Here is a 57,305-nt window from a genome sequence, read left to right as displayed (position 1 = left end):
GGCGCGGGCAGCGAGACCGTGGTGGCGCCGGGGCGCCGGCCGCCGACGCGTCCGGACTGGAACGGGACGAGGGAGTTCTGGCCGAGGCGCACGTAGGCGCGGCCGGGGTTGCTCTGCGAGATCGAGGCGGCCTCACCGGAGTTGAGGACGTCCTGGCTCTCGCCGGAGTCGGTGACGCGCAGCGCGATGCGCAGGTTGGTGTTGGCGCGGATCTCGGAGGAGACGACGCCGCTGGGGCGCTGTGTCGCGAGGATCAGGTGGATGCCGAGGCTGCGGCCCCGCTGGGCGATGTTGACGAGGCCCTTCACGAAGTCCGGCAGGTCGCGCACCATCGAGGCGAACTCGTCGATGACGATGAGGAGTCGGGGCATCGGGTCGTGGCCCGCCCTCGGCTCGCGCTCCAGGAGGTCGACGTAGTCCTCGATGTCCTTGGCGCCGACCGCGGCGAGGATGTGCTCACGGCGGGTGAGTTCGGCGGTCAGGGAGACGAGGGCGCGTTCGACGAGGTGGGCGTCGAGGTCGGTGACCATGCCGACGGTGTGCGGCAGGTCGACGCAGTCCTTGAACGCGGAGCCGCCCTTGTAGTCGACGAGGACGAACGTCATCGCGTCGGGGCGGTTCGCCACGGCGAGCGAGGCGACGATGGTCTGGAGGAGTTCGGACTTGCCGGAGCCGGTGGTGCCGGCGACGAGGCCGTGCGGGCCGTCGCGCTTCAGGTCCAGGTGGAACGGGCCGTCGAGGGAGACACCGACGGCCGCCCGGGTCGAGCGGCCCCCGGCCAGCCAGCGCGCCCGGATGCCCTCGGCCTGCGGCGGGTCGAGGGCGAGCACGTCGAGCAGTCGCGCGGAGGCGGGCAGCACCGCGGCCTCCTCGTCGCCGCCGCCCGGGTCGCGCAGCGGGCCCATGGCGCGGGCCAGCGAACGGCAGTAGTCCACGGAGACGGTGTCGGGGCGGATGCCGGTGACGGTGCCGCGGCCGGAGCGGCCGACGCGGACGGTGCCGCCGGGCTCCTCGGCGACGACGGCCTGGCACTCCTCGGGCAGCAGCCGCTCCTCGGCGTCCAGGCAGACGGCGCGGACGCCGACGGCCGGTCCGTCGCGCAGGATCTGCGTCACGCCGGGCAGCGAGCGCAGCCTGCGGGCGCCGTCGAGGATGACGAGCACGTCGGGTCCGGCGCTCTTGCCGCGCCGTTCGGCCGCCGTCGCCGTGGCGCGCTCGGTGATCAGCGCGGTGAGTTCGGCGACGCGGCGGGCACAGGTCTCGGTGCCGTAGCCGATGCTGGCCGGGGTGTCGCCGGACCTCTTGCGCACGTGCGGCAGCCAGCGCAGCCAGGACCAGCCGTCGCGGCCCTGTTCGCCGGTGGTCAGGAGGTGGATCTGAAGGTCGCGGGGGCTGTGCAGGACGGCGGCCTGGGCGACCGTCCAGCGGGCCACGGCGCGCGCGGCCGGGCCCTGTCCCGCGATGCCGAGGACGTTGTGCTCGCGCAGCGGGACCGTCACGGGGACGTCGTACGCGGTCCACGGGTCCTGGCGGCGGTGCTCGTCCTTCGTCGGGTCCTGGAGCACGACATCGGAGTCCATGTCGGCGGTTCCGACGCGCAGTTCGAGGAAGTCGGCGTCGTTCGTACGACGCTCCCACAGGCGGCGCCGGGGGCCGACGGCGGTCAGGACGACCTCGGCCGGGTCGGGGAAGCCACGGCGCCGGGCGGTGCGTTCGGCCGTCAGGGCCTCGCTCGCGTCGCCCTCGATCCGGGCCTTCTTCGCCTCGTACTCGGCGACGGTGTTGGAGTGCGACTGGCGGCCGCTGCGCCGGCTCACCACGTAGTTGCCGACGATCACGACCGGGGAGAGCAGCCCGAACAGCAGCATCGTCATGCGGTGGAGGGCGAACGCGCCGACGACGGCCATGACCAGCGGGGCCGCCGCGGCGATCCACGGGAGCGGCCGGGCGGCGAGCGGGGCGGGCGGCGAGGGCAGCGTGAAGCGGGTGATTCGCTCGGCGGGCCGCAGCCGCGGGGGCCGGTTGTAGTCCCAGCCGGTGCCGTCCTCGGAGGGCTGCACGGCGGCGTCGGGCTTCTGCGGCAGGGCGAGTTCGAGCAGGCAGTCGCCTACGAGGAGTTGGGCGCCGACCGGCCAGGCGGTCGACCCGGTGATGTCCTCGCGGTCCAGTTGCAGCGGGCTGTCGCCCGGCACCGAGGGGTCGGGCGCGACGTGGCAGCGGCCGCCGGGGCCCACCGTCAGGACGGCTGCCGGGCGGTCGGGAATGGCGCGCAGCACCTGTCCCGATCCGTCGTGGCCGAGCCCGATCCGGTACTCCCCCATGTCGATCCGGTGCACGGCGCCCGCGCCGGGACCGCCGACGGCACGGACCTCGACCAGGCCGTCGGGTTCGACGGCCGCGGTGCCGGCCGGGCGGCCGAGGCCCACGATGGCGGCGTGCTGGAGCGGCGCGTCCCGCAGCCGCATGTCGGCGGGCAGCAGCCGGTCGTCGGCGTACAGGCCGAGGCCCTCCGGCGGCCGGGGCACGCCTCCCGCCCCGGCCAGCGCCTCCGCGACAGCGCTCATGGGCGTGTCGGGGTCGGCGTCGAGGTGGACGTCGAACGCGTCACCACCCGCCTCGACCACGGTCAACATCAACGACACGAAAACGTCCTCCAGCCACGGTGAATGGGGGCCTGGGCAGCCGCGGTCGACGGCTCCCGTACCACTGACGTGACTACGGGGCCGGTCCACGGATGGTTCACGGGAGATTTCTGTGAACCATCCGCCCACCGGCGCCGTAGTGGCCATCGGGTGCACGGCGCAGCAGCCGTGCCTCCCCCGCTTTTGTGACAAGGAGTCAGTGGATGATCTGGTACGTCCTGGCCGCGGTGCTGGGTCTTGCGCTGATCGCGGCGGTGACGGTGCTGATCGTCACGGAGCTGCGGAACCGCCCGCCGAAGCCGGTCGCCGCCTCCGCGGCGGTCACCGGCAGGCAGGCGCTCGACGTGGTCGACGCGGGTCTGCGCCGGCTGACGGGCGCGTGCCTGCGCTCCGGCCGCTCGCTGCCCGATCTGTACGCCGTCGTCTACTCCGAGGAGCGGCTCGGGCTGCTGCTCGCGGGGGCCGAGGAGTCCGCGCCGGAGCCCTGGACCGCCGAGTCGGACGGCGAGCGCTGGACGATCTCGCCCGACGACCTGCACCGTCCCGGCCCGGACGGCGAGCCGGCGCTGCCGTACGCGCTGACGGTGACGGTGGGCCTGAACGGCCCCGACCGCGTGCTCGTCGACCTGTCCCGCGCCGCGGGCCCCGTCTCGGTGACGGGCCCCGACGAGGAGGTGCGGCGCATGGCGCGCGCCGTCGTCCTGGAGGCGCTCGCCGGTCCTGTGGGGGCGCTCGCCCAGGTCACCCTGGTGGGTTCGCTGGCCGACGGACGGCTCCTCACCGGCGACGAGACGCGCAGCTCGCGGCTGCACAGCGCGGCCAGCCTGGAGGAGGCGTTCGCCGGCGCCAAGGCGGCGAACGCGGGTGTCCCGGAAGCCGGTTCGGCCGATGTCACCCAGGTCTTCCGTCTCATCGAGGGCAGCAGCAGGCTCGCCGTGCAGGGCGAGGTGCCGCACCTGTTCGTCGTGGAGGCGACTCAACTCCCGCGCCGGGACGGGGTCGTCTCCACCATGCGGCGCGGGGACGCGCTGCTCGTGCTCGGCGAGGCGCCCACGGGCTGGCGCTGGCGCACCGCCGCGGACGGCTCGCTCGACACCGGTCCGCTCGGCCTGGAGATCACCCGGCACGCGGGACGGCTGGTCGGCTGAGTGTCACGCCGCCTCACCGCTCCCGACGTCGTGCGCGTACAGGCCACGCCTGTTCAGCGCCTCCCGCATGGCGCGGGCGGCGTAGTACGTGCGGGACTTGACGGTGCCGGGCGGCACGCCGAGGACCTTGGCCGTCTGGTTGACGGTGCGTCCGAGGTAGTGGACGTTCAGCAGGACCTCGCGCTGGCTCGGCCGCAGGTCACCGAGGGCGTCGATGAGCACCTGAGTGGTGAGGATGTGGTCCACGCCGTCGGACACCGGCAGGTGGGCCAGTTCCGGGTCGCCGGTCTCCGGCGGTCTGGCCTGGCGGGCCCGGTGGCCGTCGATGACGAGGTTGCGCAGCGCGGTGAAGAGCCAGGGCCGCGCCGAGTCGGCGGTCGGGTCGAGTTCCGCCGCGTGCCGCCAGGCGCGTATCGCGACTTCTTGGAGGATGTCCTCGGCGCGGTGCCAGTCGCCTTCGAGGCGCCGCGCGGCGAACTGCAGCAGAGCGGTTCCGTGGCAGTCGTAGAGCGCTCTGAGGAATTCGTCGGGGTGGAGGTCAGCTGCGTGGGGGCCGGGTATCCGGTGTTCGCTCGAAGCGCTGGCCGACAAGGCCCTTCCTCTCCGGATCGTCTGTGGGGGAAGACGGTTTCGCCGGATGCGGGCACACCGGCAGGAGCCGCCCCGGTCCGGCGGACGCCCGTGCGACGTCCACCGGACGGAGGCGGCGGTGAAGCTCGACTCGGCGGTGCCGGTCAGCCCGGTTCGTTCGAGGAGAGCGAGCTCACCTCGCGGGCCGTCAACTCGCGGTCGTAGACATGCACATCGGCGAGGTCGCCGCCCCAGTAGTCGGAGGCCTTCCCGCCGAACTTGCCGCGCCCGATGATCACGCCGCCAGTAGGTTTCACGCTGCTGGAAGCAACCCTGGTTCCAGCGAGCTTTCCATCCACGTAGATCCGCATCCGGTGGTCCTTCTGACTGTACGTGCCGGTCAGGTGGTACCAGTGGCCGGGCTGCGGCTGCTCCGACGACTCCGCGACGGTACGGGCGCCGGGGAAACTGAAGGCGAAGTTCTGGTCCTGCCCCGAGTACTGCAGGAAGAACGCGCTGTTGCGCTCGCCGTCCTGGGACAGGGCGGTGTGCATGCCCTTCAGGCTCTGGCTGTCGAGACGCACCCGCGCGGCGACCGAGTAGTCCTTCTTCTCGGTGTCGAGCCGGGTGTTGGTGCTGCCGTATCCGCTGCTGCCGTTCAGCTGCAGGGCGCCGCCCTCCGGACCGTCGGTCCACTGCACGCCGCCGTCGAACCCGGCGTCGTGCTCGCCGGCCTTCGCGGTGCCGGACCGGTGCAGCGGCCACCAGCCGAGGCCGTCGAGCGACTCGGCGGTGGCACTCGGGCTCGACGACGCGGCGGGTTTCTCGTCGGCCTGCGCCTTCTCGGAACCCTGGTCACCGCGCACCAGTTGGACGACGACGAAGCCCAGGGCGACGGTCAATACGGCGATCGTGGTGATAAGCGCCCATCTGCGCGTCATGAATTTCCTCAGAGGTACGACATAAATGTGTCTTCGATGATCACGTATGGGAGCCGAAAACGGTTCACCATGCACGCAACCTTCACGTGACGCCACCACAGCGTCATGTGGCACCACGTGATGCCATCTGGCACCACTTGGTGCCATAACGCTTGCGCGTGGCGCCATAGTGGTGCCATGATGACGTCATGGACCTCACGCCCTACGTCGACACCCTGCACCGCGAGCTCGCGGTGGCCGCCGAAGCAGGCGGGGACGAAGCACGCGAGCTGGCCGAGCGGCTCACCGCTCCCCTGGAGTCGGCCACCCGGCTCACGATGCTCAACGTGCTCTCCGCCGCGATGGACGAGATCACCCGCGATCTGGCGCCGGGTTCGGTCGACGTACGGCTGCGGGGGCTCGACCCCGACTTCGTGGTGACACCGCCCCCGCGCGACACCCCGGCCGACCCCGTCGGCCCCGCCGAGACCCCCGCCGCCCCGCCCGCACCCGAGACCGACGAGGGCGGCACCGCCCGCGTCAACCTGCGCCTGCCGGCCCACCTCAAGGCCCGCGCCGAAGAGGCCGCGAACCGCGAGGGCCTCTCGGTCAACGCGTGGCTGGTGCGCGCCGTGTCGGCCGCCGTGGACGGTGGCGCGGCGCCCCGCACACCGGAGAAGAGCCGCACCGTCGGACAGAGCTTCACGGGCTGGGTCCGCTAGCCGCACCCCACCCGCACCAGCAGCACAGCGCCACCGCCAGCAGAACGGCACACCACGTCCCACCAGCGGGGACGCCCCTACGAGCCAGGAGGACGGGACAGCCATGCCTACTTACGAGACCCCCGAAGCCATCGCGGTCAACGCCCACGTGGGCGCCGGTTCCATCCAGTTCACCGCGAGCGGCCGCACCGACACCGTCGTCGAGGTGAAGCCCGGAAACCCCAAGCGCGGCAAGGACGTCAAGGCCGCCGAGCAGACGGAGGTCTCGTTCGCCCGCGGCGTCCTCACCGTCAGGACGGCGGAGCGCCGCATGATCGGCCCCAGCGGGATCGTGAACATCACGGTCGAACTGCCCACCGGCTCGGCCGTCGACCTCACCGGCTCCTGGACCCATGTGATCGGCGAGGGCCGGCTCGGCAAGGTCGACGTGAAGACCTCGGGCGGCGACTTCCGCCTCGACACCTCGGGGCCGCTGCGCCTGAAGTCGGCGCACGGGTCGATCCGGGTGGACCGGGTCGAGGGCGCGGCCGAGATCACCGCCAGCTCCAGCCAGGTGCGGGTCGGCCTCGTCGACGGCCACGCGGTCCTGAAGAACTCGCACGGCACCACCATGGTCGACGTCGTGACCGGCGAGCTGCGGGTGAACGGCGCGCACGGCGACATCGAGATCGGCCGCGCCGAGAGCTCGGTCGCCGCCACCACCGCCCACGGCGCGCTGCGCGTCCACGATGTCGCCCGCGGCACCGTCCAGTTGGAGACCAACTTCGGCGCCATCGAGGTCGGCATCCGCGAGGGCACCGCCGCCTGGCTCGACGCCAGCTCCGACAACGGCCAGGTCCGCAACACCCTCACCGCCTCCGAGGCGCCCGCGGAGTCCGAGGACACCGTCAAGGTCCGCGCCCGCACCAAGTGGGGCAACATCGAGATCCGCCGCGCCAAGCCCTGAGCACGACCGCGCACCAACTCCTTCACACAGCTCGGCACTTCACGCCACCGGGCGCCATCACCCGCACCCTCACACCGGAGGGCCCCATGCCTTCATCTGTCATGTCCACATCCACCTCAACCGTCGCCGACGGCACCCCGCTCGCCGTCTCCACGGTCGGCCTGCGCAAGTCCTACGGCGACAAGACCGTCCTCGACGGCATCGATCTGCGGATCCCCGCCGGTTCGGTCTTCGCCCTGCTCGGGCCGAACGGGGCCGGGAAGACGACGACCGTGCACATCCTGTCCACGCTGATCGACGCCGACGGCGGACAGGCGCAGGTCGCCGGGCACGACGTCGCCGGCTCGCCGGACGGGGTGCGCGCCGCGATCGGGCTCACCGGGCAGTTCGCCGCACTCGACGACCTGCTCACCGCGGAGGAGAACCTGATCCTCATGGCCGACCTGCTGCGGCTCGGCAAGCGCGAGGGCAGAGAGCGGGCGAAGGAACTGCTCGAACGGTTCGGCATCGCGGACGTCGCCGGCAAGCGCGCCGCCACCTTCTCCGGCGGCATGCGGCGGCGGCTCGACCTCGCCATGACGCTCGTCGGCGACCCGCAGGTGATCTTCCTGGACGAGCCGACGACCGGGCTCGACCCGCGCAGCCGCCGCACCATGTGGGAGACCGTGCGCTCGCTCGTCGCCGGGGGCGTCACCGTCTTCCTCACCACGCAGTACCTGGAGGAGGCCGACCAGTTGGCGGACCGGATCGCCGTGCTCGACGGCGGCCGGATCGTCGCCGAGGGCACCGCCGACGAGCTCAAGGCGCAGATCCCCGGCAGCCACGTCCGGCTGCGGTTCACCGACACGGCCGAGTACGAGCGGGCGGCCGAGGCCTTCCCCGGTTCGGCCCGTGACGACGAGCAGCTCACCCTGCGGATCGCGGGCGACGGCGATCTCACCGCGCTGCGCTCCCTGTTCGACCGGCTCGACGAAGCCGGCGTGCACGCCGCCGACTTCTCCGTGCACACCCCCGACCTCGACGACGTGTTCCTCGCCCTGACCGGCGACGGCACCGCCGACACCCCTCTGCACGTCAAGGAGACCCTGCGATGAGCACCCTCACCTACGCCGTGCACGACTCGATGACGATGCTGCGGCGCAACATCAAGCACGCGCTGCGCTACCCGGCCGTCTCGCTCGGCGCGTCCATGATGCCGATCCTGATGCTGCTGCTCTTCGTGTTCGCCTTCGGCGACTCGATGTCGGGCGGCGCGGGACGGGGCGCGTATCTGGAGTACCTGACGCCCGGCGTCCTGATCATGGGCGTCGCCGCCGGGGCCATGTCGACCTCGATCGCGGTCTGCCAGGACATGACCGAGGGCATCATCAACCGCTTCCGCACCATGAACATCACGCGGTCCTCGTTCATGACGGGGCATGTCGTCGGCAGCGTCCTCACGACGACGGTCAGCCTGGTGCTGGTCCTCGCCGTGGCCGTCGCGCTCGGCTTCCGGCCGGACGCGAGCCCGGTCGAGTGGCTGGCCGCGGCGGGGCTGCTCGCCGCCATCGCCTTCGCGGTGACCTGGGTGGCGGCGGCGCTCGGCCTGAAGTCGAAGACGGTCGAGTCCGCGAGCAACAAGCCGCTGCTCATCCAGTTCCTGCCGTTCCTCGGCTCCGCCTTCGTGCCGGCCGAGTCGATGGCCCCCGGACTGCGCTGGTTCGCCGAGAACCAGCCCTTCACGCCGATGATCGAGACCCTGCGCGGGCTGCTCACCGGCTCGGCGATCGGCAACGACGGGTGGATCTCGCTCGCCTGGTGCGCGGGGCTCACGGTCGTCGGCTACGTCTGGTCGCGCAGGCTGTACAGCGTCAACACCGAGCGCTGATCAGGCGCGAAGAGCGGGTGGGCGGGCTCCGTACGGGGCCCGCCCACCCGCTTCCTCACGTCCCCGAGTCGCCGCGCGCGAACGCCACCGTCAAGTCCCTCACCAGCGCGTTGCGTTCGTACTCGTCCAGCTCCACGAGGCCGCGCCCCGTCAGCCGTTCGAGGGTGTCCTCCACCGAGTCGACGACGCTGCTGAGCACGCCCGCCCGCTGCCGCGCGTCCAGCGCCGCGATCCGGCGGCGGTGCATCGCCTCGGCGACCTCGGGCGCGTATTCGATGCGCGTCGGGCGCACCGCGAGCACCTCGACGCCGATCGCCGCGCACTCCCGCGACAGCGTCAGGGCCAGTTCGGCGCCGACGGACTCGGGGTCGCGCAGCGTCGGGGCGGAGGGGTGGAAGGCGTCGGGCGGCAGCCGCGAGAACACCCGGGCGAGCGCCACCTCGATCTGTCCGCGCAGATACGCGTCGTGGTCCTGCACCGCGAACAGGGCCCGCGCGGTGTCCCGCACCCGCCACACCACCAGCGCCTCGACGCGCAGCGCCATGCCGTCCGCGTCCGCCGCGGGCAGCGGCTCGCTCCGCCAGTGCCGCAGCCGTACGTCGATCCGGCGGCGCAGTACGAGCGGGTTGACCCAGCGCAGTCCGGTGCGCCGCACGGTGCCGCGGTAGCGGCCGAAGAGGCTCAGCCCCAGCGCGTCGCCGGAGCGGCAGCGGGTCAGTCCGCCGAAGGCGAGCACGGCGAGGACCGCGCAGCCCGCGACGAGCGAGCCGTGCGCGGCGCGAAGGGCGTCATCCCCACGCGCCGGGGCGTTCGGCCCGAGGAAGTCGGTGGCCGTGTCGGGGATCCAGCCGAGCAGCCGGCATCCGTACACCGCGCCCGCGAGAGCGAGCGCTCCCGCCGCCGCTCCCAGCCAGCCCGGCAGCGACCACCCCACGCGTTCGACGACCTCGTCCCGCTGACTCATCGACTCTCCCGGCTTTCCGCGGACACGACCTGGCCACACTCACGTTATGCGGCAATAGGCCAAAAATGCCGGAATTCGAGGCGGGTGTGGGGTCACTCCAGCCGCAACTCCCCGTACGCACCCGCGGGCACGACGGGTCCGTGCGGTGCCACCGGCCGCAATGCCCGGTAGCCGTCGCCCTGTTCGGGCCGGGTGTCCGTCTCCCCCTTGTTCGGCCAGTACGACATCGCCCGCTCGGCCTGCGCGGTGATCGTCAGGGACGGGTTCACGCCGAGGTTCGCGGAGACCGCGGAGCCGTCGACCACCGACAGCCCCGGATGGCCGTAGACCCGGTGGTACGGGTCGATCACGCCCGTCTCCGCAGAGTCGCCGATGGCGCAGCCGCCGAGGAAGTGCGCGGTGAGCGGCTTGCCCATCAGTTCGCCGAGGTTGGTGCCCGCGAAGCCGTTGATGGACTCGGCGATCAGGCCCGCCGCCTGCCAACCCTCGGGTATGTGGACGGGGTTCGGGGTGCCGTGGCCCTGTTCGGCGGTGAGCAGTCCGCGCCGGTCCAGGCTCGTCGTCAGGGAGTTGTCGTGGGTCTGCATGACGAGCCCGATGATGGTCCGCTCCGACCAGTGCCGCAGGGCGACGGTGCGGGCGACGAGGACCGGGTGGGCGAGGAACGCGAGCGCGGCGGCGACCGGCTTCGGCAGGTTCTGCCGGTACTGCGGTACGCAGATCAGGGCCATGAGGTTGGAGCCCTTGCCGTACCGGACGTTCTCGATGTGGGTGTTCGCGTTCGGGTGCACGGACGAGGTGATGGCGACGCCGCGCGTGAAGTCGATGTCGGGCCGCCCGTAGCGGCGCGGCCAGGTCAGCGCGCCCACCAGGGACTCGGAGTTGGTGCGGGTCAGCTCGCCGAGGCGGCGCGACAGGCGCGGCAGGACGCCCTCGTCGCGCATCCGGTGCAGCAGGGTCTGGGTGCCGTACGTGCCCGCTGCCAGGACGACGCGGCGGGCGCGCAGCACGGTGCGGCGGCCCCGGCGGCGCTTGTTCGTCGGCACGGTCGTGACCTCGAAGCCCGCCCCGTCGGGCAGTTCACGGACCGTGGTCACGGTCGTCAGCGCCCGGACCTCGGCGCCCGCCTTCTCCGCGAGGTGCAGATAGTTCTCGGTGAGGGTGTTCTTCGCGCCGACGCGGCAGCCGGTCATGCAGGAGCCGCATTCGGTGCAGGCGGCGCGGGCCGGGCCCGCGCCGCCGAAGTAGGGGTCGGGGACCTGGCTGCCGGGCGCGCCCGTCGTCGTGCCGTCGGCGTCCCGGCCGTCGCCGAAGAACACGCCCACGGGTGTGAGCCGGAAGGTGTCCCCCGCGCCCATCCGGCCGGCCGCGTCGCGCAGCAGCTCGTCGGCCTCGGTGGTGGTCGGGTTGGTGCGCACGCCGAGCATCCGCCGGGCCTGCGCGTAGTAGGGCGCGAGTTCGGCCTGCCAGTCGGTGATGTGCCCCCACTGCCGGTCCTGGAAGAAGGCCGGCGGCGGTACGTAGAGGGTGTTGGCGTAGTTGAGCGAGCCGCCGCCCACTCCGGCGCCCGCGAGCACCATCACGTTCTTCATGAGGTGGATGCGCTGGATCCCGTACATCCCGAGGCGCGGCGCCCACAGATAGTCGCGCAGCTTCAGGGACGTACGGGGCAGGGTGTCGCGGGTGTAGCGCCGCCCCGCCTCAAGGACGCCGACCCGGTAGCCCTTCTCGGTCAGCCGGAGCGCGGAGACGGAGCCGCCGAACCCGGAGCCGACGACGAGGACGTCGTAGTCATGACCGTGCTCGCGGTGGGCCTCAGGCACCGTAGAGCTCCTCGATCTCCCGCTCGTACGCGGTCAGGACGGCCGTCCGCTTGATCTTCAGGGAGGGGGTGAGCATGCCGTTGTCCTCCGTGAACTCGCCCTCCACCAGGGTGAACTTGCGGATCGACTCGGCGCGCGACACGGCCTCGTTGGCGTAGTCGACGGCCTTCTGGACGTCCGCGACGATCCGCGGGTCGGCGATCACCTCGGACATCGGGGTGTCGGCGGGGAGTTTGCGCACGTTCAGCCAGTGCGCGACGGACTCCGGCTCCAGGGTGATCACAGCGCCGACGTAGGCGCGGTTGTCGCCGACGACGATGCACTGGCCGATGGGCGAGCGGCTGCGCAGCCGGTCCTCCAGGACGGCCGGGGAGACGTTCTTGCCGCCGCTGGTGACGAGGATGTCCTTCTTGCGTCCGGTGATCCGCAGATAGCCGTCGCCGTCCAGCTCCCCCAGGTCACCGGTGGCGAACCAGCCGTCCCCGTCCAGGACCTGGCCGGTCGCGGCCTCGTTGTTCCAGTACGCCCCGAAGACGATGCCGCCCTTGACGAGCACCTCGCCGTCGTCCGCGATCCGGACGGCGCTGCCGGGCACGGGCAGGCCCACGGTGCCGGGGCGCGGCTTGAGCGGCGGGGTGATCGTGGCGGCGGCCGTGGTCTCGGTGAGGCCGTATCCCTCGTAGATCATGACCCCGGCGGCGTAGAAGAACAGATTCAGATTGCGGTCCAGGGGCGAGCCGCCGCTGATCGCGTAGCGGAGCCGGCCGCCGAGTTCCTTGCGCACGCGCCGGTAGACGAGCAGGTCGTACAGGCCGTGGGCGAGCTTGAGACCGGGTCCCGGCCCCTTGCCCCCGTCCAGGAACCGCGCCAGGTGCGCCTCGGCGAACCGCACGGCGATCCGGTCGGCGCGGTCGAAGGAGGAGCCGCGCCCGAGCTTCTCGGCCGTCGCGCGCCCGGTGTCGTGGATCTTCTCGAAGAGATACGGCACGCCGACCACGAACGTCGGCCGGAACGAGCGCAGTTCGGGGCGGAGCTCGTCGGGCTTGATGCTCGGACAGTGGCCCAGCTCGATCCGGGCGAGCATGCACGCCACCTGAATCGTCCGCCCCAGGATGTGCGCGAGGGGCAGGAACAGCAGCGTCGACGCGGACTGCCCGGTGATCGCCTTGAAGATGGGGTGCAGCAGTTCGACCGTGTTCGCGGCCTCGGCGTAGAGATTGCCGTGCGTGAGGACGCAGCCCTTGGGCCGGCCGGTGGTGCCCGAGGTGTAGCAGATGGTCGCGATGGTGTCGGGGGTGAGCGCGGCCCGCCGCTTGACGACCTCCTCGTCGGCCACTCCGGCACCCAGGGCGGCGAGTTCGAGCACGGCGCCGTCGTCGATCCGGCGGATGCCGGGGCGGTCGTCCTCGGGCAGCCCGGCTATCGCCTCCTCGGCCGTGGCGGCGTTCTCCGAGGTCTCGACGATCAGCATCGTGGCGCCGGAGTCCCGCACGATCCACTCGATCTGCTCGGGCGAGGACGTCGCGTAGACGGGGACGGTCTGCCCGCCCGCGGCCCAGATCGCGAAGTCGAGGACCTGCCACTCGTAGCGGGTGCGCGACATCAGGGCGACGCGGCCGCCCGGTTCGAGCCCCGCCGCGATCAACCCCTTGGCGGTGGTGGTCACTTCACGCGCGAACGCGGCGGCGGTGACCGGCCGCCACTGATCACCCTCCTTGCGCCGTACGACGACGGCGCCCGGCTCGTCCTCGGCGTTCCGATACGGGATGTCGGCGGGCGTGGACCCGTCCTTCGGCGGCTCGGCGAGCGCCGCGACGCGCGCCTCGCGCACGGCTCCGTGCTCGTCCCTGACCAGTTCGACCTTGGCGCGATCGGCCAGGTCGCCGCGCTTCCCGGCCCGCTTCAGATCCTTGCGTACGCCCATGACGGCTCCCGTGTGCGCGGCTGCCCGACTCGTACTTACTCGTGAGTCAACTTACCTACGCGTAAGGAAAATTCAATGGCCCGGTACGAATCAACGGCAGCAAGTGCCCCACAGGACCGGCACCAGCCGTCTACGGCAGCCAGACCTCACCGTCGAGCACGTCCCGCATCCCCACCCACACCATGTTCATCAGGCGCAGCGTGATGCCCTCCGGGGACTGTCCGGGGTTGCGCTCCATCCAGTCGGTGAGCGAGTCGGCGGCACCCACGAGGGCGTGCGCGACGAAGTCGGCGTCCTCGTCGCCCAGCCGGGAGCCGCGGCCACTGTCCGAGATGCCGTCCCTGATGAGCCCGGCCACCTCGGCCATCACCGCGCGCCGCGCGTCGGCCACGGCCGCGGCGATCGCCTCGCTCAGCTCGGACGCCTGCCGGTGCAGCACGACCCAGCTGTCGCGGTGCTCGGCGACGAACGCGAAGAACGCGGAGAGCCCGGCGTGCAGCCGCAGTTCGGGCGCGGCCCCCGCACCTCGCGCGGCCTCCTGGAAGGCGCCGACGAGCCGCCCGGCCTCCCTGCGCAGACAGGCGAGGAACAGCCCCTCCTTGGATTCCAGGTACAGATACACCATCGGCTTGGAGATCCCGGCGAGTTCGGCGATCTCGTCCACGGACGCGGCGTGGTAGCCGCGCTTGGCGAAGACGCGCACGCCCACGTCGATGATCTGCTGCTCGCGCACCTGGCGCGGCACGCGCTTCCGCCGCGCCGCCGTACGCCCTTGAGCCGCTCCCGATGTGCCCGTCACTCTTGTCAGCCTATCCACGTCGCCGTAACCTTACCAATCAGTAAACTTACCGAGCGGTAAGGTTGCGATAAGGACCACCACACCAAGGAGAGTGAGCCCATGAGCGGTGCCGAGGAGATCGCGGCGCTCGACTTCGCGAGCGTCACGCCCGAGGAGTTCGCGCGGATCGTGAAGGGGCTTTCCGCGAAGGAGATCAACCAGATCGCGCGGGACGAGGCACTGCGCACCCGCGTCCTCAAAGAGGTCTTCGGGCGCATGGAGCGGCAGTTCAAGCCCGACGTCGCGGGCTCCCTCGAAGCGCTGATCCGCTGGAAGGTCACCGGTCAGGACGAGGTCCCCGAGGCGGTCTACGAAACGAAGATCGCGAACGGCACCTGCACGGTCACCGAGGGCCGCTCGGACGCGGAACCGCGCGTCACGCTGATCATGGGCGACGCCGACTTCCTCAAGCTGGTCTCGGGCAACTCCTCGCCGGTCACGATGTTCATGATGCGCAAGGTCAAGATCGCGGGCGACGTCGCGCTCGCCTCCGGCCTGACCCGCTACTTCGACATTCCCAAGGCGTGAGGAAGGAAGGGGATCCGGGTCCATCATGGCTTTCTCCCTTGAACTGGACGAGGAACAGCGCGATCTGCGCGACTGGGTGCACGGTTTCGCCGCCGACGTCGTACGGCCCGCGGCGGCCGAATGGGACGAGCGCGAGGAGACCCCCTGGCCGGTGATCCAGGAGGCCGCGAAGATCGGCCTCTACGGATTCGAGTCCCTCGCCGAGATGTTCGGCGACCCCAGCGGCATTTCCCTCCAGATCGCCAACGAGGAGCTGTTCTGGGGCGACGCCGGCATCGGCATGGCCCTCTTCGGCACCTCGCTCGCGGTCGCCGGGATCTTCTCCTCCGGCACGCCCGACCAGCTCGCCGAGTGGGTGCCGCAGTGCTACGGCGACGAGGACGACCCGAAGGTGGCGGCGTTCTGCGTCTCGGAGCCGCAGGCAGGGTCCGACGTGGCGGGGATGCGCACGCGCGCCCGCTACGACGAGGCGAAGGACGAGTGGGTGCTGTCCGGCCAGAAGGCCTGGATCACCAACGGCGGCATCGCGAACGTGCACGTCGTCGTCGCCTCCGTGGACCCGGAGCTCGGCTCGCGCGGACAGGCGGCGTTCATCGTGCCGCCGGGCACGCCGGGCCTCGAAGGCGCCAAGAAGATAAAGAAGCTGGGCCTGCGCGCCTCGCACACGGCCGACGTCTTCCTCGACGACGTCCGGGTCCCCGGCCACTGCCTGCTCGGCGGCAAGGAGAAGCTGGACGCGCGTCTCGCGCGGGCCCGCGAGGGGACGTCGCGCTCCCGCGGCCAGGCCGCGATGTCGACGTTCGAGGTCAGCCGGCCGACGGTGGGCGCGCAGGCGCTCGGGATCGCGCGCGCCGCGTACGAGTACGCGCTGGAGTACGCGGGCGAGCGCGAGGCGTTCGGCCGTCCCATCATCGAGAACCAGGCGATCGCCTTCGCCCTCGCCGACCTGCGCACGGAGATCGAGGCGTGCCGCCTCCTCATCTGGCAGGCGTCGTGGATGGCCCGCAACGACAAGGTCTTCGACGCGGGCCAGGGCTCGATGTCCAAGCTGCGCGCCGGAGAACTGGCCGTGGCCGCCTCCGAGAAGGCGGTCCAGGTGCTGGGCGGGGCCGGTTACAGCCGGGAGCACCCCGTGGAGCGGATGTACCGGGACGCGAAGATCTACACGATCTTCGAGGGCACGAGTGAGATCCAGCGGCTGGTGATCGCGCGGGCGATCTCGGGGCGCCAGATCCGTTAGCCGGTAACGGGGTTACGGCCTCGGGGCTCCGCCCCGGACCCCGCGCCTCAATCGCCGGCGGGGCTTGAACCGGGCTCACCCAGCGAGCGTGTCCTGCTGATCGCCTCGCCGAGTTCGCGCACATCCGTGTCCTCGGTGGTCGATGCCAGTTCGTCGACGTAAGTGGAGAGTTGCGCCAGGGACGGCGACCCGGAGTCGCCGCTCAGGTGGGCCGCGAAGTAGGCGGCGGCCGCCGCCACGCGCAGGCGGGGCGTGGTGGCGGGCGACCAGAGGTCGCGGTCGAGGTCGGACGCGGACACCTGGCCGGAGGCCTCGCGCGGGGCGCGGCTCTGCGGGTCGAGCCAGCGGACCGTGGCCTTCGCGATCCTGCCCTCGGCGCCCTCGCGGAGCCTGACCGCGTAGAGCGCCGTCACCGTATGGCCGGGGCCGACCTCGCCGCCGTCGACGCTGTCGTCGCGGAAGTCGTCGTCCCGGACGCGGCGGTTCTCGTAGCCGAGGAGGCGGAAGTCGGCGACCGTGTCCTTGTCGAACTCCACCTGTGCCTTCGCGTCCCGCGCCCGCAACTGCACGTTGGCCGGGAGCTGCTGGACGAAGACCTTGCGGGCGTCCCGCTCCGAGGACACGTACGTGGTGTGGCCGTCGCCCCTGTCCGCGAGGCGTTCCATCAGCGCGTCGCCGTAGTCGCTGCCCACACCCACCCCGAACAGGGTGATGCCGTGCTCGCGGCGGGCGTCGGCGACGCGTTCGAGGATGGTGTCGGCCGAGGTGGTGCCGGTGTTGGCGAGGGCGTCGGAGAGCAGGACGACGCGGTTCGTGGCGCCGGCCCGTGCCCCCTCGACCGCCGTCGCGTAGCCGGTCTCCATGCCCGCCGCCAGGTTGGTGGAGTCCGTGGGTTCGAGGGTGTCGACGGCGCGCCGGACGCGTTCGCGGGTCTCGCCGCCGCGCGCCCCGAGGCGGGTCATCGGCAGCACGGTCTCCGCCTCGGCGCTGAACGTGACCAGCGCGATCGAGTCGTCGGCGCGGAGCCCGTCGGTGAGGGTGGCGAGCGAGGTGCGGACCAGGTCGAGGCGGCCCGGTTCGGACATGGAGCCGGAGATGTCGACGACGAACGTGAGCGCCGCGGGCGGCCGTTCGCCCTCGGACGTGGACTGCGCCGTCGCCATGCCTACGCGCACCAGGCGCCGGCCGTCGTCGCCGGTGCGGGCGCCGTCCACGGTCACCGAGAAGCCGTTGCCCTTGGGGCGCGGGTAGCCCTGGCGGAAGCTGTTGACGAACTCCTCGGGCCGCACGGACCCCGGATCCGGCAGCCGCCCCTCCCCCAGGCTGCGCCGCGCGTACCCGTACGAGGCGGTGTCCACGTCCAGGGCGAACGTGGAGCGCTCGTCGGTCCCCGAGCCGCGGCTCACCCTGCCGTCGGCCTGCTCCGCCCGGTCCGCCGAGCCGTCGGGTCCGCCGCATCCCGTCAGCAGCAGCCCGCCGAGGAGCAGCGCGGCGCCCAGCCGTGTGGCGCCGCGCGTCTGGATTCCCTGCGTCAGTGTCATGTGCCCTGTGACGCGCGGAGCGGCCGCCGGGAGCGCTCGAAAGCATTGCGACCGGATCCCAAAAGGGTTACGTCACAAGGGAGTTGAACATTCCCCCACGGAACCCGGTCCCCCGGGGAACCGGGACCCCTACGACACCACGTCCTTGCGCGCGAACCCGCGGAACGCCAGCGCGAACAGCACCACCGCGTACGCCACCGACACCGAAGCCCCCTGGATCATCCCGCCCCATTCCGGCTGCGCCTGGATCACGTCCGCCCAGGCGAACTGCCAGTGCGCGGGCAGGAAGTCGCGCCAGTCGCCGAGCGCGGTGACCGCGTCGAGGACATTGCCGACGATGGTCAGGAAGACCGCGCCGCCGACCGCGCCCAGCGGGTTGTCCGTCTTCGTCGAGAGCCAGAACGCGAGCCCCGCCGTGACCAGTTGGGACACGAAGATGTACGCGACGACCAGCAGCAGGCGCTGCGCGGCCGTGCCCGCGGGCAGTGTCCCGCCGGTCGGGATCTCCAGCGGCCCCCAGCCGTACGCCACCGCGCCGACCGCGAGCGCGACCAGCGGAAGCAGCAGCATCGCGGCGAGGCTCAGCCCGAACGCGACGGCCAGCTTGGACCACAGCAGCCGGGCCCGCGGCACCGGCGCGGCCAGCAGGTAGCGCAGGCTCGACCAGTTCGCCTCGGCGGCGATCGTGTCGCCGAAGAACAGGGCCACCGGGACGACCAGCAGGAATCCGGCGGACACGAACAGGCTCGTCGCCGCGAAGTTCGCCGCCGACGCGGTGGCCGTGTCCATCAGGGTGATCCGCCCGCTGTCGCCGCCGCCCGGCTCCCCGCCGATGGCGAAGGCGATGGCGAGCACGAACGGCAGCAGCGCGAGGACGGCGCCCATGACGAGCGTGCGCCGCCGCTTCACCTGGCGTACGAGCTCCACGCGCAGCGGCAGCGTGCGGGCGGGGCGGTAGCCGTGGGCGCGTTCGGGCACGTCGCGTGCCCCGGTCTCGGCTTCGGTCGTCGTCATGCCGATGCCCCTCCGATCAGCGTCAGGAACGCGTCCTCCAGGCGCCGGTGCGGCCCGAGGGAGCGCACCGGTATGTCGAGCCGCACCAGCTCCGCGAGCAGCCGGGCCGCCGGGTCGGACGTGCCGGCGAGGCCGGTCGTCGCGTCCGGGTCCGCATCGGACGCCGGTGCGGGCGCGTCCTCGCGGTCGGGTACGAGGCGGACCAGGAGGCCGTCGTCGACCTTGACCACCGAGTCGACGTCGGCCAGTGCGCCCACCTTCTCCACGAGCGCGTCGGAGACCTCACCGGCGACGCCGACGAGCAGGGTGTCCCCGGAGCCGACGATGTCCGCGACGGGGCCCGCCTGGACGAGCCGACCGCGGTCCATCACCACGAGGTGCGTGCAGGTCTGCTCGACCTCGGCGAGGAGATGGCTGGAGACGATGACCGTGCGGCCGTCGCGCGCGTAGCGGATCATCACCTCGCGCATCTCGCGGATCTGCGGCGGGTCGAGCCCGTTCGTGGGCTCGTCGAGGATCAGCAGGTCCGGCAGGCCGAGCATGGCCTGGGCGATGGCGAGGCGCTGGCGCATGCCCTGCGAGTACGTGCGCACCGCGCGGGCGAGGGCGTCGCCGAGGCCGGCGATCTCCAGGGCCTCGTCGAGGTGCGCGTCCTCGGCCGGACGCCCGGTCGCCTTCCAGTACAGCTCCAGGTTCTCCCGGCCCGACAGGTGCGGCAGGAAGCCGGCGCCCTCGACGAACGCGCCGACGCGGGACAGCACCGGGGAGCCCGGCCTGATCGCATGGCCGAAGACCCGGATCCCGCCCCCGTCGGGCCGGATGAGGCCCATCAGCATGCGCAGAGTCGTCGTCTTGCCCGCGCCGTTCGGCCCGAGGAGGCCGAGGACCTGGCCCTGCTCGACGCGGAAGGACAGGTCACGCACCGCGTACCGGTCCGTGGAGCCCGCGTACTTCTTGCCCAGGTCGGTGATCTGCAGCGGGACCTCGGCGAGCGCCGGGTCGGGCGCGGGCGCCGCCGTCCGCCGCCGGGCCGTGAACAGCAGCCCCGCCGCGACGACGAGCGCCCCGGCCGGCAGCCACCACACCCACGACGGCAGCGACTCGGCCTGCGTCCGCACGTCCGGGGCGGTGGGCAGGCTCAGGCCGTCGCGCACCGAGACCTGGTACGTCGCCGGCTCGTTCGGCGAGGCGAAGCCGAGGTCGGTCGCGGAGAGCACGAGCCGCAGCGTGTGGCCCTTCTGCACCTGGTGGTCGATGGCCGGGAGCGTGATCCGCACGTCCTTGCCCGCGCCGCCCGCGCCGGTCACCCGCAGCGGCGTCACGAGCTGCGAGGGCAGCACCTGACGCGTCCCGTCGGGCCCGGCGTCGTACACCTTCGCGAACAGGACGGCCTCGCCGGTGGAGGACTTCACGTGCGCGGTGGCCGTCGGGGAGCCGGTGATGCGCACCGAGCGCTTCAGCGGCGCCGAGTCGAAGCGGGCGAACTGTCCCGGGTACTCCAGGGAGAATCCGGTGCCGAGCGAGGTCGACAGGTTCGACACCTTGCCGAGGCCCGGCACGGAGGAGATCGACGGCGGTCCCCCGCCCGGTGGGTTCTGGAAGGTCTCGGTGGCCGTCTTCAGCGGCACCGCGGTGCGGCGCTCGCCGCGCAGGCCCGGATACATGTCGCCGCTCGCGCCGCGCAGCTTGGCGGCGCCGTCCGTGGAGTCGACGCCGCCGGTGCGGGTGACGCGGAACGCGGGGCCCGTGTCGACGTTCTCGTCCTTCAGGTAGCGGTCGAACCAGGACGTCACGCGCTGGTGCAGCCGGTCGAGCTCCATGTCGCCGCCGTCGTGCCCGCCGTTCAGCCAGTCGACCTGGACCGGCGCGCCGTTCTTCGTGACGTGGCGCGCGATCTCGTCGGCCTGGCCGAGCGGGAACAGCGAGTCGGTCTGGCCCTGGGCGATGAACGTGGGCACCTTGATGCGGTCGCCCACGGCCACGGGGCTGCGCTCCTCCAGGAGCTTGCGGGCCGCGTCGTCCGGCTTCCCGGAGACGGCGACGCGCTTGTACATGTCGCAGAGCTTCTCCTCGAAGCGGCCGCAGGCGAGACCGGCCTCGCTGGTGCGCGTGCCGAGCTGCGCGGAGCCGGAGGTGAAGAAGGCGCCCGCCCACAGCTTCTTGAAGACGCCGTCGGGGAACAGCGCGTCCGCCAGGTTCCAGTACGTGATCTGCGGGGCGATCGCGTCGACCCGCTTGTCGTGGCCCGCCGCGAGCAGCGAGACCGCGCCGCCGTACGAGGCGCCCGAGACGCCCACGCGCGGGTCGCCCGGCTTGTCGAGCTCCACCTCGGGTCGCTTCGCCAGCCAGTCGATCATGCGGGAGACGTCGGCCACCTCGTGCCGCGGATCGTTCAGGCCGATCTTCCCGTTGGACCTGCCGAAACCGCGGGACGACCAGGTCATGACCGCGTACCCGTGGGCGGCGAGCTTCTGCGCCTCGGCGCGCACGTCGGCCTTGCTGCCGCCGAAGCCGTGCGTGAGCAGCACGGCGGGGCGCTTGTGGGACGGGTCACCCGCGGTGAAGTACGAGGTGTCGATGCGCACCCCGCCGCCCATCGGCATCATCCGGTCCTGCCGGTGCACGCTGGGCGTGCCGGAGCCCGAGGCTGCCGCCGTCCAGCTCCCCGCCCCCGCGAGCACCACCAGGGTGGCCGCGACGGCGATCCACCGTCGCGGCCACCCGCGTACTCGCTCGCGCCACCCGCGCCGTCGAAAAAACATGCGTCAACGGTATGCGCCTGCGCCGACAACCACCGCATCCGGTGGTCGGAGCTCTGCGCCTCCGCGTACCACCCCGGTAGTACACCCACCCGCCCCCACGCCTCGGGGCTCCGCCCCGGACCCGGCTGCTCAATCGCCGCAGGGGCTCAAAAGATCGGGGCTTGATTTTGCCCGCAGGCTGCGGCACCCCGGTGCCGCGCCACCAGGAACGGCAACATCCTGCAAGCGCTCGCAGGGTGCGTCAAGAGGGTGTGCAGCCAAGGGAGTTGGTGGGAAGGGTCGGTTCCGGAAATTGCTGCGCAACCCATTGACCGGCCTGCGAGCGCATGCAAGCGTCCCTCCTCGACAGCGCCCACCACCGAGCCGCTCGTGGAGGCCCCCTATGGGCAGCGCCGCCCCCTCCCGTCGCACCACCCTGTCCGCCCTGCTCGCCTCCGGCCTCGGTGCCGCGCTGACCGGCTGCGGCGGCCCCGCCCGGTCCGTCGGCGCCGGCGGCACCGTGACCCTGCGCTACTTCTTCTGGGGCGACAGTGGCCGGGCCGACCTCATCAACCAGTGCATCACCGTGTTCGAGCGCGAGCACCCCAAGATCAAGGTGAAGTCCAGTTTCGCCGCGTTCGACGCCTTCTGGCCGAAGCTGAGCACCGCCGCCGCGGGCGGCAACCCGCCGGACGTGATGCACGTCGACTACGCCTGGATCCGCACCCTCGGTGAGCACGGCGTGCTCGCCGACCTGGGCCCGCACACCGGCTCCGGCAAGGAGATCGACGCCTCGACCGTGGTCAGGTCGCTGCGCACCGCGGGCGAGGTGGACGGCCGCCGCGTCGCCCTGCCGCTGGGCCGCAACTGCGTCTCCCTGATGTACGACGCCGAGACGTGGGCCAAGGCCGGTGCCCGGAAGCCGGCCGCGGGCATGAGCTGGGACTCGTTCATGGAGCAGTCCCTCAAGGTGACCCGGTACGGCAGACGGCACGGCGGCCCCGTGCAGTACGGCATGGACAACCCCGGCCAGAACTACATGGGCCTCGAAGTGTGGATGCGCCAGCAGGGCCTCCAGATGTGGACCGACAAGGGCGCGCTCGGCTTCGACCGCGACGACATGCGCCGCTACCTCACGCTGGTCGACGGCTGGCGCAAGGAGGGCGCGCTCGCGGGCCCGGACGCCGTACTCGAATCGCTGCCCGGCTTCCCCATCACCACCCGCAGGGCCGCCTCCTACCTGGAGTGGGACAACCAGGTCGGCGGCCGCAGCGACATGCGCGGCAGCACGCTCAGCCTCGGCACGGTGCCCAGCGACACCGGCCGCTCCGGCATCTACGCCAAGCCCGGCATGCTGATCGCCGCCGCCGCGAAGAGCCCGTACCTCAGTGAGAGCGCCCGGTTCATCGACTTCATGGTCAACGACCGGCGCGTGGCGAAGATCCTCGGCACCAACATCGGCATGCCGCCCACCACGAGCCAGGAGGGCGCCGCCGACGTCTCGGACCCCAAGGTGCGCCAGGTGCAGACGTACGAGGACCGGGTCGCGAAGACGCTCGCGGCGACCCCGCCGCCGCCCGCCGACGGCGGCGCGTCCCTCAACGTCTACCTGCAGCGCGTCGCCGAGAAGCTCTTCTACGGCAGCGTCTCCGTGGACCAGGCCGTGGATCTCTATTTCGACCAGTCGGAGGTCGTCCTCGCCTGACGGCCGGACCCCGCGCAAGGCCGCCCCCGCCCCTCGAAACCGTACGGAGTCCACATGGCCTCTACGACGACGACCGACGCCGCGATACCCCGCGCACGCGGCGGCGACTCCCCCTCGACCAGCCCCAAAAAGCGCCGCCGGGGCGCGAACGACCGCTCCGCGTACGTCTTCCTCACCCCGTGGATGATCGGCGCGGCCCTGCTGACGCTCGGGCCGATGCTGTTCTCGCTCTACATGTCGTTCACGGACTACAACCTGTTCGACTCGCCGCGCTGGATCGGCCTCGACAACTACCGGCGCATCCTGTTCGACGACCCCGAGGTCCGGGACACCGTCGGCGTCACGCTGCTCTACGTGGTCGTCGCGACGCCCCTCAAGCTCGTCGCGGCGCTGGGCGTGGCCATGCTGCTCCACACCCGCCGCAAGGGCCGCAACTTCTACCGGGCCGCCTTCTACATGCCGTCCCTGATCGGGGCGAGCGTCGGCGCGGCCATCGTGTGGCGCCTGCTGTTCTCCACCGGCAGCGTCGTCGACCAGTTCCTCGGCACGTTCGGGATCCACACGGGCGGCTGGATCTCCAACCCCGACTGGTCGCTGATGTCCCTGGTCGCGCTCTCCGTCTGGCAGTTCGGCGCACCGATGGTGATCTTCCTGGCGGCGCTGCAGCAGATCCCGCGCGATCTGTTCGAGGCGGCGGAGATCGACGGGGCGGGCCCCTGGCGCCGCTTCCTGTCGGTGACGGTCCCCATGCTGACGCCCGTCATCTTCTTCAACCTGGTCCTGGAGATGGTGCACGCCTTCCAGATGTTCAACTCGGCGTTCGTGCTCTCCAACGGCACCGGCGGCCCGGCGGGATCCACCCACGTGTACTCGATGTACCTGTACGAACTCGGCTTCAACGACTTCCGGATGGGTTACGCGGCGGCCCTGACCTGGGTGCTGCTGCTGGTCGTCGGCGTGATCACCGCGCTGCTCTTCAAGACTTCGGGCCGCTGGGTCCACTACGCGGGCGAGGAGAAGTGACGATGGCCGCGACTACCACCACGACCGGCACGCGTTCGACCCTGTGGCACGTGGGCGCCGTCGCCCTGCTGCTCGTGCTCCTCTACCCGGTGTTCTGGGTGTTCACGGCGTCCGTGAAGCCCGCCGACGAGATCATCTCCAGCTTCAGCCTGCTGCCGTCGAAGATCAGTTGGAGCGGTTTCGGCACCGCGCTCGAAGGCATCGCCGAGGTGCCTGCGTGGCGCTTCTTCTCCAACTCGCTTCTCCTGGCGATCGGTTCGGTGATCGGCAACGTCCTGTCGTGCTCGATCGCCGCCTACGCCTTCGCGCGGCTGCGGTTCCGGGGGCGCGGCGCGATGTTCGCGGTGATGATCGGCACGATCCTGCTGCCGACGCACCTGCTGCTCATCCCGCAGTACACGATGTTCCAGCAGGTCGGCCTGGTCGACACGTACGTCCCGCTGCTGCTCGGCAAGTTCCTCGCCACGGACGCGTTCTTCGTCTTCCTGATGGTGCAGTTCGTGCGCAATCTGCCGCGCAGCCTCGACGAGGCGGCGCTGATCGACGGCTGCGGGCACTTCCGGATCTTCGGCCACATCGTCCTTCCGCTGCTGCGGCCCGCCCTGATCACCACGGCGATCTTCACGTTCATCTGGTCGTGGAACGACTTCTTCGCGCCGCTGGTCTACCTCCAGTCGCCGGAGAAGTACCCGCTGCCGGTGGCCCTGCGGCTGTTCGTCGACTCGACGAGCAGCCAGGACTACGGGGCGATGCTCGGCATGTCGGTCCTCTCGCTGCTGCCGGTGATCGCGTTCTTCGTGGCGTTCCAGCGGCTGCTGATCGAGGGCGCGGCGACCTCCGGGATGAAGGGATGAGCGCGATGGGCGGGATGAGCGGGGCGGGTTCCGCGGCGCGGCGCGACACCCCGTACGGCGAGCGGTTCACGCTCTTCGCGGAGGTGCTGTGGACCGGGGTGCTGGTGGCGGCGGGTTCGCTGCTCGTCGTCACGTGGCCCGCGGCGATGGCGGCGGGGTGCGCGGCGGTACGTCGCTGTGTGCCGGACGGGCCCTCGCCCGGTACGGCCCGGCGGTTCTGGGCGGACTGGCGGGCGGCGCTGCCCGGCGGGGTGCGGGTCGGTGCGGTGGGCCTCGCGGTGCTGGGTTTCCTGGGCGCGGACCTGCGGCTTGCCGCCGCGGCGGGGGACGTTCCGTTCTTCGGCGTGCTGGCGGTGGTCGTCGCGGGGGCGGCGGGGGCGGTGGTCGTGTACCAGGTGCGGATGGCGGCGACGTGGTCGTCGACCGGTCGGTGGGCCCGCCCCGCCGCTGATCCCTCGGGCACGGCGATGCTGGGTGGAGCGGTGCTGGTGTCGGCGGTCTGCGTATGGCAGTTGGTGCTGCTGGCGCCCCTGGTGACGGGTGTGCTGGCGTTGGCCGCGGTGGCGGTCGACCGCCGTCACGCCGCGGGGCTCCGCCCCGGCCCCCGCGCCTCAAACGCCGGCGGGGCTGGAATTGCCGACCCGCGAGAACGGAAGGGTGAGGGGGTACGTCATGCGTAGCAACGACCGGTCGAGCGGCGCGGTCCCGAGCGCTGAAGAAGTCGCGGAGATCGCCGGGGTCTCGCCGTCCACCGTCAGCCGGTGTTTCGCCTCGCCGCATCAGGTGCGGCCCGAGACCAGGGCCCGGGTGCTCGCCGCGGCGGAGCGGCTCGGGTACCGGCCCAGCCGCATCGCCCGGTCGCTCGCCGAGGGGCGGACCCGGACGCTCGGGCTGATCGTGCCCGACATCGCCAATCCGTTCTTCGCGGTGATCGTGAAGGCCGTGCAGGCCCGCGCCCGCCGCAAGGACTACGCCGTGTTCCTCGCGGACACCGACGAACACCCCGACGACGAGTACGAGTTGGCGCTCACTCTCGCCCGGCAGGTGGACGGGCTGCTGCTCGTCGCCCCGAGGATGGAGGGCGCCCGGCTCGGCGAGGTCGTCCGGCAGGTGCCGAGCGTCGCCGTGAATCGGAGCGTGGTCGGCGTGTCCTCCGTGGTCGCCCCGAGCGAGGACGGACTGCGCCAGGCCGTGGCGCATCTGCACGCGCTCGGCCACCGCCACCTCGCCCTGATCCTGGGGGCCCGCAACTCCTGGTCGAGCGAGCAGCGCGGCCACGCCGTCCGCTACGCCGCCGAGCAACTGGAGCTGAAGGTCACCGAGTTCGGCCCGCACGAGCCCAAGTTCCACACGGGCGCGCAGGTCGCCGACCTGGCCCTGGCCGCGGGCGCCACCGCGATCGTCGCGCACAACGACCTGATGGCGCTCGGCGTGCTGTCCCGTCTCGCCGACCGGGGGGTACGGGTGCCCGACGACGTCAGCGTCGTGGGCGCCGACGACACCCTCCTGGCCACCACGGCCACCCCCGCCCTCACCTCGGTCCGCATCCCGCTCGACGCGCTCGGCGAGCGGGCCGTCGACCTGATGCTGCGCCGCCTCGACGACCCGGACCGCGCTCCCGAACAGATCTCCCTGGACAGCGAGTTGATAGTCCGCCGCTCCACAGGACCGGCCCCGCGAAAGGAATCCTGACCTCCATGAAGCGCGCAGCGATCATCGGCACCGGCCACCGCGCCCAGATGTACACCAAGGCCCTGGGTGCCCGCCCCCACTACGACGTGGCCCTCCTCGCGGACCCGAGCCCGACCCGTATCGCCCACCACAACCGGCTGCTCGGCTCGCTCGGCGGCGGGGAGGCCGCCGCCTGTGACCCGGCCGATTTCGGGGCCGCGCTGCGTGCGCACCGGATCGACGAGGTCGTCGTCACCACCGTCGACGCGACCCACCACACGTACATCAACACCGCCCTGGAGGCGGGCTGCCGGGTGGTGACGGAGAAGCCGATGACGACGGACGCGGAGAAGTGCCGCGCCATCCTGGAGACGGCCGAGCGGACCGGCGGCGAGCTGTCCGTCGCGTTCAACTACCGCTACAACCCGGCCCACGAGAAGGTCTGGCAGCTGCTCCACGACGGCGCGATCGGCGAGATCCGCTCCGTGCACTTCGAGTGGCTGCTCGACGTCCGGCACGGCGCCGACTACTTCCGCCGCTGGCACCGCGAGAAGCAGCACAGCGGCGGCCTGCTCGTGCACAAGTCCGGCCACCACTTCGACCTCGTCAACTGGTGGCTCGGCGCTGCTCCCTCCCGCGTGTACGCGGAGGGCGGGCTCGTCTTCTACGGGCGCGACAACGGCGAGCGGACCGGCCTGCGCCGTGACTACGTGCGCGCCCACGGCTCCTCCGAGGCCGCCGACGACCCGTACGCCATCCACCTCGCCGACGACCCGAACCTCACGTCCCTGTACGTCGACGCGGAGGCGGCGGGCGACGGCTATGTGCGCGACCGGAACGTCTTCGGCGACGCCATCGACGTCGAGGACGATCTGTCGGTGCTCGTGCGGTACGACTCCGGGGCCACGATGACGTACCACCTCACCGCGTACTCGCCCTGGGAGGGCTACCGGGTGATGTTCAACGGGACCGGGGGCCGCCTGGAGCTGGAGGTCGAGGAGAACACCTGGCAGCCGCCGAAGGTCGCCGCCGGCGGGGACGGGGCCTCGCACGGCGGGGTGGTCATGGACCGGCCCGGCCGTACGTCGATCCTGCTGCGGCCGCTGTGGGAGGCGCCGCGGGAGATCTCCTTCGAGAAGTCGGCGGGGTCCCACGGGGGTGGGGATCTGCGGATGCTGAAGGAGTTGTTCGGGCCGCTCGGTGACGGCAGCGACGAGGGGGCGGTACCCGCGGCGGGCAAGGGGGCCACCGCGCGGGACGGTGCCCTTGCGCTGGCGGTGGGGGTGGCCGGGAACTCGTCGTTGGTGTCCGGCCTCCCGGTGGAGACGGGGCAGCTGTGGTGACGGTTGCGGGGCGCTGCCCCGGACCCCGCTGCTCAATCGCCGCAGGGGCTTATTCGGGGACCGACACCAGCCAGCGGGTCGCCTGGCGGGGGCGGAGGTAGAAGGCCCAGTAGAGGGTGGCCACCGCCATGATTCCGCCGGTCCACAGGAGGTACGTGACCTCCTGTTCGATCAGGATGTAGATCATCAGCGCGATCAGGACCACGGGGATCCCCGGCCACAGCGGCATCCGCCAGGCCGGCTGATCCTTGTGGGCGCCGCGGCGGGCGAACAGGGCGGCGACCGCGACGAGCAGGTACATGCCGGTGACGGAGACGCCCGTCACGCCGTACAGGGTGTCGAGGTTGACGAAGCAGAGCGCCGCGCCGGGGACGCCGACGACCAGCGTCGCGACCCACGGCGAGCCGAAGCGGCCGAGCCGGGACAGCGCGTTGTTGACCGGTCCTGGCCAGGCCTTGTCGCGGGCCGAGGCGAACAGGACGCGGGAGTTCTGGATGACCATGACGATGCCCGCGTTGATGATGGCGAGCGCGACGCAGAGCGAGACGAACGTGCCGACCGCCGAGTTCGACCAGGCCACGACCATGCTGCTGATGTTGCCCGAGGTGAGCGCCGAGACGTCCTTGGCGCCCATCGTGATCGCGACGACCGGGATCAGGATGATCACCGAGGAGATGACGAGCGTGGCGAGGACGGTGCGGGCCACGGACCTGCGCGGGTTCTCCAGCTCCTCGGAGAGGTAGACGGCGGTGGAGAAGCCCTGCGTGACGAAGAGGGCGATGGCGAGGCCGGAGACGACGAGCATGCCGGTCACCACGTCCGTGTGACCGCCCTCGCCCGCGACCTGCATCGAGCCGAGCGAGCCGACGCCGCGCTCGGCGTGCGCGAAGCCGAGGACCGCGACGAGGGCCGCCGCGATGACCTCCAGGACGAGGAAGATGCCGGTGATCCACGCGTTGGCGCGCAGGTCGAGCAGGCCCGCGAGGGTGGACAGCAGCATCACGCCCGCGCCCGCCATCGCCGGGTCGAGGTGGATGACCGGCTCCAGGTAGTCGGCCGTGCCCATCGCGATCACCGGCGGCACGATGAACACGACCAGCAGGGACAGCACGAAGACCAGCCAGCCCGCGAGCCGCCCGGCCAGCGTCGACACCATGGCGTACTCGCCGCCCGCGCTGGGGATGAGGGTGCCCAGCTCGGAGTAGAGGAACGCCACGCCGATACAGATCAGCGAGCCGATGGCGATGGTGAGGGCGGTGGCGGTGCCGAGGCTGCCGAACAGGTCGGGGACGACGACGAACAGCGAGGAGGCGGGCGTCACGCAGGAGAGCGTGAGCAGGGTGCCTCCGACGACGCCGATGGAACGCTTGAGCTTCTGGGGAGAACCTTCAGGTGCCTGGTCCGGCAGGGGCTCCGCCGGTGGGGCGGCGGCGGAGCGAAGCGTGTCGGTCATGAAGCGGTTCCGATCGACTCGAGCGGCAGGGGATTCGGGCGGGAGCGCTATCGCCTCCGAGGAATGAGGTGGTGGGGGTGGGGGCCGCTCCCGGCGCGACATGCAACCTCGCCGATATCCGAACGTCAACGCCTGTTTTCCTTCGGAATCCGCACCACCGCTTCCGCCAACTGCGCGCGATTCTTCAGGTGTTCGCAAAGTCGGCCGATACATACACGACGACCCCCGTATATGACCTTCGTATCCAAGGTCATATACGGGGGTCGACTTAAGCCGCCCGGTTCATCCCCTACGTACGGGAACCGCAGCAGGGGCGCTGAAGTTCACAGCGAACTGTCCGTACTCCGGACGGCTCAGGGGCCTCAGTGGTTGCTCGGGAAGCCCAGGTCCACGCCTGCCGGGGCGTCGGCCGGGTCCGGCCAGCGGGTCGTGACGACCTTGCCGCGCGTGTAGAAGTGCGTGCCGTCGTTGCCGTAGATGTGGTGGTCGCCGAAGAGCGAGTCCTTCCAGCCGCCGAAGCTGTGGTAGCCGACGGGGACCGGGATCGGGACGTTGACGCCGACCATGCCGGCCTCGATCTCCAGCTGGAAGCGGCGGGCGGCGCCGCCGTCCCGGGTGAAGATCGCGGTGCCGTTGCCGAACGGGGACGCGTTCATGAGGGCCACGCCCTCCTCGTACGTCTCCGTGCGCAGCACGCACAGGACCGGGCCGAAGATCTCGTCCTGGTACGCCTTGGCGGTCGTGGGCACGTTGTCCAGCAGGGACAGGCCCACCCAGTGGCCGTTCTCGAAACCGGGCACCGTGTAGTCGCTGCCGTCGAGGACGACGTCGCAGCCCTCGGCCGCCGCACCCTTCACGTAACCGGCGACCTTGTCGCGGTGGGCGGCCGTGATGAGCGGGCCCATCTCGGACGTCGGGTCGTTGCCCGGACCGATCTTGATCTTCTCGGCGCGCTCCTTGATCTTCGCGACGAGCTCGTCGCCGATCGAGCCGACGGCGACGACGGCGGAGATCGCCATGCAGCGCTCGCCGGCCGAGCCGTACGCGGCCGAGACCGCGGCGTCGGCGGCGGCGTCCAGGTCGGCGTCGGGCAGCACCAGCATGTGGTTCTTGGCGCCGCCGAGGGCCTGCACGCGCTTGCCGTTGGCGGAGGCGGTGGCATGGATGTACTTGGCGATCGGGGTCGAGCCGACGAAGGAGACGGCGGCGACGTCCGGGTGCTCCAGGAGGCGGTCGACGGCGACCTTGTCACCGTGGACGACGTTGAAGACTCCGTCGGGCAGGCCCGCCTCGGACAGCAGCTCGGCGATCTTCAGCGACGCCGACGGGTCCTTCTCGGACGGCTTGAGTACGAAGGTGTTGCCGGTCGCGATGGCGATCGGGAACATCCACATCGGCACCATGGCCGGGAAGTTGAACGGCGTGATGCCCGCGACGACGCCCAGCGGCTGGCGGATCGAGGACACGTCCACGTTGGTGGCGACCTGCGTGGACAGCTCACCCTTCAGCTGCACGTTGATGCCGCAGGCCAGGTCGACGATCTCCAGGCCGCGGGCCACCTCGCCGAGCGCGTCGGAGTGCACCTTGCCGTGCTCGGCGGTGATCAGCTCGGCGATCGCGTCACGGTTGGCGTCGAGCAGCGCGCGGAACCGGAAGAGGATCTCGGTGCGCTTGGCGAGCGAGGACTGGCCCCAGGACGTGTACGCCTCCTTGGCGGCGGCGACGGCCGCGTCCACCTCTTCGACGCTCGCGAAGTCGACGTGCGTGGTGACGGCGCCGGTCGCCGGGTCGGTCACCGGGCCGTGATTGCCCGACGCGCCCTGGACGGTCTTGCCGCCGATCCAGTGGTGGACCAACTTCGTGTCAGACATACGGGCAACTCCTGTGACGGCTACGTACTTCTCAGAGGTGGTGGCGCCGACCGGCGGCGTGCCGGTCGTACTCCTCGCGGGCCTTGACCGCGGCGCTGCGCTCCGCCGTCTCGGCCACAGGAACATCCCACCACGCCTGCGCGGGAGGCGGGCCCGACACTGTGTCTGCCGTTTCGGTCTCCACGTAGACACATGTGGGGCGGGTGGCGGCGCGCGCGGCGGCAAGCGCTTCGCGCAGGTCACGCACGGTCTTGGCGCGGTGCACGGTCATGCCGAGGCTGGCCGCGTTGGCGGCGAGGTCGACGGGCAGCGGCGCGCCCGCGTACGCCCCCTGCCCGTCCGTGAACCGGTACTGCGTGGCGAAGCCCTCGGCCCCGACGGACGCCGAGAGGCCGCCGATGGACGCGTACCCGTGGTTCTGCAGGACGACGACCTTGACCGGGATGTTCTCCTGGACCGCGGTGACGATCTCGGTGGGCAGCATCAGATACGTGCCGTCGCCGACGAGCGCCCACACGGGCCTGCCGGGCGCGGCGAGCGCGACGCCGAGCGCGGCGGGGATCTCGTAGCCCATGCAGGAGTACCCGTACTCGACGTGGTACTGGTCGCGGGAGCGGGCCCGCCACAGTTTGTGCAGATCGCCGGGGAGCGAGCCCGCGGCATTGATGAGGATGTCGTCCTCGGTCGCCAACGCGTCGAGTGCGCCGAGCACTTGGGCCTGGGTCGGGTGCACGAGGTCGTCGTCCGCGGTGAAGCAGGCGTCGACGCGGTGCTCCCAGCGCTCCTTGTCCTCGGTGTACTCGGCGACGTACGCGGGCTCGGCCCGGTACCTCCCCCCGAGCGCCTCCCGCAGCGCGGTGAGACCCGCGCGGGCGTCGGCGACGAGCGGCTGGGCGGCCAGCTTGTGGGCGTCGACGGCCGCGACGTTCAGGTTGAGGAAGCGGACCCCGGGGTTGGCGAAGAGGGTCGCGGAGGCCGTCGTGAAGTCCGTGTACCGGGTGCCGACGCCGATCACCAGGTCGGCGGTGCGGGCGAGCTCGTTGGCGGTGGCGGTCCCGGTGTGGCCGATGCCGCCGACGTCGGCGGGGTGGTCGTGGCGGAGCGAGCCCTTGCCGGCCTGGGTGGAGGCGACGGGGATGCCGGTGGCGTCGGCGAAGTCCTTGAGGGCGTCCTCGGCGCCGCTGTGGTGCACCCCGCCACCGGCGACGATCAGCGGACGCCGGGCGCGCTCCACCTCCCGTACGGCGGAATCCAGTTCCACCGGGTCCGGCGCGGGGCGGCGCACGGTCCAGACCCGCTCCCGGAAGAACTCCTCCGGCCAGTCGAACGCTTCCGCCTGCACGTCCTGCGGCAGCGCGAGCGTGACGGCGCCGGTGTCGACGGGGTCGGTGAGCACGCGCACGGCCTGGAGCGCGGCCGGGATCAACTGCTCGGGGCGGTCGATCCGGTCGAAGAACTTCGACACCGGCCGCAGGCAGTCGTTGACCGACACGTCGCCCGCGTACGGCACTTCGAGCTGCTGGAGCACCGGGTCGGCGGGCCGCGTCGCGAACACGTCGCCGGGCAGCAGCAGCACGGGCAGGTGGTTGATGGTGGCGAGGGCGGCGCCGGTGACGAGGTTCGTGGCGCCGGGGCCGATGGAGGTGGTGACGGCGTGCGTGGACAGGCGGTCGCACTGGCGCGCGTAGCCGACGGCGGCGTGCACCATCGCCTGCTCGTTGCGGCCCTGGTGGAACGGCATGTCGTCGCCGTACTGGAGGAGCGCCTGGCCGAGGCCCGCCACGTTGCCGTGGCCGAAGATGCCCCAGGTGGCGCCGATCAGCCGGTGCCGGGCGCCGTCGCGCTCCGTGTACTGGTGCGCGAGGAAGCGGACGAGGGCCTGGGCGACGGTGAGTCGTACCGTTCGGGTCATCGGTATCCCTCCGTGGCGTGATCGGGGTGGAAGCAGATCTTCCACTCCCGCTCGTCCCCCGGTCCCGCCATGACGTTCAGGTAGTACATGGCGTGCCCCGGCTGGGCGATCGAAGGACCGTGCCAGCCGTCGGGGACGAGCACGGTGTCACCCGCGCGGACCTCGGCGAGGAGGTCGGTGCCGCCGGGCCTGGACGGGGACACACGCTGGTATCCGTAGCCGCCCGGTCCCTCGATCTCGAAGTAGTAGATCTCCTCGAGCAGCGATTCCTCGCCCGGCCGGTGCTCGTCGTGCTTGTGCGGCGGGTACGAGGACCAGTTCCCGCCGGGAGTGATCACCTCGACGGCGATGAGCTGATCGCAGTCGAAGGCGTCGGCGGAGGCGAAGTTGCGCACCTGCCGTGCGCTCTGCCCACCGCCCCTGTCCTCGACGGAAACCTCCGGCGCGGGGCCGTAGCGGACGGGGAGTCGTCGACCGCATTTCGCTCCTGCCAGGGCGAACCGGCCTCCCGCACCGGAGGAGATCTCCACGCTGGTGTCGCGCGGAACGTAGGCGAAGTCGCTCACTGAACCGAATACGTCGCCCCTGCCCGCCAGTTCGATGTTCATCCCTTCCGCGCGGACGGAACATCCACCGGACAGCGGCAGCACGATCCACTCGCTCTCCCCGGTGTCGAAGCCGTGCGTCTGCCCGGCCGGCAGTTCGAGCACCCGCAGCCCGGCCCGGGCCCAGCCGACCTTGTCGGGGTCGACGGACAGGGCGTAGGGACCGTCGGCGGCGCTGCCCCGTGGAAGATGCGTCATGCCTCTACTCTCCTCCTAGGTGTCCGTGCGCGTGGTGCACAGCAGGCCCACCGCCGTGTCGACGGCGCCCGCGACGTCCCCGTCGGCGGGGTACAGCAGCGACCGTCCCACCACGAGCCCCTGTACGGTGGGCAGTTGGAGCGCGGACCGCCATCTCTCGTACGTGGCGTCCTGGTCGCCGTCCTTGATGTCGCCGCCGAGCAGTACGGCGGGCAGGGCGGAGGTCTCCATGACGCGGGCCATGGCGTCGGGGTCGTCGGTGACCGGGAGCTTCAGCCAGGTGTACGCGGAGGTGCCGCCGAGGCCCGAGGCGACGGCGATCGACGTGGTGACGGCCCGCGGGCTCAAGTCGGCGCGCAGCACGCCTGTTTCGGGGTCGCGGCGGCTCAGGAACGGCTCGACGAACACGGGCAGCCGGTACGCCGCCATCGCGTCGACGGCGCGGGCGGCGGCCTCCAGCGTCCGTACGGAGCCGGAGCCCGGATCGTCGTGGTCGACGCGCAGCAGCAGTTTCCCCGCGTCGAAGTCCATCCGGTCCAGGTCCTCGGCCCGGTACCCGGTGAACCGGTCGTCGAGCTCGAAGGAGGCCCCGGCGAGCCCGCCCCGGTTCATGGAGCCGATGACGACCTTGCCCTCAAGGGCCCCGAGCAACAGCAGGTCCTCCAGCACATCGGCGGAGGCGAGCACCCCGTCGACGCCCGGCCGGGCCAGCGCGACGCACAGCCGCCGCAGCAGCTCGCCCCGGTCCGCCATGGCGAGGGGCCGCTCCCCCACTCCGAGCGCACCTCTGGCCGGGTGGTCCGCGGCCACGACCAGCAGCCTGCGCCCCGTGCCGAGCAGCGGGCGCCGCTTGCGCCGTGCGGCGGCCTCGGCGACCGCCTCCGGTTCCTCGGCCCGCGTCCGGGCGAGCCACCGGAGGTCGACGCCCGCTGCCTCGTCCACGCCCGACTCCATCCCCTCGGCCCCCTCGGCACGGCGTCCGCCGTTACGCGCCCGCCGTTCCTCGTCCGTCATGCGTCGTCGTCATCCGTCATCCGTCGCCCCGACAGATCTAGACCCGTCCGAGCCGCCTGTCAATATTTTGTCCTGACATTCGGACCACGCCTTGACACCCTTCTTCGGGCGGCTTGAGGCTGATTTCATGACGACCACGCCCGCGCGCATCCGCATCGGCTCGGCCCCGGACTCCTGGGGCGTCTGGTTCCCCGACGACCCGCAGCAGGTCCCGTACCACCGCTTCCTCGACGAGGTCACCGAGGCCGGGTACGAGTGGATCGAGCTGGGACCGTACGGCTATCTGCCGACGGACCCGCGGGTGCTGGCCGAGGAGACGGGCCGGCGCGGACTGAAGGTGTCGGCGGGCACGGTGTTCACGGGCCTGCACCACGGCCCGGCCGTCTGGGAGAAGACGTGGGAGCACGTCTCCTCCATCGCCGGACTCACCCGCGACATGGGCGCCGACCACCTCGTCGTCATCCCGTCCTTCTGGCGCGACGACAAGACCGGCGAGGTGCTGGAGGACTCCCGCCTGACCGCCGAGCAGTGGCGCCACCTGGCCGCACAGACCGAGCGCCTCGGGCGCGAGGTGCAGGACCGTTACGGCCTGAAGCTGGTCTTCCACCCGCACGCCGACACCCACGTCGACACGGAGGAGAACGTCACGCGCCTCCTCGACGCCACCGACCCGAACCTCGTGTCGCTGTGCCTGGACACCGGCCACTACGCGTACTGCGGCGGCGACAGCGTCAAGCTCATCGAGACGTACGGGGAGCGGATCGGCTATCTGCACCTGAAGCAGGTGGACCCGGCGGTCCTGGCCGGGGTGCGCGAGCAGGGCACGCCGTTCGGCCCGGCCGTGGCGCAGGGCGTGATGTGCGAACCTCCGCGGGGAGTACCGGAGTTGGAGCCGGTCCTGGCCGCCGCCGGACGCCTCGACGTCGACCTCTTCGCGATCGTCGAGCAGGACATGTACCCGTGCGAACCGGACCGTCCGTTCCCGATCGCCGATCGCACGCGCCGCTTCCTGCGTTCCTGCGGGGTTTGACGCTCCACCTGTCCGCTCGCGCGCCGGAGCATGCGCCCGCGGCGCGCCCCCTTTGCATCATTCACGTCACAAACGCCCGCATCACGTCACACATGTCAGGCCTACGCGGGTTCTGCGTCACAGGCGTCCCACAGGCCCTCCCTTCATCACGGTTCACCTCGTTCACCGGGCACAGGCTGAGCTGATCACGGCGGCACCCCCGAGCCGCCGTGCGGCCCGCCAGGGAGGAGCCACCGATGAACGACCGCAGGCTCTGGTCGTACAAGGACATCGCCGCGCACATTCGCGTGCAGCCCGACACCGTCCGCTCGTACCGCAAGCACGGTCTGCTGCCGCCGCCCGACCACGTGGAGTCGGGCAAGCCCTACTGGTACGCCGACACCGTCCGCGCCTGGGTGGCCTCGCGGCCGAGCAACCGCGGCCGCAAGGACTGAGCGGCGCCCCCGAGGGCGTCGGGCCGTGCCGACGACGGCCCGGCGCCCGCACTGCGACATAACCGGCCCCACTCTAAACTTTCGGACAAATCGGCCAGAGCGTCCGTCAGTTACCGGCAAGCCGGAGGGATTCGCAGTGACGCAGCCCCAGCAGCCCTTCGGGGCACCCCAGGCCCGCATCCCCCAGCAGCCGCCCCCGCCGGGACCGCACATCCGCACCGGGCTCTGGAAGCGCTGCCTCTGGGGCGGCCTGGCGCTGTGGGTCCTGACGGCGGTCGTCACGTACGCCACGCAGAACACCACGCTGCTGCCCACGCTGATCCTGCTGGGCAGCTTCCTCACCCCGGCCGCCTTCGTACTGTGGGCGTACGAGCGGCACGGCCGCGACCTGGGCGTGAGCCTGATCCTCGGCTGCTTCCTGGTCGGCGGCATCCTCGGCGTCCTCGGGGCGTCGGTGATGGAGTACTACCTCCTGCACCCGTCGGTCTGGATGTTCGCCGGCGTCGGCCTGATCGAGGAAGCGGTCAAGCTGCTCGCGCTGATGTACGTGCTCCACCGCCACCCGCGCGTCAGCGGACTGCGCGCGGGCCTCGTCCTCGGCGCGACGGTCGGCTTCGGGTTCGCCGCGTTCGAGAGCGCGGGCTACGCGTTCAACGCGGCGATCACCATGAAGGGCATCGACCTGCGCGCCCTGCTGGAGACCGAGGTGCTGCGCGGGCTCCTCGCCCCGTTCGGCCACGGCCTGTGGACGGCGATCTCCGGAGCGGTCCTCCTCTCCTTCCGCCGCCCGAGCGGCCGCTACCGCTTCGCGGCCCCGGTGATCGGCACGTACCTCGGCGTCTCGCTCCTGCACGCGCTCTGGGACTCGATGCACGGCATCGCGCTCTGGCTGGTGGCCCGCCTCACCAGCACGGGCCTGGACCGCTCGCTCTTCGCCCAGGGCTTCATCCCGCAGCCCACCGACGCCCAGGAGCACCTCTTCACGCTCTTCTCGGTCGGCGGACTGGCCGTCATCACCCTCCTGGCGCTGGCCTGGGTGCGGTCGCTCGCCCGCCGTGATCCTTCTTGGAAAAGTACCCCCTAGGGGTATAGGGTCGAGCGCGTCGAACGATGCCTCACCACCAAGGAGTACGACATGAGCGCCCACACCGAGCTTCCCGCCGTCACCACCGTGTACGAGGTCAAGGGCATGACCTGTGGCCACTGCGAGGGCGCGGTCACCGAGGAGATCTCCGAGCTCGCAGGAGTCGCCTCCGTCCAGGCGGTCGCCGCCACCGGACAGGTCACGGTCGTCTCCGCCGAGCCGCTCGACGAGGACGCGGTGCGCGCGGCGGTGGACGAGGCCGGCTACGAACTCGTGGGCCGTGCCTGATTCCACTTCAAAGAACCCTGGACCTACACATAATCCACACGGCACAATTGCAGCACTCCCCCACAGAGGCCGATATCCACATATCGAACCTCTTGTGAACGCACGGGACATATGCAAGAGACGCAGATCACACCGGTCTGGACGTAACCCTTTGCGGGTCTCGTGAGTCTAAGGAGGCGATGAAGGAACGTCTTGGGGGACGTTTCGGCATCAGAGGGACCCGTCTTGGGGGACGGTCGTCCCGAAAGCGTTGGCCGGGGCACGTGCGCCGGGAAGCTTGAGCGGCCCGCCCGGGCGGTACGTGTTCCGGCGGCTGACGCATCCATACCCCCAGGCCGGATCCCGTGGGGGGAATCCGACCCGGGTAAAGGAAAGCGCCCCGACTGTCGGCCCGTGGGGGGACCGACAGCGGGGCGCTTTCTGCTGCGCAGCTTGACCCGGCCTGTTGTTGCGGTGGGGCGGGGTTGCGGTCGCGGGGCGCTGCCCCGGACCCCGCGCCTCAATCGCCGGCGGGGCTCAAATTCAGCTGTGGCTGACCTAGCGCTCTTCGACCGGGATGAAGTCGCGCTCGACGACGCCCGTGTAGATCTGGCGCGGGCGGCCGATGCGGGAGCCCGGCTCCTTGATCATCTCGTGCCACTGGGCGATCCAGCCCGGGAGACGGCCCAGGGCGAAGAGCACCGTGAACATCTCGGTCGGGAAGCCCATGGCCCGGTAGATCAGACCGGTGTAGAAGTCGACGTTCGGGTAGAGCTTGCGCTCGACGAAGTAGTCGTCGGCCAGCGCGTGCTCTTCCAGCTTCAGCGCGATGTCGAGCAGCTCGTCGGACTTGCCGAGCGCCGAGAGGACGTCGTGCGCCGCCGCCTTGATGATCTTCGCCCGCGGGTCGAAGTTCTTGTAGACGCGGTGCCCGAAGCCCATGAGCTTCACGCCGTCTTCCTTGTTCTTCACCTTGCGGATGAACTCGTCGACGTCGCCGCCGGCGGCCTGGATGCCCTCGAGCATCTCGAGCACCGACTGGTTGGCGCCACCGTGCAGCGGACCCCACAGCGCGGAGATACCGGCCGAGATCGACGCGAACATGTTGGCCTGCGACGAGCCCACCAGGCGCACCGTGGACGTCGAACAGTTCTGCTCGTGGTCCGCGTGCAGGATGAGCAGCTTGTCCAGCGCGGAGACGACGACCGGGTCGAGGTCGTACTCCTGCGCGGGCACGGAGAACGTCATGCGCAGGAAGTTCTCGACGTAGCCGAGGTCGTTGCGCGGGTAGACGAACGGGTGGCCGATCGACTTCTTGTAGGCGTACGCCGCGATCGTCGGCAGCTTCGCGAGCAGCCGGATCGTGGACAGGTGACGCTGCTGCTCGTCGAACGGGTTGTGGCTGTCCTGGTAGAAGGTGGACAGCGCGGAGACCACGGAGGACAGCATGGCCATCGGGTGGGCGTCCCGCGGGAAGCCGTCGAAGAACCGCTTCACGTCCTCGTGCAGGAGCGTGTGCCCGGTGATCTCGTTCTTGAAGGTGGAGAGCTCGTCGACCGTCGGGAGCTCGCCGTTGATCAGCAGGTAGGCGACCTCGGCGAAGGTGGAACGCTCGGCCAACTGCTCGATCGGGTAACCGCGGTAACGCAGGATGCCCTGCTCACCGTCGAGATAGGTGATCGCGGATTTATAGGCGGCGGTGTTGCCGTATCCACTGTCGAGGGTCACCAGGCCTGTCTGGGCCCGCAGCTTCCCGATGTCGAAGCCCTGGTCGCCCACGGTGCTGTCGATCACCGGGTAGGTGTACTCGTCGTCGCCGTACTGGAGTACTACAGCCTTCTCGTTCTGCTCGCTCACGTCATCCCTCACCGACGTAGTGCCTCTTCTTCGAGGTGCCCTGACTGTCTCTACCTTCCCCCACTTGGCCCAGCAGAGTGCACTCGGGGTCGACCATTGGGCTCATTGGCGGCACTGAGTGCCGCCAACTTGCTCATCCTGCCCCCTTCGCCCTGGTTCCGGAAGTGGTTGTGACCTTCGCGACTCGTCTGATCGATCAAATCTTTTGAACAGACCGGCCCGACAGCCGGAAATCCAGGGCAGTACAGCGTCTACCGGCCGAAATCGTACGCACCGCCTGGCCGATCGCTCTGCGCGAACCGACCAGGACGACGAGCTTCTTGGCGCGCGTGACCGCCGTGTAGAGAAGATTCCGCTGGAGCATCATCCAGGCCCCCGTCGTGACGGGGATCACCACGCACGGGTACTCGCTGCCCTGGGAGCGGTGGATGGTCACAGCGTAGGCATGCGCCAGCTCGTCCAGCTCGTCGAAGTCGTAGGGCACCTCCTCGTCCTCGTCGGTCCGGACGGTGAGCCGCTGCTCCTCGGTGTCCAGGGAGGTGACGACGCCGACCGTGCCGTTGAAGACGCCGTTCGCGCCCTTCTCGTAGTTGTTCCTGATCTGGGTGACCTTGTCGCCCACCCGGAAGACGCGGCCGCCGAAGCGCTTCTCGGGCAGCTCGGGGCGGCCGGGGGTGATCGCCTGCTGGAGCAGCCCGTTCAGGTTCCCCGCCCCCGCGGGGCCCCGGTGCATCGGCGCGAGCACCTGGACGTCGCGCCGCGGGTCGAGGCCGAACTTGGCGGGGACCCGGCGGGCGGCCACGTCGACGGTGAGCCGGCCCGCCTCCTCGGTGTCGTCCTCCACGAACAGGAAGAAGTCCTTGAGGCCCGTCGTGATCGGCTGCGTCCCGGAGTTGATGCGGTGCGCGTTCGTGACGACGCCGGACTCCTGCGCCTGCCGGAAGATCCGGGTGAGGCGGACGGCCGGCACCGGGCTCTCCTCGGCCAGCATGTCCCGCAGCACCTCCCCCGCCCCGACGCTCGGCAGCTGGTCCACGTCCCCCACGAACAGCAGGTGCGCGCCGGGCGGCACCGCCTTCGCCAGCTTGTTGGCCAGGAGCAGGTCCAGCATCGAGGCCTCGTCGACCACGACCAGATCGGCGTCGAGCGGCCGCTCCTTGTCGTACGCGGCGTCCCCGCCCGGCTTCAGCTCCAGGAGACGGTGGACCGTGGACGCCTCGGCGCCGGTCAGCTCGGCGAGCCGCTTGGCGGCGCGGCCCGTGGGCGCGGCGAGCACGACCTTGGCGCGCTTGGCCCTGGCCAGCTCCACGACGGACCGCACGGTGAACGACTTTCCGCAGCCGGGGCCGCCCGTGAGGACCGCCACCTTCTTGCTGAGCGCGAGCTTGACCGCCTCCTCCTGCTCGGGCGCGAGCTGCGCCCCCGTGCGGTCGGCGAGCCAGGCCAGCGCCTTGTCCCACGCGACGTCCTGGAAGGCGGGCATCCGGTCCTCCTCCGTGCGCAGCAGCCTGAGCAGCTGGGCGGAGAGGGAGAGCTCGGCCCGGTGGAAGGGGACCAGGTAGATCGCGGTGACCGGCTGTCCGTCCTCGCCCGGCACCGTCTCGCGTACCACGCCGGGCTCGCCGGAGTCCTCGTCGGGCAGGGCCAGTTCGGCGAGACATTCGATGACGAGGCCCGTGTCGACCTGGAGCAGCTTCACGGCGTCGGCGATCAGCCGCTCCTCGGGCAGGAAGCAGTGCCCCTGGTCGGTTGATTGCGAAAGGGCGTACTGGAGACCGGCCTTGACCCGCTCCGGGCTGTCGTGCGGGATGCCGACGGACTGGGCGATGCGGTCGGCGGTGAGGAATCCGATGCCCCAGACGTCGGAGGCGAGCCGGTACGGCTGGTTCTTCACGACACCGATGGAGGCGTCGCCGTACTTCTTGTAGATGCGGACGGCGATGGACGTCGAGACGTCGACGCTCTGCAGGAAGACCATCACCTCCTTGATGGCCTTCTGTTCCTCCCAGGCGTCGGCGATCTTCTTCGTCCGCTTGGGGCCGAGGCCCGGGACCTCGATGAGGCGCTTGGGCTCCTCCTCGATGATGTCGAGGGTGTCGAGCCCGAAGTGCTGCGTGATGCGGTCGGCGAAGACCGGGCCGATGCCCTTGACCAGGCCGGAGCCCAGATAGCGGCGGATTCCCTGGATCGTGGCCGGAAGGATCGTCGTGTAGTTCTCAACAGTGAACTGCTTGCCGTACTGCGGGTGGGAGCCCCAACGGCCCTCCATCCGCAGCGACTCACCGACCTGCGCCCCGAGCAGCGCCCCGACGACCGTCAGCAGATCACCGGCGCCGCGGCCGGTGTCGACCCGGCCGACCGTGTACCCCGTCTCCTCGTTGGCGTACGTGATCCGCTCGAGGACTCCCTCGAGCCGCGCCATCTGCCGCGCTCCGGCAGCCGCCTGCTGGTTCGCCATGATCCGACGGTAGCGGGCGGGTCCGACAACGCGGGAGGGGCCGCCGGGCCCCGGTCCGCGGCGGTGCGGCTCAGATCCCGCCCATCGGCTCCGGGTCCACGCGCACGGGGGTGCCCCACACCCGTACGACCTCGTAGTCGGTGAACTCGTGCACCAGGCGGTACGCCATCGCCGCGTCCGGGCGGCGGCGCTGGGCCGCCAGGTAGGCGTCCGCCTCGCGGCGGTCGTGGCGGGGGGTGCCGCACAGCTGCCACACCTGCCCGTTCCACATCTCCGGGATCCAGCGCTGCTGGGGCTGCGGGCGGTCCTCGCGGGTGCCGTAGCGGGAGAGGACCGGGCGCTCGTCGGTGGGGCGGCGGGCCGGGCCCGGCTCGCCCGAGATCTGGGAGCGGCGGGCCTTGCGGCGGCGGGTCTCGCAGAACAGGCAGAGGTCCTGCGCGGACTCCTCGACCGGGCCGTACGGGTGCTCCTTGCAGCGGGTCGTGGGCTTGTCGCCGGAGACCGCGTCGTCGAGCTGGTCGAGCGCGCGGGTCAGGTCGCCGCGGATCTCGTGCAGTACGTCGTCCGGGGTGTCGCCGGTGAGCTTCTCGCCGTGCTCGCCGAGCACGCGGAGAGCTCTGCCGAGTGTGGTGAGCTGCGCGTGGTTCACGTCCTGGGCTCCGTCTTCGTCATCCGTGGGGCGTTGCGGTGTGTCCACCATCGCACGCGGCACCGACAATCCCGTTCGGGCCGCGACGCCGTTACGGCCTCGGGGCTCCGCCCCGGACCCCGCGCCTCAATCGCCGGCGGGGCTTGAATTGCCGAACCGGCGTTACGGCCGCAGGGGCTCGATACTTCAAGCCCCTGCGGCGATTGAGCAGCGGGGTCCGGGGCGGAGCCCCGTGAGCGGGGCACCATCCGCCTCCATCACGATCACGTCACGACCCCCCGGAGGGTCTTGCCCCCACCTCGTGTAATCGATTCCAATCCTCCGTGTAATCGATTCCATGCAGCCACAAGGAGGTGGCCCGCGATGGCGAGTATCAAGGATGTCGCGGCTGCGGCCGGGGTGTCCGTGGCCACGGTTTCCCGTGTGCTCAACAGTCATCCGTCCGTGAGCCCGGACGCACGCTCGCGCGTGCTCGCCGCCGTGGAGTCGCTCGGGTACCGGCCCAACGCCGTGGCCCGCTCGCTGCGCACCGCGCAGACCCGCACGCTCGGACTGGTCATCAGCGACGTGCTGAACCCCTACTTCGGCGAGCTCGCCCGCTCCGTCGAGGAGGAGGCCCGCGCCCTCGGCTACAGCGTCATCATCGGCAACGCCGACGAACGGCCCGACCTCCAGGACCACCACGTCCAGAACCTCCTGGACCGGCGCATCGACGGGCTGCTCGTCTCCCCCACCGACGGCGGCTCGCCGCTCATGCTGGACGCGGCCCGCACCGGTACCCCCATGGTCTTCGTCGACCGGTGGATCCCCGGCGTGGACGTGCCCGTCGTGCGGTCCGACGGGCGCGGCGCCGTGCGGGACCTCGTCGCCCACCTGTACGGGCTCGGGCACCGGCGGCTCGCGATCATCGCGGGGCCCGCCGCCACCACGACCGGCAGCGAGCGCGTCGACGCCTTCCGCGAGGCCCTCGCCGAGTACGAGATCGAGCTGCCGGACGCCTACATCGGGCAGGGCGACTTCCAGGCGGACAGCGGGCGGCGGGTGACCGAGGCGTTCCTCGACCTGCCCGAGCCGCCGCAGGTCGTCTTCGCGGCCGACAACCTGATGGCGCTGGGCGCGCTCGACGCCATCCGCGCGCGCGGGCTGCGCGTCCCGGACGACATCGCGGTCGCCGCGTTCGACGACATCCCGTGGTTCGTGCACACCGATCCGCCCGTCACGGCGATCGCCCAGCCCACCAAGGATCTCGGCCGGGCCGCCGTGCGCGCCCTGGTCGACCGGATCGAGGGACGGGTGCCCGAGTCGGTCACCCTCCCCGCCCACCTCGTCGTACGGCGCTCCTGCGGCGAACCCCCACAGACGCCCACCTCAATGGAGAGGAGCAACGGATGAGCAGCTCCGAAGAGTTGCTGCGTATCGAAGGGATACGGAAGACCTTCCCCGGCGTGGTCGCGCTCGACAGCGTCGACTTCGACCTGCGTCGCGGGGAGGTGCACGTCCTGCTCGGTGAGAACGGGGCCGGGAAGAGCACGCTGATCAAGATGCTCTCCGGCGCCTACACGCCCGACGAGGGCCGCATCACCGTCGGCGGCGAGCAGGTCCGCATCCACGGTGCGCAGGACGCCGAACGGCTCGGGATCGCGACGATCTATCAGGAGTTCAATCTCGTTCCTGATCTGACCGTCGCCGAGAACATCTTCCTCGGGCGGCAGCCCCGGCGGTTCGGGCTCGTCGACCGCAAGAAGATGGAGAGCGACGCCGAGGCGCTCCTCGCGCGCGTGGGCGTGAATGTGTCGCCACGCGCGCGGGTGCGCGAACTCGGCATCGCCCGGCTCCAGATGGTGGAGATCGCGAAGGCGCTCAGCCTCGAAACACGTGTGCTGATCATGGACGAGCCGACCGCCGTGCTGACCTCCGAGGAGGTCGACAAGCTGTTCGCGATCGTGCGGCAGCTGCGGGAGGACGGCGTCGGGATCGTCTTCATCACCCACCACCTGGAGGAGATCGCCGCGCTCGGCGACCGGGTCACCGTCATCCGGGACGGGCGCAGTGTCGGGCAGGTGCCCGCCTCCACCCCCGAGGACGAGCTCGTCCGCCTCATGGTGGGCCGCTCCATCGACCAGCAGTACCCGCGCGAACGCCCGGACGGCCGGGACACGGCCGCCGCGCTGCTGAAGGTCGAGGGTCTGACCAGGGACGGCGTCTTCCACGACGTCGGTTTCGAGGTGCGGGCCGGTGAGGTCGTCGGCATCGCGGGGCTCGTGGGCGCGGGGCGCACGGAGGTCGTCCGGGCCGTCTTCGGCGCCGATCCGTACGACTCCGGCTCCGTCGAGGTCGCGGGCAGCGCCCTGCCCCGGCACGACGTGAACGCCGCGATGGCCGCGGGGGTCGGGCTCGTCCCCGAGGACCGCAAGGGGCAGGGGCTCGTCCTCGACCAGTCGGTGGAGGAGAACCTGGGGCTGGTCACGCTGCGCTCCGCAACCCGCGCCGGGTTCGTCGACCGGCAGGGCCAGCACGAGGCCGCCGAGCGGATCGCGAAGCAACTGGGTGTCCGCATGGCCGGGCTCGGCCAGCACGTGCGCACCCTGTCCGGCGGCAACCAGCAGAAGGTCGTCATCGGCAAGTGGCTGCTCGCCGACATCAAGGTGCTGATCCTCGACGAGCCGACGCGCGGTATCGACGTCGGCGCCAAGGTCGAGATCTACCAGCTCATCAACGAGCTGACGGCCGCGGGGCACGCCGTGCTCATGATCTCCAGCGATCTCCCCGAAGTCCTCGGCATGAGCGACCGGGTCCTTGTGATGGCGCAGGGACGCATCGCCGGTGAACTCGCCGCCGACGACGCCACCCAGGACTCCGTGATGGCACTCGCCGTCAGCAACCAGCAGCACAGCGCCTTCGAGGAGGAGGGCTCCCGTGACCACTGACACGCTCAAGAAGACACAGGCCAAGAACAGCGGGAGCCTGCTGCGGCTGCTCCTCGACAACGGCGCGCTGACCGCGCTCGTCGTCCTGGTCATCGCCATGTCGCTGATGTCCGGCGACTTCCTGACCACGCAGAACCTGCTGAACGTCGGCGTGCAGGCGGCCGTCACCGCGATCCTCGCGTTCGGCGTCACCTTCGTCATCGTCTCGGCGGGCATCGACCTGTCGGTCGGCTCCGTGGCCGCACTGTCCGCGACCGTCCTCGCGTGGGCGGCCACCAACGAGGGCGTGCCGGTCGTCATAGCAGTGCTGCTCGCCGTCGTCACCGGTATCGCCTGCGGCTTCGTCAACGGCCTGCTCATCTCGTACGGGAAGCTGCCGCCGTTCATCGCGACGCTGGCGATGCTGTCGGTGGGGCGCGGGCTCTCGCTCGTGATCTCGCAGGGCTCGCCGATCCCGTTCCCCGACTCGGTCTCCAAGCTGGGTGACACGCTCGGCGGCTGGCTGCCGGTGCCGGTCATCGTCATGGTCGTGGTGGGCATCGTCACCGCGGTCGTCCTCGGCCGTACGTTCATCGGCCGGTCCATGTACGCGATCGGCGGCAACGAGGAGGCGGCCCGCCTCTCCGGTCTGCGCGTGAAGCGGCAGAAGCTCGTCATCTACGGTCTGTCGGGCCTGTTCGCGGCCGTCGCCGGCATCGTGCTCGCCTCGCGTCTCGCCTCCGCGCAGCCGCAGGCCGCGAACGGCTACGAGCTGGACGCCATCGCCGCCGTCGTCATCGGCGGCGCCTCGCTGGCCGGTGGTACGGGCAAGGCGTCGGGCACGTTCATCGGCGCGCTGATCCTCGCCGTGCTCCGCAACGGCCTCAACCTCCTTTCGGTGTCCGCCTTCTGGCAGCAGGTCGTCATCGGCGTCGTCATCGCGCTCGCCGTGCTGCTCGACACCGCGCGCCGCAAGGCCGGGGCCCAGCCCGCCGCCGCGGGTGCCGGGGCCGGTGGGCCGAAGCAGCGGATGCAGTACGTGCTCGCTGCCGTGGTCGCCGTCGCGATCGTCGGCGGGCTCGCCGTGTGGAACAACACCGGTGGCTCCGGCGGCAAGAAGGACCTGAAGCTCGGCATGGCCGTGTCCACGCTCAACAACCCGTTCTTCACGGAGATGCGTGCGGGCGCGCAGGCAGAGGCGAAGAAGCAGGGCGTCGAGCTGACCGTCACCGACGCGCAGAACGACGCCTCGCAGCAGGCCAACCAGCTGCAGAACTTCACCAGCGAGGGCCTGAGCGCCGTCATCGTGAACCCGGTCGACTCCGACGCCGTCGGCCCGTCCGTGCGCACCGCGAACAAGGCCGACATCCCCGTCGTCGCCGCCGACCGCGGCGTCAACAAGGCGAAGGCCGCCACCCTCGTCGCCTCCGACAACGTCGCGGGCGGCAAGAAGGCCGCGAAGGTCATGGCCGACAAGCTGGGCGGCAAGGGGAAGATCGTGGTCCTTCAGGGCCAGGCCGGTACGTCGGCCAGCCGTGAGCGCGGTGCCGGGTTCGCCGCCGGGATCAAGGAGTACCCGGGCATCAAGGTCGTCGCCAAGCAGCCCGCGGACTTCGACCGCACCAAGGGCCTGGACGTCATGACGAACATGCTCCAGTCGCACCCCGACGTCGACGGCGTCTTCGCCGAGAACGACGAGATGGCGCTCGGCGCGATCAAGGCGCTCGGCTCCAAGGCCGGCAAGTCCGTCCCCGTCATCGGCTTCGACGGCACGCCCGACGGCTTCAAGGCCGTCAAGGCGGGCACGCTGTACGCCTCCGTGGCCCAGCAGCCGCGCGAACTCGGGAAGATGGCCGTGCAGAACGCGATCTCCGCGGCGAAGGACAAGAAGATCTCCTCGGCCGTGAAGGTGCCGGTGAAGGTCGTCACGGCGAAGAACGTCGCCGACTTCAAGTGACGCACTCGTACCCTTTGGCGTGACGTACGAAGAAAGGCACAGCATGAACACGTACGACCTCCTCGTCGTGGGGTCGGCCAATGCCGACCTCGTGGTGGGCGTCGACCGGCGGCCGGCCGCGGGCGAGACCGTCCTCGGCTCCGACCTGACGACCCACCCCGGCGGCAAGGGCGCCAACCAGGCGGTCGCCGCCGCCAAGTTGGGGGCGCGTACGGCGCTGCTCGCGCGGGTCGGCGACGACGGGCACGGCGAGCTGCTGCGCGGATCGATGGAGGCGGCGGGCGTGGACACGTCCGGCGTGCTGGTCGGCGGGGCGCCCACCGGGGTCGCGCTGATCACCGTCGACCCGTCGGGCGACAACTCGATCGTGGTGTCGCCGGGCGCCAACGGGCGGCTGACGCCCGAGGACGTACGGGCGGCGGGCGAGCTGTTCGCGGGGGCGCGGGTCGTCTCCGTGATGCTGGAGGTCCCGCTGGAGACGGTCGCCGAGGTGGCCCGCTCGCTCTCCCCGCAGGCGCGGCTCGTCCTCAACCCGTCGCCGCCCGCCCCGCTCCCCGACGAGGTGCTCGCGGCCTGCGACCCGCTGATCGTCAACGAGCACGAGGCGAAGGTCATCGCCGGTACCGACCTGGGCGACGACCCGGAGGACTGGGCGCGGCAGCTGCTCGCGCTCGGCCCGCGCTCGGTCGTCGTCACGCTCGGCTCCGAGGGCGCGCTCGTCGCGGACGCGGCGGGCTCGCGGCGGGTCGCGGCGGTGAAGGTGAAGGCCGTCGACACGACCGGTGCCGGTGACGCGTTCACGGCAGCGCTCGCCTGGCGGCTCGGCACCGGCGAGTCGCTCGCCGATGCCGCCGCCTACGCGGCCAAGGTGGGGGCCGCCGCCGTCACCAAGGAGGGTGCGCAGGCCTCGTACCCGACCGCCGAGGAGGTCGCGGCGCTGTGCTGTGTCTTCCCGGGGGACAACCCCCGGACCCCCGGCCGGAAGAGCGGGCCCGACGGTCTGGAGGGCAACGCCGGACGAGGTGATTCCCAGTGAAGCGAGCCGGAATACTCAACCGGCATCTGGCCGGTGCTGTCGCGGAGTTGGGGCACGGCGACGGGGTGCTGATCTGCGACGTCGGCATGCCGATCCCGGCGGGCCCGCGCGTCGTCGACCTCGCCTTCCGGGCCGGTGTGCCGTCCTTCGCCGAGGTGCTCGACGGGCTGCTCGACGAGCTGGTGGTGGAGGCGGCCACCGCGGCGGGCGAGGTCCGGGGCGCGAACCCGGAGGCCGCCGCGCTGCTCGAAGAGCGCCTGGCGCCCCTGGACTTCGTCACGCACGAGGAGCTGAAGGCGCTCTCCGCGCACGCGCGCCTCGTCGTCCGCACGGGAGAGGCACGCCCGTACGCGAACGTACTGCTGCGCTGCGGGGTCTTCTTCTGAGGACCGTCGTCCTCAGAAGAACTGGCGCCCCATGAAGCGCTGCGAGGGGCCCGGTCCGCGGACCGGGCCCCTCGGGCTCTCCCCCTCCTGCGCCGGAACTCCCGATCCCCCCAGATCCCCCCCTGGGTATTCCGACAACAAGTACGACACCCGGACCGCGCCAAGGGTTGTACGTGGTTGCCGAGAAAACTTCCGGCTGTAGAGAAAACTTCTACGCGGCGTGAGCAGTGAACCGCTCGGCCGTCTCCGCCAGCACCTCGCGCCCGTCGCGGGCCCACAGACCGTCGTTGAACAGCTCGACCTCGATGGGCCCCGTGTACCCCTGCGCCTCGACGAGTCCGCGCCAGTACCGCATGTCGATCGCGCCGTCGCCGATCTGCCCGCGCCCGTTGAGGACGCCCTCCGGCAGCGGCGTCGTCCAGTCCGCGAGCTGGAACGTCGCGATCCGGCCCTGCGCCCCGGCCCGCCCGATCTGCGCGGGCGCCCGGTCGTCCCACCAGATGTGGTACGTGTCCACGCAGACGCCGACCTGCTCCGCCGGGAAGTTCTCGGCGATGTCCAGGGCCTGCGCGAGCGTCGAGACGACGCAGCGGTCGGACGCGTACATCGGGTGCAGCGGCTCGATCGCGAGCCGTACGCCGCGCTCGGCGGCGTACGGGGCGAGCTCGACGAGCGCGTCCCCGATGCGCTCGCGGGCGCCCGGCAGATCGTACGAACCGGCCGGGAGGCCGCCCGAGACGAGCACCAGGACGTCCGTGCCGAGGGTCACGCACTCGTCGACGGCCCGCTTGTTGTCCTCGATCGCCGCCTTGCGCTCGGTCTCGTCGATCGCGGTGAGGAAGCCGCCCCGGCAGTGCGTCGTGACGTCGAGACCGGCCTCACGCAGCAGCTTCGCCGCGGCCTCGACGCCGTACTCCTGGACGGGCGCGCGCCACGTGCCGACGTGCCGGACGCCCAACTCGCGGCATGCGTCGACGAGTTCCGGAAGCCCGAGCTGCTTCACGGTCATCTGGTTGATGGAGAAGCGCGGATCCGCGAGGAAGCTCATGAGGTGACTCCGTACAGGGCGAGCAGGTTCTTCATCCGGGCCTCGGCCAGCTCCGGCTTCGGGAACAGGCCGAGCCGGTCGGCGAGTTCGTAGGCACGCGCGAAGTGCGGCAGCGAGCGCGCGGACTGGAGCCCGCCGACCATCGTGAAGTGGTCCTGGTGGCCGGAGAGCCAGGCGAGGAACACGACGCCGGTCTTGTAGAAGCGGGTCGGCGCCTGGAACAGGTGGCGCGACAACTCGACGGTCGGGTCGAGGAGTTCACGGAAGCCCTGGACGTCGCCGGTGTCGAGGGTGCGCACCGCCTTCGCGGCGAGCGGGCCCAGCGGGTCGAAGATGCCGAGCAGCGCGTGACTGAAGCCGCGGTCGTCGCCGGCGATCAGCTCCGGGTAGTTGAAGTCGTCGCCGGTGTAGCAGCGCACGCCGTTCGGGAGGCGGCGGCGGATGTCGATCTCGCGCTGCGCTTCGAGGAGCGAGACCTTGATGCCGTCGACCTTGTCGGAGTGCGCCTTGATGATCTCGACGAAGGTGTCGGTGGCGGTGTCGAGGTCAGCCGAGCCCCAGTAGCCCTCCAGGGCCGGGTCGAACATCGGGCCGAGCCAGTGCAGGACGACGGGCTCGGCGGCCTGCCGGAGCAGGTGGCCGTAGACCTCGGCGTAGTCCTCCGGGCTCTTCGCCGCGGCGGCCAGCGCGCGCGAGGCCATCAGGATCACCTGCGCCCCGGCCTCCTCGGCGACGGCGAGCTGCTCCTCGTACGCGGCCCTGACCTCGGCGAGCGAGGCGCCGGGCGCGATCTGGTCGGTGCCGACGCCGACCGCGATCCGGCCGCCGACCGTCTTCGCCTCGGCGGCGGACCGCCTGATCAGCTCGGCGGCGCCCGCCCAGTCCAGGCCCATGCCGCGCTGCGCGGTGTCCATGGCCTCCGCGACGCCGAGGCCGTGCGACCACAGGTGGCGGCGGAAGGCGAGGGTGGCGTCCCAGTCGACGGCCGCCGGGGAGTCCGGGGTGGTGTCGGCGAACGGGTCGGCGACGACGTGCGCCGCCGAGAACACGACGCGGGACGCGAGCGGCGCGCCGGTGTCGAAGGTCAGGGGCTCGGCACGCGGCTCGTAGGCCGTCAACTCGCCGGGGCCATGGGGAAGATGGATGGTCACGCCGCCTCCAGGAACGCGCGGGGCCGTCGGGGGAGTCGCCGCGTGCCGCGTGGGGAACCGGCCGGCACAGCAGCCTCCAGGCTGTTGTCGGGCGGCCGGGCTGCCAGCAGCCCGGCCGATGGGGATCTCGGAAGTGGGATCAGAGGGAGATCTCGGGAACGTCGAGGCGGCGGCCCTCCGCCGACGACTTCAGGCCCAGCTCCGCCATCTGCACGCCGCGCGCACCGGCCAGCAGGTCCCAGTGGTAGTCGGCGCCCGCGTAGACGTGCTTCAGGAACAGCTCCCACTGGACCTTGAAGCCGTTGTCGAACTCGGTGTTGTCCGGCACCTCCTGCCACTGGTCGCGGAAGGAGTAGGTGGCCGGGAGGTCCGGGTTCCACACCGGCTTCGGCGTCGCGCTGCGGTGCTGGACGCGGCAGCCCCGCAGCCCCGCGACGGCGGAGCCCTCCGTGCCGTCGACCTGGAACTCGACCAGCTCGTCGCGGTTGACGCGCACGTCCCACGAGGAGTTGATCTGCGCGACGATGCCGCCCTCGATCTGGAAGATGCCGTACGCGGAGTCGTCGGCGGTGGCCTCGTAGGGCTTGCCGTTCTCGTCCCAGCGGGTCGGGACGTGCGTGGCGGCCAGTGCGTTGACCGAAGTCACGCGGCCGAACAGCTCGTGCAGCACGTACTCCCAGTGCGGGAACATGTCGACGACGATGCCGCCGCCGTCCTCCGAGCGGTAGTTCCAGGACGGGCGCTGCGCCTCCTGCCAGTCGCCCTCGAAGACCCAGTAGCCGAACTCGCCGCGCACGGACAGGATCCGCCCGAAGAAGCCGCCGTCGATGAGCCGCTTCAGCTTGAGCAGGCCCGGCAGGAACAGCTTGTCCTGGACGACACCGGACTTGACGCCCGCCTCGCGCGCCAGGCGGGCCAGCTCGATCGCGCCCTCCAGGCCGGTGGCGGTCGGCTTCTCGGTGTAGATGTGCTTGCCCGCGGCGATCGCCTTCTTGAGGAAGTCCTCGCGGGTGTGGGTCATCGCGGCGTCGAAGAAGATGTCGACGCTGTCGTCGGCGAGGACGGCGTCCACGTCGGTGGAGATGTTGGCCGGGTCGAGGTCGTGCTTCTCGGCGAGCGCCTTCAGGGCGTGCTCGCGGCGCCCCACGAGGATCGGCTCGGGCCACAGCACCGTGCCGTCGCCGAGGTCGAGCCCGCCCTGCTCGCGCAGCGCGAGGATGGAGCGGACGAGGTGCTGGCGGTAGCCCATGCGCCCCGTCACACCGTTCATGGCGATGCGCACCGTCTTGCGTGTCACGTGAGTCCCTTCCTCCGGCCGGCCGGCCACTCGTGTGCCGCGTACTGCCGCCTGATTGCCGCATACGCGGGGTCACGCCTGCGGAATCTTTCGTAGCAAGCGCTTTCTACGTAAGGAGAAGCTAGCCTCTGGACTGCCGCTCGGACAAGAGCGGATACGAGACCGGGGCTCTCGGGACCTCATCCCGGGCCCCGGACCCTTCACGGAGGCTGACTCGATGACCGTGACCCTGGCGGACGTGGCCGCCCGCGCGCAGGTGTCCCCCGCCACCGTCTCGCGTGTGCTGAACGGGAACTACCCCGTCGCCGCGAACACGCGCGAGCGGGTGCTCAAGGCCGTGGACGACCTGGACTACGTGCTCAACGGCCCGGCCAGCGCCCTCGCGGCCGCCACGTCGGACCTCGTCGGGGTCCTGGTCAACGACATCGCCGACCCGTTCTTCGGGATCATGGCGTCCGCGGTGCAGTCGGAGATCGTCGGCCCCGGCGGCCGGGCGGGCGGCGAGCGGCTCGCGGTGGTCTGCAACACGGGCGGGGAGCCCGAGCGCGAGCTGACGTATCTCACCCTGTTGCAGCGCCAGCGCGCGGCGGCGGTGGTGCTCACCGGCGGGGCGATCGAGGACGCGGCCCATGTCGCCGCCGTGGCGAGCAAGTTGCGGCGGCTCGCGGAGGCCGGGACGCGCGTGGTGCTGTGCGGACGGCCGCCGGTGCCGGACACCGAGGCGGTGGCGCTGACCTTCGACAACCGGGGCGGCGCGCGGGAGCTGACGGAGCATCTGCTCCGCCTCGGCCACCGCAGGATCGGCTACGTCGCGGGCCCCGAGGAGCGCACCACGACCCGGCACCGCCTCGAGGGCCACCGCGAGGCGCTGGCCGCCGCCGGGGTGGCCGAGGCGGACGGCCTCGTGGCGCACGGCTCGTACGACCGGGCGTCGGGCTACGCGGCGACGACCGAACTGCTGCGCAGGCAGCCGGACTTGACGGCCGTGGTCGCGGCCAACGACACGGTGGCACTCGGCGCGTGCGCGGCACTGCGGGAGGCGGGCCTGCGCATCCCCGAGGACGTCTCGGTGGTCGGCTTCGACGATCTGCCCTTCAGCGTCGACGCCGCACCGCCCCTGACGACGGTCCACCTCCCCCTCGCCGAGGCGGCGGCGCGGGCGGGCCGGATCGCGATGGGCCGCGAGGCGGCACCCAAGGGGCGGATCGTGGAGATCCGCGGGGAACTGGTGGTGCGGGGCTCGACGGGGAAGCCGCGCGCGTAGCCACCGCTACGGGGAGACGGCGGCGCGGGGGCGACGCCCCGCCAGCCGGCACCCGACGCAGTTCGCATGACCTTCACGGGCAGTCATGTCCCGTACTCGGAAGGGGTGTTGGCCGCTCGGCCGCGGTCCCGGCGGCTTCCCCCAGCCCGCGAGATGCAGGGCCCAGGCGAGCAGCGCGGCCGCGGCGAGCACCGCGAGGCCGAGCCAAACGCCCGGCCGCCAGCCGATGATCCCCAGCCCCGTGATCGCGGCCCCCGCCGCGGCGAGCGCGCAGCCGGTCCAGCCTGCGAGGGTGTGCCCTTCGTCCGTCGCCACCATGCGTCATGCCTCCGGTTCCGCAAGCACCGTTATTTGTTGAGCGATGACTCAAGAACAAGCCGAGAGGACCGTAGCACTCTTCTTGAGTGTCCGCTCAAGAAAAGCCGGTACAGTGGCGACATGACTGGCGGTACGACTGAGGGAAAGACCCGGCCGCGCGGGCGGCCGCGCACGTTCGACCGCGACGCGGCGCTGGCCGTGGCCGTCCGGCTGTTCTGGGAGCGGGGCTACGAAGCGACCTCGGTGGGCGAGCTGACCACGGCCATGGGCATCCGCCCGGCCAGCCTGTACGCCGCGTTCGGGGACAAGAAGTCGCTGTTCAAGGAGGCCGTCGAGGTCTACGGGCGGTCCCCCGTCGGCGCCTTCGTCGGCGTGGCGCTCACCGAGGAGGCGACGGCGTACGGAGCGTTCGCCCGCGTCCTGCGCGAGGCCGCCCGCATCTACGCGGACCCCTCGCACCCCGCGGGCTGTCTGGCCAACAGCGCCGCGACGAACGTGACGGAACAGGACGCGGAGGTCGCCGCGTTCCTGCGCGACGTGCGCAACGCCGGGGTCGCCTCCTTCGAGGACCGGCTGCGCCAGGGGCTGGCGGCGGGTGAACTGCCGAAGGAAACGGACACCGCCGCGCTCGCCTCGTACTTCGCCGCCGTGGTGCAGGGACTGTCGCAGCGCGCACGGGACGGCGCCGACGCGCGGGAGCTGGCGGGGGTGGCCGAGTTCGCGCTGGCGGCGTGGCCGGGACGCCGGGACGGCGCCTGACACCGGCCCGCCACGACCCCGGCCGCCCCGCCCACGCCGTCACACGTGCGGCCTGCGGCCCCTCTCCTGTTCCGGGAAGGACTGGTCGGCGCCCGGCAGCTTCGGCTTCGGGAGGGTGGCCACGTCCTGCTTCGCCTGCTCCCACTGCTGCGCCGTGTCGTCGGGGAGGCCGGGCGCCGCGGGCCTGGCGTCGGAGAAGCGGAAGGCGGAGGTGAGGTCGCCGAACGTGTCACGGCGCCAGTCGGTGATGTTCGGCTCCCGCACGCCCGTGAACCGCTCCAGGAACTGCAGCGCCGACGTGTGGTCGAAGGACTCCGAGGCCACCCAGCCGCCCACCGTCCAGGGCGAGACGATGATCGCGGGGACCCGGAAGCCGCCGCCGATGGGCAGCCCCTGGACGAACTCGCCCGCCGTGCCCGCAGGGGGCGTCGGCGGGGTCACGTGGTCGAACAGGCCGTCGTTCTCGTCGTAGTTGAGGATGAAGGCGGTCTTCGCCCAGACCTTCGGGTTGCTCGCTATCGCCTCGATCTTGCGGGCGACGAAGTCGGCTCCGGCCGCGGGCAGATAGTCCGGGTGCTCGGACTCGTAGGACGTCGGCATGATCCAGCTGACCGCCGGGAGCCGGTCGTTCCTGGCGTCGTCCTCGAAGGTGCCCTCGGGCTGCGGGCGCATGCCGCGCTCGTAGAGGTCCGAGCCGGGCTTCGCGTCCTTGAAGCTCGCGAACTGCTCCAGCATGTTGCAGCCGTAGTCGTCGTCCTGCTGGTAGACCTTCCAGCTGACACCGGCGGCCTGGAGACGCTCGGCGTACGTCGTCCAGCGGTAGGGCTGCGGCGCGGTGTTGTTGAGGACCGGGCCGCCCTTCGTGCCGCCCGGGTCGATCGAGCCGGTCATCCAGTAGAGGCGGTTGGGCCACGTCGGGCCGAAGACGGAGCAGAAGTAGTTGTCGCAGATCGTGAAGGTCTCCGCGAGCGCGAACTGGAACGGGATGTCCTTGCGCGTGTAATAGCCCATCACGTACGGGCCGTTGGCACCGTCGGCCTTGCGGTGGGCCGGGAGCCACCGGTCCATCTTCCCGTTGTTCCAGGCCTCGTGCTGCACCGACCAGGCGTGACTCGTCGACGGGATGGCCTGGGCACTGGAGGTGTGCGTGTCCAGGTGGAACGGGAGCAGATAGCCCTTCGGGTTCTCGGCGTCGGGCTGGTAGAAGACCGAGCGGCCGCTGCCCAGCTTCTGCGCCTCGGGGTCGTTGAAGCCGCGTACGCCCTTGAGCGTGCCGAAGTAGTGGTCGAAGGAACGGTTCTCCTGCATCAGCATCACGACGTGCTCGATGTCGCGCAGCGAGCCCTTGCGGGGCGGGCCCGCCGCGACCGCCTTCTGGACGCTGGGCGGAAGGAGGGAGAGGGCGGCGGCGCCGCCGACGGCGCCGGCCGCGGAGCCGAGGAGTCTGCGTCGGGTGAGTTCGGCCATGAGAGTCCCCTGAGGTGAGGTGCCGGACGGCGGTCCGGGCATGCCAACGGCCCGCGTGCGACGGGCCGTTGTCCCACTGTCCGGCGCGCGCGATGTGGCGCGGAGGAGTCCCGCGATGAACTCGGGGACAACGTCACGGGAGGGCTTGGCCAACCCATGGGCCGCCCTTGAACCGCTATACCTGCCGTATGCACGGAATTGACCGGGCCGCCTTCTCGGGCCGTCACGGACGTCCGGCTCGTGGACGCGCCCCCACCCCCGGCGTACTGTGGGCACCACCCCGAACCTCTGACTGAGTCAACTGTCCGAGCAGCGAGGTGAACGGCCATGACCGTGCACGACATCCGGTCCTTCAACCGCTTCTACACGAACGTGATCGGCGCGCTCGACTACAGCCGCCACCTGTACGCCCCGTACACCCTCACCGAGTCCCGCGTGCTGTACGAACTGGCGCACACGGAGCGGGTCGACGCCGCCGACCTGCGCGTCCGGCTGAGCCTGGACGCCGGGTACCTGAGCCGCATCCTCGGCAAGTTCGAGCGGGACGGGCTCGTCGAGCGCGGCTCGTCCGAGCGGGACTCGCGGCGCCGCCGCATCACCCTCACCGCGCGCGGCCGCTCCACCGCCGACCTCCTGGAGGAGCGCTCGCGGGAAACCGTCGGCGCACTGCTCTCCGCCGTCCCCGCCGCCGACCGCACCCGCCTGTCCGAGGCGCTGCGCACCGTCCGCGAGGTGCTCGGCGACGGCCACGCGGCCCCGCACCCGGAGAACGTGCTGCTGCGCGAGCCGGGCGCCGGCGACCTGGGCTGGATCGTGGCGCGCAACGGCGCGCTGTACGCCGCCGAGTTCGGCTGGAACGC

General features: G+C 71.3%; 48 protein-coding genes (2 of these 48 running past the window's edge). 25 read left to right on the top strand and 23 right to left on the bottom strand.

All coding sequences use genetic code 11. The annotated features are described in order from the left end of the window. Positions 1-2,633 carry the 5' portion of an FtsK/SpoIIIE domain-containing protein gene (locus ACY34M_RS01485; protein WP_462719222.1) on the bottom strand. Its footprint begins 1,759 nt before the window's first position, so 2,633 of the gene's 4,392 nt are visible here — the first part of the coding sequence; it begins with the start codon at positions 2,631-2,633; the stop codon falls past the left edge of the window. Between the two features lie 212 nt (positions 2,634-2,845). Between ACY34M_RS01485 and ACY34M_RS01480 the strand changes: the two genes are divergently transcribed. Beyond that, a complete protein-coding gene (locus ACY34M_RS01480) occupies positions 2,846-3,790 on the top strand; it encodes a hypothetical protein (protein ID WP_462719200.1) in 945 nt (314 codons plus the stop codon). Positions 3,791-3,793: 3 nt separating this feature from the next. Here the strand turns inward: ACY34M_RS01480 and ACY34M_RS01475 are convergent, their stop codons facing one another. Further along, positions 3,794-4,381 carry a sigma-70 family RNA polymerase sigma factor gene (locus ACY34M_RS01475; protein ID WP_462719199.1) on the bottom strand — a complete coding sequence of 196 codons (588 nt, stop codon included), beginning with the start codon at positions 4,379-4,381 and terminating at the stop codon, positions 3,794-3,796. 143 nt (positions 4,382-4,524) lie between these two features. Beyond that, positions 4,525-5,301, bottom strand: coding sequence for a LamG domain-containing protein (locus ACY34M_RS01470; protein ID WP_462719198.1), 777 nt, complete (start codon positions 5,299-5,301; stop codon positions 4,525-4,527). Positions 5,302-5,489: 188 nt separating this feature from the next. On the opposite strand from ACY34M_RS01470, the gene ACY34M_RS01465 reads away from it, so the two are divergent. The 4 genes from ACY34M_RS01465 (at position 5,490) to ACY34M_RS01450 (ending at position 8,815) form a co-directional block, all read left to right on the top strand. Next, entirely contained in the window at positions 5,490-6,002 is a 513-nt protein-coding gene (locus ACY34M_RS01465; RefSeq protein WP_462719197.1) for a toxin-antitoxin system HicB family antitoxin, read from the top strand. Positions 6,003-6,105: 103 nt separating this feature from the next. Then, positions 6,106-6,948 (top strand): DUF4097 family beta strand repeat-containing protein, encoded by an 843-nt coding sequence (locus tag ACY34M_RS01460; protein ID WP_462719196.1) that lies wholly within the window; start codon positions 6,106-6,108, stop codon positions 6,946-6,948. Between the two features lie 101 nt (positions 6,949-7,049). After that, positions 7,050-8,042, top strand: coding sequence for an ATP-binding cassette domain-containing protein (locus ACY34M_RS01455; protein ID WP_462719221.1), 993 nt, complete (start codon positions 7,050-7,052; stop codon positions 8,040-8,042). Next, on the top strand, positions 8,039-8,815 hold the full coding sequence (locus ACY34M_RS01450) for an ABC transporter permease (RefSeq protein WP_462719195.1): 777 nt from the start codon (positions 8,039-8,041) through the stop codon (positions 8,813-8,815). Before ACY34M_RS01455 ends, ACY34M_RS01450 begins: the two co-directional genes overlap by 4 nt. Before the next feature lie 55 nt (positions 8,816-8,870). On the opposite strand, the gene ACY34M_RS01445 is transcribed toward ACY34M_RS01450, so the two are convergent. From ACY34M_RS01445 to ACY34M_RS01430, 4 genes are all read right to left on the bottom strand, one after another. Beyond that, on the bottom strand, positions 8,871-9,779 hold the full coding sequence (locus ACY34M_RS01445; protein WP_462719194.1) for an SPFH domain-containing protein: 909 nt from the start codon (positions 9,777-9,779) through the stop codon (positions 8,871-8,873). Positions 9,780-9,871: 92 nt separating this feature from the next. Beyond that, a complete protein-coding gene (locus ACY34M_RS01440; RefSeq protein WP_462719193.1) occupies positions 9,872-11,602 on the bottom strand; it encodes a GMC oxidoreductase in 1,731 nt (576 codons plus the stop codon). Beyond that, entirely contained in the window at positions 11,595-13,526 is a 1,932-nt protein-coding gene (locus ACY34M_RS01435) for an AMP-dependent synthetase/ligase (RefSeq protein WP_462719192.1), read from the bottom strand. The genes ACY34M_RS01440 and ACY34M_RS01435 overlap by 8 nt, the downstream gene beginning before the upstream one ends. A gap of 130 nt (positions 13,527-13,656) precedes the next feature. Beyond that, complete coding sequence (locus tag ACY34M_RS01430; protein ID WP_462719191.1) at positions 13,657-14,325, bottom strand: TetR/AcrR family transcriptional regulator; 669 nt, start codon at positions 14,323-14,325, stop codon at positions 13,657-13,659. A 99-nt stretch (positions 14,326-14,424) separates the two neighbouring features. Between ACY34M_RS01430 and ACY34M_RS01425 the strand changes: the two genes are divergently transcribed. Both ACY34M_RS01425 and ACY34M_RS01420 read left to right on the top strand, forming a co-directional pair. Next, complete coding sequence (locus tag ACY34M_RS01425; RefSeq protein WP_462719190.1) at positions 14,425-14,892, top strand: SCP2 sterol-binding domain-containing protein; 468 nt, start codon at positions 14,425-14,427, stop codon at positions 14,890-14,892. Between the two features lie 22 nt (positions 14,893-14,914). After that, positions 14,915-16,132, top strand: a complete 1,218-nt coding sequence (locus ACY34M_RS01420) for an acyl-CoA dehydrogenase family protein (protein ID WP_462719220.1) — start codon at positions 14,915-14,917, stop codon at positions 16,130-16,132. A gap of 47 nt (positions 16,133-16,179) precedes the next feature. Here ACY34M_RS01420 and ACY34M_RS01415 read toward each other — a convergent pair whose 3' ends face one another. The 3 genes from ACY34M_RS01415 to ACY34M_RS01405 all read right to left on the bottom strand — a co-directional run bounded on the left by ACY34M_RS01415 (position 16,180) and on the right by ACY34M_RS01405 (position 21,449). Continuing rightward, positions 16,180-17,673 carry a vWA domain-containing protein gene (locus tag ACY34M_RS01415; RefSeq protein WP_462719189.1) on the bottom strand — a complete coding sequence of 498 codons (1,494 nt, stop codon included), beginning with the start codon at positions 17,671-17,673 and terminating at the stop codon, positions 16,180-16,182. Positions 17,674-17,802: 129 nt separating this feature from the next. Next, positions 17,803-18,687 (bottom strand): ABC transporter permease, encoded by an 885-nt coding sequence (locus ACY34M_RS01410; protein ID WP_462719188.1) that lies wholly within the window; start codon positions 18,685-18,687, stop codon positions 17,803-17,805. Further along, on the bottom strand, positions 18,684-21,449 hold the full coding sequence (locus tag ACY34M_RS01405) for an alpha/beta fold hydrolase (protein ID WP_462719187.1): 2,766 nt from the start codon (positions 21,447-21,449) through the stop codon (positions 18,684-18,686). Before ACY34M_RS01405 ends, ACY34M_RS01410 begins: the two co-directional genes overlap by 4 nt. Before the next feature lie 382 nt (positions 21,450-21,831). Between ACY34M_RS01405 and ACY34M_RS01400 the strand changes: the two genes are divergently transcribed. Genes ACY34M_RS01400 through ACY34M_RS01375 form a run of 6 tightly spaced genes read left to right on the top strand, consistent with a single transcriptional unit; the run spans position 21,832 to position 28,024 of the window. Continuing rightward, entirely contained in the window at positions 21,832-23,133 is a 1,302-nt protein-coding gene (locus ACY34M_RS01400) for an ABC transporter substrate-binding protein (protein ID WP_462719186.1), read from the top strand. 54 nt (positions 23,134-23,187) lie between these two features. Next, positions 23,188-24,156 carry a carbohydrate ABC transporter permease gene (locus ACY34M_RS01395; RefSeq protein ID WP_462719185.1) on the top strand — a complete coding sequence of 323 codons (969 nt, stop codon included), beginning with the start codon at positions 23,188-23,190 and terminating at the stop codon, positions 24,154-24,156. A gap of 2 nt (positions 24,157-24,158) precedes the next feature. After that, positions 24,159-25,010 carry a carbohydrate ABC transporter permease gene (locus ACY34M_RS01390; RefSeq protein WP_462719184.1) on the top strand — a complete coding sequence of 284 codons (852 nt, stop codon included), beginning with the start codon at positions 24,159-24,161 and terminating at the stop codon, positions 25,008-25,010. Beyond that, positions 25,007-25,690, top strand: a complete 684-nt coding sequence (locus ACY34M_RS01385; protein ID WP_462719183.1) for a hypothetical protein — start codon at positions 25,007-25,009, stop codon at positions 25,688-25,690. Before ACY34M_RS01390 ends, ACY34M_RS01385 begins: the two co-directional genes overlap by 4 nt. Continuing rightward, positions 25,683-26,702, top strand: a complete 1,020-nt coding sequence (locus ACY34M_RS01380) for a LacI family DNA-binding transcriptional regulator (protein WP_462719182.1) — start codon at positions 25,683-25,685, stop codon at positions 26,700-26,702. Before ACY34M_RS01385 ends, ACY34M_RS01380 begins: the two co-directional genes overlap by 8 nt. Before the next feature lie 5 nt (positions 26,703-26,707). Next, positions 26,708-28,024: a Gfo/Idh/MocA family oxidoreductase gene (locus ACY34M_RS01375; RefSeq protein ID WP_462719181.1), complete on the top strand. Its 1,317-nt coding sequence runs from the start codon at positions 26,708-26,710 to the stop codon at positions 28,022-28,024. Between the two features lie 49 nt (positions 28,025-28,073). Here the strand turns inward: ACY34M_RS01375 and ACY34M_RS01370 are convergent, their stop codons facing one another. From ACY34M_RS01370 to ACY34M_RS01350, 5 genes are all read right to left on the bottom strand, one after another. Next, positions 28,074-29,477: an APC family permease gene (locus ACY34M_RS01370; protein WP_462719180.1), complete on the bottom strand. Its 1,404-nt coding sequence runs from the start codon at positions 29,475-29,477 to the stop codon at positions 28,074-28,076. A gap of 362 nt (positions 29,478-29,839) precedes the next feature. After that, a complete protein-coding gene (gene mmsA, locus ACY34M_RS01365; protein ID WP_462719179.1) occupies positions 29,840-31,348 on the bottom strand; it encodes a CoA-acylating methylmalonate-semialdehyde dehydrogenase in 1,509 nt (502 codons plus the stop codon). 31 nt (positions 31,349-31,379) lie between these two features. Beyond that, the gene (gene iolD, locus ACY34M_RS01360) at positions 31,380-33,260 is read right to left on the bottom strand and encodes a 3D-(3,5/4)-trihydroxycyclohexane-1,2-dione acylhydrolase (decyclizing) (RefSeq protein WP_462719178.1); all 1,881 of its coding nucleotides are present in this window, start codon (positions 33,258-33,260) and stop codon (positions 31,380-31,382) included. Continuing rightward, on the bottom strand, positions 33,257-34,063 hold the full coding sequence (gene iolB / locus ACY34M_RS01355; protein WP_462719177.1) for a 5-deoxy-glucuronate isomerase: 807 nt from the start codon (positions 34,061-34,063) through the stop codon (positions 33,257-33,259). The genes iolD and iolB overlap by 4 nt, the downstream gene beginning before the upstream one ends. Positions 34,064-34,078: 15 nt before the next feature. Then, on the bottom strand, positions 34,079-35,005 hold the full coding sequence (locus ACY34M_RS01350) for a Cgl0159 family (beta/alpha)8-fold protein (RefSeq protein WP_462719176.1): 927 nt from the start codon (positions 35,003-35,005) through the stop codon (positions 34,079-34,081). Between the two features lie 199 nt (positions 35,006-35,204). On the opposite strand from ACY34M_RS01350, the gene ACY34M_RS01345 reads away from it, so the two are divergent. The 4 genes from ACY34M_RS01345 to ACY34M_RS01330 all read left to right on the top strand — a co-directional run bounded on the left by ACY34M_RS01345 (position 35,205) and on the right by ACY34M_RS01330 (position 37,913). Next, positions 35,205-36,107, top strand: a complete 903-nt coding sequence (locus tag ACY34M_RS01345) for a sugar phosphate isomerase/epimerase family protein (protein ID WP_462719175.1) — start codon at positions 35,205-35,207, stop codon at positions 36,105-36,107. 236 nt (positions 36,108-36,343) lie between these two features. After that, entirely contained in the window at positions 36,344-36,541 is a 198-nt protein-coding gene (locus tag ACY34M_RS01340) for a helix-turn-helix transcriptional regulator (protein ID WP_425833509.1), read from the top strand. A 136-nt stretch (positions 36,542-36,677) separates the two neighbouring features. Further along, positions 36,678-37,625, top strand: a complete 948-nt coding sequence (locus tag ACY34M_RS01335) for a PrsW family intramembrane metalloprotease (protein ID WP_462719174.1) — start codon at positions 36,678-36,680, stop codon at positions 37,623-37,625. Between the two features lie 51 nt (positions 37,626-37,676). Beyond that, positions 37,677-37,913, top strand: a complete 237-nt coding sequence (locus tag ACY34M_RS01330) for a heavy-metal-associated domain-containing protein (protein ID WP_462719173.1) — start codon at positions 37,677-37,679, stop codon at positions 37,911-37,913. Positions 37,914-38,450: 537 nt separating this feature from the next. Here the strand turns inward: ACY34M_RS01330 and ACY34M_RS01325 are convergent. The 3 genes from ACY34M_RS01325 to ACY34M_RS01315 all read right to left on the bottom strand — a co-directional run bounded on the left by ACY34M_RS01325 (position 38,451) and on the right by ACY34M_RS01315 (position 42,856). Beyond that, positions 38,451-39,761 (bottom strand): citrate synthase, encoded by a 1,311-nt coding sequence (locus ACY34M_RS01325; protein ID WP_462719172.1) that lies wholly within the window; start codon positions 39,759-39,761, stop codon positions 38,451-38,453. A gap of 184 nt (positions 39,762-39,945) precedes the next feature. After that, positions 39,946-42,207 (bottom strand): SF1B family DNA helicase RecD2, encoded by a 2,262-nt coding sequence (recD2, locus tag ACY34M_RS01320; protein ID WP_462719171.1) that lies wholly within the window; start codon positions 42,205-42,207, stop codon positions 39,946-39,948. A gap of 70 nt (positions 42,208-42,277) precedes the next feature. After that, the gene (locus ACY34M_RS01315) at positions 42,278-42,856 is read right to left on the bottom strand and encodes a hypothetical protein (RefSeq protein ID WP_462719170.1); all 579 of its coding nucleotides are present in this window, start codon (positions 42,854-42,856) and stop codon (positions 42,278-42,280) included. 363 nt (positions 42,857-43,219) lie between these two features. Here ACY34M_RS01315 and ACY34M_RS01310 point away from each other — a divergent pair, with 363 nt between their 5' ends. The 5 genes from ACY34M_RS01310 to rbsD are packed head-to-tail and all read left to right on the top strand — an operon-like array spanning position 43,220 to position 49,141. After that, positions 43,220-44,248 (top strand): LacI family DNA-binding transcriptional regulator, encoded by a 1,029-nt coding sequence (locus tag ACY34M_RS01310; RefSeq protein WP_462719169.1) that lies wholly within the window; start codon positions 43,220-43,222, stop codon positions 44,246-44,248. Next, positions 44,245-45,783, top strand: a complete 1,539-nt coding sequence (locus tag ACY34M_RS01305; protein WP_462719168.1) for a sugar ABC transporter ATP-binding protein — start codon at positions 44,245-44,247, stop codon at positions 45,781-45,783. Before ACY34M_RS01310 ends, ACY34M_RS01305 begins: the two co-directional genes overlap by 4 nt. Beyond that, the gene (locus ACY34M_RS01300) at positions 45,773-47,719 is read left to right on the top strand and encodes an ABC transporter permease/substrate-binding protein (RefSeq protein WP_462719167.1); all 1,947 of its coding nucleotides are present in this window, start codon (positions 45,773-45,775) and stop codon (positions 47,717-47,719) included. Before ACY34M_RS01305 ends, ACY34M_RS01300 begins: the two co-directional genes overlap by 11 nt. Positions 47,720-47,762: 43 nt before the next feature. Next, positions 47,763-48,755, top strand: a complete 993-nt coding sequence (locus ACY34M_RS01295; protein WP_462719166.1) for a ribokinase — start codon at positions 47,763-47,765, stop codon at positions 48,753-48,755. Further along, the gene (gene rbsD, locus ACY34M_RS01290) at positions 48,752-49,141 is read left to right on the top strand and encodes a D-ribose pyranase (protein WP_462719165.1); all 390 of its coding nucleotides are present in this window, start codon (positions 48,752-48,754) and stop codon (positions 49,139-49,141) included. Before ACY34M_RS01295 ends, rbsD begins: the two co-directional genes overlap by 4 nt. Positions 49,142-49,352: 211 nt before the next feature. On the opposite strand, the gene ACY34M_RS01285 is transcribed toward rbsD, so the two are convergent. From ACY34M_RS01285 to ACY34M_RS01275, 3 genes are all read right to left on the bottom strand, one after another. Continuing rightward, the gene (locus ACY34M_RS01285; protein WP_462719164.1) at positions 49,353-50,189 is read right to left on the bottom strand and encodes a sugar phosphate isomerase/epimerase family protein; all 837 of its coding nucleotides are present in this window, start codon (positions 50,187-50,189) and stop codon (positions 49,353-49,355) included. Then, positions 50,186-51,340 (bottom strand): dihydrodipicolinate synthase family protein, encoded by a 1,155-nt coding sequence (locus tag ACY34M_RS01280; protein WP_462719163.1) that lies wholly within the window; start codon positions 51,338-51,340, stop codon positions 50,186-50,188. Before ACY34M_RS01280 ends, ACY34M_RS01285 begins: the two co-directional genes overlap by 4 nt. Positions 51,341-51,479: 139 nt before the next feature. Further along, complete coding sequence (locus ACY34M_RS01275) at positions 51,480-52,637, bottom strand: Gfo/Idh/MocA family protein (RefSeq protein WP_462719162.1); 1,158 nt, start codon at positions 52,635-52,637, stop codon at positions 51,480-51,482. Positions 52,638-52,854: 217 nt separating this feature from the next. Between ACY34M_RS01275 and ACY34M_RS01270 the strand changes: the two genes are divergently transcribed. Then, entirely contained in the window at positions 52,855-53,901 is a 1,047-nt protein-coding gene (locus tag ACY34M_RS01270; protein WP_462719161.1) for a LacI family DNA-binding transcriptional regulator, read from the top strand. Between the two features lie 6 nt (positions 53,902-53,907). On the opposite strand, the gene ACY34M_RS01265 is transcribed toward ACY34M_RS01270, so the two are convergent. Beyond that, complete coding sequence (locus ACY34M_RS01265) at positions 53,908-54,219, bottom strand: HGxxPAAW family protein (RefSeq protein ID WP_462719160.1); 312 nt, start codon at positions 54,217-54,219, stop codon at positions 53,908-53,910. 120 nt (positions 54,220-54,339) lie between these two features. Between ACY34M_RS01265 and ACY34M_RS01260 the strand changes: the two genes are divergently transcribed. Continuing rightward, positions 54,340-54,978, top strand: a complete 639-nt coding sequence (locus ACY34M_RS01260; RefSeq protein ID WP_462719159.1) for a TetR/AcrR family transcriptional regulator — start codon at positions 54,340-54,342, stop codon at positions 54,976-54,978. Positions 54,979-55,017: 39 nt separating this feature from the next. Here ACY34M_RS01260 and ACY34M_RS01255 read toward each other — a convergent pair whose 3' ends face one another. Beyond that, positions 55,018-56,445 carry an alkaline phosphatase family protein gene (locus tag ACY34M_RS01255; RefSeq protein ID WP_462719158.1) on the bottom strand — a complete coding sequence of 476 codons (1,428 nt, stop codon included), beginning with the start codon at positions 56,443-56,445 and terminating at the stop codon, positions 55,018-55,020. A 327-nt stretch (positions 56,446-56,772) separates the two neighbouring features. On the opposite strand from ACY34M_RS01255, the gene ACY34M_RS01250 reads away from it, so the two are divergent. After that, positions 56,773-57,305, top strand: the 5' portion of a protein-coding gene (locus ACY34M_RS01250; RefSeq protein ID WP_462719157.1) for a bifunctional helix-turn-helix transcriptional regulator/GNAT family N-acetyltransferase. It continues 403 nt past the right edge of the window; the window shows 533 of its 936 coding nt (coding positions 1-533); its start codon is at positions 56,773-56,775; the stop codon falls past the right edge of the window.

It is taken from the genome of Streptomyces sp. EDA2-14, from assembly GCF_054963755.1.
Note: the sequence above shows the minus strand (reverse complement) of the source record. Positions and strands in the feature narration are given on the sequence as shown.

Coding starts and splice junctions, on each gene's coding strand:
- ACY34M_RS01480 (WP_462719200.1), top strand. CDS start 2,846: ATGATCTGGTACGTCCTGGCCGCGGTGCTGGGTCTTGCGCTGATCGCG.
- ACY34M_RS01470 (WP_462719198.1), bottom strand. CDS start 5,301: ATGACGCGCAGATGGGCGCTTATCACCACGATCGCCGTATTGACCGTC.
- ACY34M_RS01465 (WP_462719197.1), top strand. CDS start 5,490: ATGGACCTCACGCCCTACGTCGACACCCTGCACCGCGAGCTCGCGGTG.
- ACY34M_RS01460 (WP_462719196.1), top strand. CDS start 6,106: ATGCCTACTTACGAGACCCCCGAAGCCATCGCGGTCAACGCCCACGTG.
- ACY34M_RS01455 (WP_462719221.1), top strand. CDS start 7,050: ATGTCCACATCCACCTCAACCGTCGCCGACGGCACCCCGCTCGCCGTC.
- ACY34M_RS01450 (WP_462719195.1), top strand. CDS start 8,039: ATGAGCACCCTCACCTACGCCGTGCACGACTCGATGACGATGCTGCGG.
- ACY34M_RS01445 (WP_462719194.1), bottom strand. CDS start 9,779: ATGAGTCAGCGGGACGAGGTCGTCGAACGCGTGGGGTGGTCGCTGCCG.
- ACY34M_RS01435 (WP_462719192.1), bottom strand. CDS start 13,526: ATGGGCGTACGCAAGGATCTGAAGCGGGCCGGGAAGCGCGGCGACCTG.
- ACY34M_RS01425 (WP_462719190.1), top strand. CDS start 14,425: ATGAGCGGTGCCGAGGAGATCGCGGCGCTCGACTTCGCGAGCGTCACG.
- ACY34M_RS01415 (WP_462719189.1), bottom strand. CDS start 17,673: ATGACACTGACGCAGGGAATCCAGACGCGCGGCGCCACACGGCTGGGC.
- ACY34M_RS01410 (WP_462719188.1), bottom strand. CDS start 18,687: ATGACGACGACCGAAGCCGAGACCGGGGCACGCGACGTGCCCGAACGC.
- ACY34M_RS01405 (WP_462719187.1), bottom strand. CDS start 21,449: ATGTTTTTTCGACGGCGCGGGTGGCGCGAGCGAGTACGCGGGTGGCCG.
- ACY34M_RS01400 (WP_462719186.1), top strand. CDS start 21,832: ATGGGCAGCGCCGCCCCCTCCCGTCGCACCACCCTGTCCGCCCTGCTC.
- ACY34M_RS01395 (WP_462719185.1), top strand. CDS start 23,188: ATGGCCTCTACGACGACGACCGACGCCGCGATACCCCGCGCACGCGGC.
- ACY34M_RS01390 (WP_462719184.1), top strand. CDS start 24,159: ATGGCCGCGACTACCACCACGACCGGCACGCGTTCGACCCTGTGGCAC.
- ACY34M_RS01385 (WP_462719183.1), top strand. CDS start 25,007: ATGAGCGCGATGGGCGGGATGAGCGGGGCGGGTTCCGCGGCGCGGCGC.
- ACY34M_RS01380 (WP_462719182.1), top strand. CDS start 25,683: ATGCGTAGCAACGACCGGTCGAGCGGCGCGGTCCCGAGCGCTGAAGAA.
- ACY34M_RS01375 (WP_462719181.1), top strand. CDS start 26,708: ATGAAGCGCGCAGCGATCATCGGCACCGGCCACCGCGCCCAGATGTAC.
- ACY34M_RS01370 (WP_462719180.1), bottom strand. CDS start 29,477: ATGACCGACACGCTTCGCTCCGCCGCCGCCCCACCGGCGGAGCCCCTG.
- mmsA (WP_462719179.1), bottom strand. CDS start 31,348: ATGTCTGACACGAAGTTGGTCCACCACTGGATCGGCGGCAAGACCGTC.
- iolD (WP_462719178.1), bottom strand. CDS start 33,260: ATGACCCGAACGGTACGACTCACCGTCGCCCAGGCCCTCGTCCGCTTC.
- iolB (WP_462719177.1), bottom strand. CDS start 34,063: ATGACGCATCTTCCACGGGGCAGCGCCGCCGACGGTCCCTACGCCCTG.
- ACY34M_RS01345 (WP_462719175.1), top strand. CDS start 35,205: ATGACGACCACGCCCGCGCGCATCCGCATCGGCTCGGCCCCGGACTCC.
- ACY34M_RS01340 (WP_425833509.1), top strand. CDS start 36,344: ATGAACGACCGCAGGCTCTGGTCGTACAAGGACATCGCCGCGCACATT.
- ACY34M_RS01330 (WP_462719173.1), top strand. CDS start 37,677: ATGAGCGCCCACACCGAGCTTCCCGCCGTCACCACCGTGTACGAGGTC.
- recD2 (WP_462719171.1), bottom strand. CDS start 42,207: ATGGCGAACCAGCAGGCGGCTGCCGGAGCGCGGCAGATGGCGCGGCTC.
- ACY34M_RS01310 (WP_462719169.1), top strand. CDS start 43,220: ATGGCGAGTATCAAGGATGTCGCGGCTGCGGCCGGGGTGTCCGTGGCC.
- ACY34M_RS01305 (WP_462719168.1), top strand. CDS start 44,245: ATGAGCAGCTCCGAAGAGTTGCTGCGTATCGAAGGGATACGGAAGACC.
- ACY34M_RS01295 (WP_462719166.1), top strand. CDS start 47,763: ATGAACACGTACGACCTCCTCGTCGTGGGGTCGGCCAATGCCGACCTC.
- ACY34M_RS01285 (WP_462719164.1), bottom strand. CDS start 50,189: ATGAGCTTCCTCGCGGATCCGCGCTTCTCCATCAACCAGATGACCGTG.
- ACY34M_RS01270 (WP_462719161.1), top strand. CDS start 52,855: ATGACCGTGACCCTGGCGGACGTGGCCGCCCGCGCGCAGGTGTCCCCC.
- ACY34M_RS01265 (WP_462719160.1), bottom strand. CDS start 54,219: ATGGTGGCGACGGACGAAGGGCACACCCTCGCAGGCTGGACCGGCTGC.
- ACY34M_RS01260 (WP_462719159.1), top strand. CDS start 54,340: ATGACTGGCGGTACGACTGAGGGAAAGACCCGGCCGCGCGGGCGGCCG.
- ACY34M_RS01255 (WP_462719158.1), bottom strand. CDS start 56,445: ATGGCCGAACTCACCCGACGCAGACTCCTCGGCTCCGCGGCCGGCGCC.